Origin of the sequence: Desulfuromonas thiophila (assembly GCF_900101955.1) — a bacterium.
GTDB lineage: Bacteria > Desulfobacterota > Desulfuromonadia > Desulfuromonadales > Desulfuromonadaceae > Pseudodesulfuromonas > Pseudodesulfuromonas thiophila.
Map to the genome: position 1 here is coordinate 57,672 of NZ_FNAQ01000002.1, position 56,733 is coordinate 114,404.

Genomic DNA, 56,733 nt, shown 5'->3' on the forward strand with positions numbered 1-56,733 from the left:
GTCACTTCCGTCATTAAGCAAGCGGACCTTTTTCGCCATCTCGGCGTTGTCGCCCTGATCAGGTAAAAATGGCTCGTTTCTCCTTTCGTGAGCGTAGCTGGGAACGTTTGGCAGGCAGAAGACAGACAAGAAAGGTTCGAGGATGAAGATACTGGTTGTCGGTGGTGGCGGACGCGAACACGCACTGGTGTGGAAGATTGCCCAGTCCCCCCTGGTTGAAACCCTCTACTGCGCGCCGGGCAATCCCGGCATCGCTGAGTTGGCCGAACTGGTGCCGCTGAATGTTGAGGATGTGGACGGCCTGTGCGCTTTTGCCTTGGAGAAGGGGATCGACCTTACCGTGGTTGGGCCGGAGTTGCCGCTGACGCTGGGCATTGCCGATCGCTTCAAGGCAGCAGGGCTGACTATTTTCGGTCCCAGCCAGGCTGCCGCCCAGATCGAGGGCAGCAAGGGGTTTTCCAAGGACCTGATGGCCAAGTACGGCATTCCGACGGCGGCCTATGCCCGCTTCAGCGAGCGCGATCAGGCGGTGGCCTATGTGAAGGCGCAGGGCGCCCCCATCGTCATCAAGGCCGATGGCCTGGCCGCCGGCAAGGGTGTAATTCTGGCGCAGACGCTGGAGGAGGCTGTTCAGGCCATTGATGAAATTCTGGTCGACGGTGTCTTCGGCGAAGCCGGCAAGTCGCTGGTGATTGAGGAGTTTCTCTACGGCGAGGAAGCCTCTTTCTTTGCCTTTACCGACGGCAAGAATATTCTGCCGCTGGCTTCGGCGCAGGATCACAAGCAGATTTTCGATGGCGACAAGGGCCCCAATACCGGTGGCATGGGCGCTTATTCGCCGGCGCCGGTGGTTACGGACGCACTGTATCAGCGGATTGTTGACGAGGTGGTGCAGCCGACCATCGACGGCATGGCGGCTGAAGGTTGTCCCTACTGTGGCATCCTGTTTGTTGGTCTGATGATCGATGGCGAGAAGATCCGGGTGCTGGAATACAATGCCCGCTTCGGTGATCCCGAGGCCCAGCCCCTGCTCAGCCGCATGAAGTCCGACCTGGTGCCGATATTGCGCGACTGCGCCCGTGGCGAATTGACCACCAGGGCGCTGGAATGGCATGAGGGCGCGGCGGTCTGTGTGGTGCTGGCGGCGGCCGGTTATCCGGCCAGTGTCCGTAAGGGCGATGCGATCAGCGGCCTGACGGCGGCCAACGCCCTTGAGGGTGTGCAGGTGTTTCAGGCCGGCACCGCTCTGTGCGAGGGCCAGCTGGTGACAGCCGGTGGCCGGGTGCTGGGGGTCGTCGGCCGTGCCGCCGATGTGCCGGCAGCCATTGAGCGGGCTTACGCAGGCGTGGCGCAGATCCGGTTCGATGGTGCTCAATGGCGGCGTGATATCGGCCAGAAAGCCTTGCGGCGCCTGCAATCGTCTTGATCAAACCACAGGAGGATAAGGACATGGAACAGGTACAGGTCGGTATTCTGATGGGCAGTGATTCCGATTATCCGGTCATGGCCGAGGCGGCCAAGGCCCTGCGCGAATTCGGCATCGGTTTTGAGATGCTGGTTTCCAGTGCTCACCGTTCGCCCAAACGGACGGCGGAATATGCCGCCAGTGCCGCCGGTCGCGGTATCCGGGTACTGATTGTTGGTGCCGGTGCCGCCGCCCATCTTGCCGGTGTGGTCGCTGCCGAGGCAACCCTGCCAGTGGTGGCCGTGCCGATCGACAGTTCGGCCCTCAAGGGGCTCGATGCGCTGCTGGCCACGGTGCAGATGCCAGCCGGCATTCCGGTTGCCAGCATGGCCATCGGCAAGGCCGGGGCGCGCAATGCCGGCCTGTTTGCCGTGCAGATCCTGGCGACCACCGATGCGGCGCTGGCTGAACGACTGCGCCAGGCCCGCAACGATATGGCGGCGGCGGTGGCGCACAAGAGCGAGCAGTTACAGCAGCGTCTTGCCACGGACGGGCTGTTGTGAGTACAGGATACGGACAGGGTTGGCAAGGCACCACGGCTGCCTGTGCAGCTTGAGGTGCGGAAAAACACCGGGGAAGGTGTTCTTCGGTCTGTGCGGCGGACTTGTGCCTGCCGCTAAATCGTCGGTTCAGACGCGCGTTCGGGGAAGAAATGCGTGGCTTGTGACCGGCAAAAACGTAACTCTGCTGGCGCATGGGAGGCAGCGCCTGCCCAGCAAAGGAGAACTGGCATTTGAGCGGACAACAGCGAACAGTCGTGGCAGCCATCTGGGATTTTTTCTGCTCCCTCAAGCTGTCGATCTTTACCCTCATCGTTCTGGCGATCACCTCGATTATCGGTACGGTGATCCAGCAGAACCGGCCGGCCGAAGAATACTTGCGGTTCTTCAGCGAAAAAACCTACCACCTGCTCAACAGTCTGCAATTCTTCGACATGTACCATTCCTGGTGGTTCATCGGCCTGCTGATTCTGTTCAGTATCAATCTGGTGTGCTGTTCCATCAAGCGGCTGCCGCGCGTGTGGAAGCTGGTACGCCACCCCCAGCTGACGCCGAGTGAGGCGTTGCTGAAAAGCTTTTCCAATGTCGATGAACAACTGGTCACGGGCAGCCTTGCCGAGGTGCGCCAGCGCATGGAGGCTTTTGTGGCCCGCGAATTCGCCCCGCCGGTGTGCAACAGCGGCGAGGCCGGTCTCTATCTTTATGCCGACAAGTCGCGCTACGCCCGTTTGGGGGTTTATGTCACTCATCTGTCGATCCTGATTATCTTTATCGGTGCCATCATTGGCAACCTGTTCGGCTACAAGGCTTTTGTCAACATTCCTGAAGGTGGCAGCGTCGATCAGGTTTGGCTGCGCAGTGGCGGGGTGGCCGATCTGGGGTTCTCGGTGACCTGTGAGGATTTCAGTGTCAGCTTCTACGACAACTCACAGCGGCCGAAAGAATATCGCAGCCTGTTGACCATCAAGGATGGCGGTGAGGTGGTGATCGACAAACGGCCGGTTATTGTCAACGATCCGTTGAGCTACAAGGGCATCACTTTTTATCAGTCGAGCTATGGGCCGGCCGGTGGCGAGGTGCTGTCTGTCAAGGTGAAGCTGCGCGGTACCGACAAGGCCCAGGCCTATGCGTTGCAACGGGGAGAGCGGGCATTGCTGCCCGATGATACCCGTATCCAGCTGGTTGATTTTACGCCTTCGTTTCGCAATTTCGGTCCGGCGGCCAGGTTGCAGGTGCAGCCCGCCAGTGCAGAGGCGTTTTCCGTAACCCTGTTCAAGAACTTCCCGGATTTTGACGACCAGCGGGGTGGTGAGCATATCTTCACGCTGGAGGATTTCGAACAGAAATACTATACCGGGCTGCAGGCGACCAAGGACCCCGGTGTCTGGGTGGTGTGGCTGGGCTGCACCCTGCTGGTGCTGGGCAGCCTGGTGGCCTTTTTCCTGTCGCACCGCCGCCTGTGGGTGGTGCTGAGCGAGAAGCAGGGCAAGGTGCGGGTACGGCTGGTGGGCTCGGCCCATCGTAACCAGCCAGCCTTCGAGCTGTATTTCGATCGTCTCAAGGAAGCCTTTCGCAAGGAGCTGGCCTAGGCTGGCCGGGAGTTGAGAACTATGCAAAGCGGACAGTTGTTCAATCTGGTGACCGTCGGGTATTTCGCCTCCATGGTACTGTTCATAGCCTTTCTGGCGCTGCGCAGCTCGCTGATTGCGCGGTTGGCGACCTGGATTGCCGTGGCTGGTTTTCTTCTGCAGACCGGCGCCATTGGCTTGCGCTGGTATGAAACCTATCAGATCCCTGGAGGTGCCGGTTATGCACCCATGTCGAATCTGTATGAATCGGTGGTGTTCTTTTCCTGGACCATTCTGCTGATTTATCTGCTGATCGATCTGAAATACCGCCAGCCCGCAGTGGGTGCTTTCGTGCTGCCCTTCGCTTTTCTGGCGATGACCTGGGCCCAGCTGCGGCTGGATTCCACCATCTCGCCGCTGGTGCCGGCCCTGCAGAGTAACTGGCTGACCTATCATGTCATTACCTGTTTTCTTGGCTATGCCGCCTTTGCCGTGGCCTGTGGCGTGTCGATCATGTACCTGATCAAGGTGGCCAAGGAAAAGGATGGCGGCAGAGGCCCGGCCGGCGGAATTGTCGGCCAGTTTCCCAGCGCCAAGGTGCTTGACGATCTTAACTACAAGGCCATCATGATTGGTTTTCCCCTGCTGTCGCTGGGGATCATTACCGGCGCAGCCTGGGCCAATTACGCTTGGGGAACCTACTGGAGCTGGGACCCGAAGGAAACCTGGAGCCTGATCGTCTGGTTTATCTACGCCGCCTTTCTGCATGCCCGAATTACCCGTGGCTGGGCTGGCCGGCGGGCGGCGGTGCTGTCGATCGTTGGCTTCGCCGCTACCATCTTCTGCTATCTGGGCGTCAACCTGCTGCTGGCCGGTCTGCATTCCTACGGTTCCTAGTCGCTGAGCCAGCAGCGCTGTTTGTCCGGGGAGACCGTCTGACGGTCTCCCCGTTTTTTACCGTCCCGGCCCGTTTGTCGGGACCTTAAGCAGGGCGGGGAGGCAGAGCGATGGAGCAGGGACAGCAACCGGAAGCGCCGGAGACTCTGCTGGCCGCCGATGAAACCCTCGACAGCGTACAGGACGCCGGCCTGCGGCTGATCCAGCCCCGCCAGGGGTACCGCTTTTCCTTCGATCCGCTGGTGCTGTGTGATTTTGCCCGGCTTGATGGGGTACAGCATCTGCTTGACTTAGGCTGCGGCTGCGGTCTGATGGCTCTGCTGGCGGCGCGGCGCCAGCCTGCGCTGCGGGTGACCGCCATCGAGGTGCAGCCTGCCCAGGCAGACCGGGCACGGCGCAATGTCTGTCTCAATGGTCTGGAATCGCAGGTGCGGGTGGTCTGTGGCGATGTGCGGCAGTGGGCGCCGACGGCGCGGCAGAGCTGTGACCTGGTGCTGTGCAATCCGCCCTTCAGGCCGGCACAGGCCGGTCGTCAAGCCCTGGACGCCGAGCGCCGCGCGGCCCGTCACGAACAACATGGCACCCTGGCTGAACTGCTGAGTGCTGCAGGTCAGGTGCTGAGCCATGGCGGCCGCTGTGCGCTGGTGCATCTGGCCGAACGCCTGACCGACGTGCTGGAAGCCATGCGTCGGGCCCGGCTGGAGCCCAAACGCTTGCGACTGGTGCACAGTCGTGCCGGCCAGGATGCCTGTCTGGTGCTGGTGGAGGGGCGTAAGGGCAGCCGTCCGGGGCTGAGGGTGCAGTCACCGTTGCTGCTGCAGGATGAAGAAATCTAGGAGCGCAGTTGCTGACGCAGACGCTCGGCCTTGTGGCGGCGCTGGTGGGCTTGGATCAGGCGCTGCAGGGCGGCTCGCACCTGTGGGTCGGCGATGGCGGCGGTCAGGCGGGAGATGGCAGCCAGTTCCAGGCTGTTGAGTTCGGGCAGCGTTTCCTTGTGCTCAATGCGCTGAAGACGGGTGGCTACCGGTCGGCGGCGCAGAAAGATGCCCTCGATGGGATGGTCGCCGAGCTGGGCGTTGAGGCTGGCGAGCAGGCGCGGTTTGAGGAGTTGCAGCTGCTGCATCCAGACTGGATGGTCAACCTCAACCTCCAGAATCTGCTGGCGCAGACGTACCGGCCGGGCATGGCAGGCGATGGTCCGACCGACCGTCTGGTCCCACAGTTGCCAGATGGCGTGTTGCTCAATGCGGTTGCGAATGCCCAGCGAGCCGAACAGCTGGTTGAGGATATCGCGGCTGCGTTCCGGCGTGGCACGCCCACGGTTGTTACGGCTCATGACCGACCGGGCTGCTGCAGACGCAAACGCAGCCAGCCGCCGCCGAACTGGCCGAGCAGGGCGCCGAGAATCGACAGGGGGATAACCTGCCAGTCGAGGGCAAAATGCAGCCGCAGCCACAGCAGCAGAGGAATGGACAGGTGGATGTAGGCGAACCAGGCCAGCGAGCGTTTGACGACACCCTGACGCAGGTAGCCCAGCGGTAGATTAACCAGTACCGCGGTGCCGGCCAGCAGGGCGATTTTGAGGCCGAAAGGGGTCAGCTGCATGCCGGATCCACAGAAAATGAGGTGCGAGGCGGGCTGGTCTTGCCGGAGAAAACCAGCGTACCTTAGCCATTTGGCAGGCGGCTGTCAATGTGAAGAACCCGCAAAGGAGCCAGGATATGCGCATGGTCGGGCCGGATCAGTGTCTGCTGGTGTTTGATTCCCTGCACCGCGTCATGCGGGCCGAGCAGCTGCTGCAGGAGCGTTTCAGCGTGTTGCTGGTGCCACTGCCGCGGGTGTTGTCGTCCGATTGCGGCATGGCACTGCGTATCCTGGCGGCTGAGGGGCCGGCCATCGCCGCCAGCCTGCAACAGGCGGAGCTGATGGACTATCGTTGCTACCAGCCGACGGCGACAGGTTTCGCCGTTGTCGATCTGCCGGCGCAAGAATCTTGACAAGCCACTGATGGCCCTTTATAGTCCCCTATTTGCCACTTTGCAGCCTTAAGCCGGAAAGCAGCGGAACCGCCATGTTCGACCAACTCAGTGATAAGTTTGATGCCGTCTTCAAAAAGTTGCGCGGTCAGGGGCGCCTGACCGAAGCCCATGTGACCGAAGCCCTGCGCGAGGTGCGCCTGGTGCTGCTTGAGGCCGACGTCAATTTCAAGGTCGTCAAGGATTTTGTCGCGGCGGTGCAGCAGCGTGCCGTTGGTAGCGATGTGCTGAAAAGCCTGACGCCGGCTCAGCAGGTGATCAAGATCGTGCGCGACGAGCTTGGCCGGCTGATGGGTGAAGGTGAGGATAATGCCCTTGACCTGGCCGCCAGCCCGCCGGTCGCCATCATGCTCTGTGGCCTGCAGGGCGCTGGCAAGACCACCAGCTGCGGCAAGCTGGCCCTGCGTCTGCGCAAGGACAAGCGCCAGCCGCTGCTGGTGCCGGCCGACGTCTACCGGCCGGCGGCGATTGAGCAACTCAAGACCCTCGGTCGGCAGCTGGACATCCCGGTGTTCGACAGCGCTGCCGACGCTGATCCGGTGGATATCTGCCGTCAGGCCCAGGACTATGCCCGCAACCACGGTTTTGACACGCTGATTCTCGATACTGCCGGCCGCCTGCACATTGACGACACGCTGATGGATGAGTTGGTGCGCATCCGCATGGCACTGAGTCCGCGTGAAATCCTGTTCGTGGCGGATGCCATGACCGGCCAGGACGTGGTCAATGTGGTCGAGCAGTTCGATGCCCGGCTTGACCTCAGCGGCGTGATTCTGACCAAGCTCGATGGCGATGCCCGTGGTGGTGCCGCCCTGTCGGTGCGGGCGGTGACCGGCAAGCCGATCAAGTTTGTCGGTCTGGGCGAGAAAATGGATGCCCTGGAGGTGTTCCACGCCGACCGCATGGCCCAGCGCATTCTTGGCATGGGCGACGTGCTGTCGCTGATCGAAAAGGCTGAGGCTGCCATCGACAAAGATGAAGCCGCGCGCATGGAAAAAAAGATGCGCCAGGACGGCTTCACTCTGGAGACCTTTCGCGATCAGTTACAGATGGTGAAAAAGATGGGCTCGATGGAATCGTTGCTCAAGATGATTCCCGGTGTCGGCCAGGCCATGAAGAAGGCGGGCGGCATGCAGCTGCCCGACAAGGAACTGAAGAAAATCGAAGCCATCATCGGCTCCATGACGCCGCTTGAGCGGCAGAATCACAAGCTGATCAATGGTTCGCGCCGTCTGCGCATCGCCAAGGGCAGTGGTACCCGCATCCAGGATGTCAACCAGTTGCTCAAGCGTTTTACCGAGGCGCAGAAGATGATGAAGAAAATGCAGCAGCTCGGTCCCAAGGGTCTCAAGGGCCTGATGGGGCGGGGCGGCATGCCGTTTTAGCTTTTTCCCGCGCTGCGGAAGGCCGCAGTGGGCGGGGTCAACAGGTGCCTGAGGTTTCAGGCGTTTTTCAACAGAGAGGAAGCGATCCCCATGTCCGTCAAGATCAGATTAGCCCGTGGTGGTGCTAAGAAGAAACCCTTTTACCAGATTGTCGTCGCCGACGAGCGTTGTCCGCGCGATGGCCGTTATGTCGAGAACCTTGGCCAGTACGATCCGCGGCTGACCGACAACAAGGTGACAATCAACAAAGAGCGGGCTCTGGCCTGGCTGAATCGCGGCGCCCAGCCGTCTCAGACCGTGCTGAGCCTGTTGCGCCAGACGGGCGTGTGGAGCACCTTCAAGGGCACACCCAAGGCCTAGGGTGCCGGTGAACGGGATCGAATTGCGTAACGATGCCGGCCCGTTGTTCCGGGTTGGCGTGGTCGTGGCAACCCATGGTCTGCGCGGTGACTTGCGTGTGCGGCCGGCCACGGCCGGTTCACTGGCGCTGGCCGATGCCCGCGAACTGACCGTGCTGCTGCCGTCGGGCGAGCGCTGTCTCCGCACGGCGCGACGGGTGAGTCCCCATGGTGCCTCGCTGTTGCTGGCACTGGAGGGCTGTAGCCATATCGACCAGGCTCAGGCCTACGTCGGCGCTGAGCTGTACATGGCCCAGGCCGATCTGGCGACGCCGGAGGATGGCAGCCTGTACTGGCATCAGTTAGAGGGCCTGCGGGTCATCGACCGGCGGTTGGGCGTGGTCGGTACCCTGGAATCGTTACTGGAAACACCGGGACATGATCTGTATGTCGTCCAGGGCCCCTATGGCGAGGTGTTGCTGCCCGCTGTTGCGGCCATGATTGAAGCGATCGATCTTGAAGCTGGCGAAATGCGGGTCAATCTGCCGGAGGGGCTGATCGGACTCAATGACTGATGCTGAGTGACCGCCTGTCTGGGAGTTGTTGCATGCAGTTCGATGTTCTGACCCTGTTCCCGCACATGTTCGATTCGCCTTTTGCCGACAGCATTGTCGGGCGGGCGTGTCAGCAGGGACGGATTCAATTGCATACGCATCCATTGCGGGACTGGGCTGAGGGTCGTCATCAGGTGACGGACGATCAGCCTTATGGCGGTGGTGGCGGTATGATTCTCAAGCCCGAGCCGGTGTGGCGGGCGCTGCAGGATCTGCGGCGTTTAAGACCGGCAGCGCCGGTGTTGCTGCTGACACCGCAGGGCCAGCGCTTCGATCAGCGTCAGGCCGAGAAACTGGCGCGATACGCCGGGTTGATCTTTGTCTGTGGCCGTTACGAGGGCTTTGATGAGCGCATTCGTGGCTATGTCGATGCCGAGTACAGTCTGGGCGACTTTGTTCTGACCGGCGGTGAGTTGGCCGCCATGGTGATGATTGATGCCATTGCCCGGCTGGTGCCGGGTGTCCTGGGTAACAGTGGCAGCGCCGCGGGTGATTCCTTCAGTGATGGACTGCTGGAGTTTCCGCAATATACCCGCCCCGTCGAATATGCCGGCCAGCGGGTGCCCGAGGTGCTGCTCAGTGGTGACCATGCCCGCATCGCCGACTGGCGGCGCTGGCAGCAGCTGTGTCGTACGCGTCAGCGTCGTCCCGATCTGTGGCAGAACCATGCCCTGAGTGAGCAGGATCGACGCCTGCTGCAGCGGTTCGTCGACAGCGATCCGCAGGCAGATGCCTGAACCTATAGAATATGAAGTAAAAAGAACAGTTCACAAGAATCCGTATCACAGGTACACTTTTTGGCCTGTATCGTTTTAAGGAGACCGTCATGAATATTGTGGAACAGATTGGCAACGAGCAACTTAAGCAGGATATCCCGGTGTTCAAGGCCGGCGACACGCTGCGGGTGCATGTCAAGATCAGCGAGGGCAACAAGGAGCGCGTGCAGGTGTTTCAGGGCATGTGCATCAAGCGGGTTAATCGTGGCATCAGTTCGACCTTCACCGTGCGCAAGATTTCCGGAGGCATGGGTGTAGAGCGTGTGTTCCCTCTGCATTCTCCGTCCATCGAAAAGATCGAGAAGGTGACCTCCGGTCGTGTGCGGCGTGCCAAGCTCTACTACCTGCGGGATCTGCAGGGTAAGGCAGCCCGTATCCGTGAGGAACGCAGAAACTAGCAGTGGCTGTTCAGGGCCGCCCGGCATGGCTGTCGGGCGGCCCTGGCCGTTACAGCCATCGTGGTCCGTTGCTCAGGCGGCGCTGCGGTTGGCTGTGGCAACCTCAAAGGGGCTGGCGTCTGCAGAGGCGTCAGCCCCGTTTTTTATCAGGCCCCGGTGGCGGGAGGTGCGATTGAATGCCGATCTGTTTGCTGCTCTGCCGGCCACTGCCGGCTTCGAGCTCTTTGAAGAGCGGTTGCGCCAGTCTGGCTGTTGCCTGCCGGCCGGTGTGGACGAAGCCGGTCGTGGCCCCCTGGCGGGGCCGGTGGTGGCGGCGGCGGTCATTCTGCCGCCCCGCTACGATCTGGCCGGTCTGGCCGATTCGAAGAAGCTCAGTGCCCGGCGCCGCGAACAGCTGTTCGGTAGTATCCGGCAGCAGGCGGTGGCCGTGGGGGTGGGGTTCTGTAGTGCCGCCGAAATCGACCGTCACAACATTCTGCAGGCCAGTTTGCTGGCCATGCGGCAGGCGGTGATGCGGCTGCATCCCGCAGCCGATGCCTTGCTGGTCGATGGCTTGCAGACCCTGGCGCTGCCCCTGCCGCAGCAGGCCCTGGTCAAAGGAGATGCGCGCTGCGCCTCGGTGGCGGCGGCCTCCATCATTGCCAAGGTGGTTCGGGATCGGATCATGCAGGTGTTCGATCGGCGTTATCCCGGCTACGGCTTCGCGCGCCATAAGGGTTATGGCAGTGCCGAACATCGTCGCCGCATCGCCGAGTTGGGCCCCTGTCCGTTGCATCGGGCCAGTTTTCGCGGGGTGCGGGAGTACCTGTGAGCCACCAGCGTCTGGCGCTGGGGCGCTGGGGTGAAGACTGCGCTGCTGCTTATCTGCAGCGTCGCCTGTTCCGCATCCTGGCGCGCAATTTTCGCACCCGCTGTGGCGAGATTGATCTGATCGCCCGCCGTGGTCGGCTGCTGTTGTTTGTTGAGGTTAAGACGCGTAGCAGCACCGACTACGGCCTGGGACAGGAGGCCGTCACCGCCCGCAAGCAGCAGCAAATCGTGCGGGTGGCCCACCAATATCTGCAGTCCCACGACTGCGACGGGCTGAACCCGCGTTTCGATGTGATTGTCGTGTGCCTCGAAGGAGGACAGCCGCGGCTGGAACATCTGACCGACGCCTTTGGCGTCTGAAGCCGGCCGCCAGTGGCTGGCGATCGCCCTGTCAGAGGCCCTGTCGCAAGGAGTTGTGCCATGTCCTGTCCCGAGCCGATCTGTGCGGCCCAACTGCCCATCGCCCCTTCGGCCCTGGGCTATGTCCGTCTGGCGGTGGCCACGCCCTGCCTTGCCCTGGCCGATGTCGGCCGTAATCAGTCCGTCATTGCTGAGTTGATGCGGCAGGCGGTTCAGCGTGGCGCCGAGTTGTTGCTGCTGCCCGAGCTCTGCCTGACCGGCTACAGCTGCGGCGATCTTTTCTTTCAGCAGGCGCTGCTTGACCGGGCAGAGCAGGCTTTGCTGGCTCTGGCGCGGCTGACGGCGGAATTGCCGCTGGCGCTGGTGGTTGGCGTGCCGCTGCGTCAGCACGGCCGGCTGTTCAACTGTGCTGCCTTTGTGTCCGGCGGACGGGTGCGGGGTCTGGTGCCGAAGACCTATCTGCCCAACACTCAGGAGTTTTACGAGCAACGCTGGTTCAGCCGGGCCAGCGCGGCGACAGAGCCTTTGCTGCAACTGGCGGACCAGGTGGTGCCGTTCGGCACCGATTTGCTGTTCCAGCACCAGCGCCTGCCTGCCTGCTGTGTCGCGATTGAAATCTGCGAGGATGGCTGGGTCGCCAGCCCTTTGAGCGGTCCGCAGGCGCTGGCTGGTGCGACGCTGCTGTGCAATCCCTCGGCCAGCCCCGAGGTGCTGGGCAAGGCCGACTACCGCCGTCAGCTGGTGCAGTCACAGTCGGCCCGCTGCCTGGCGGTCTATGCCTATGCCTCCGCCGGTCCCGGCGAATCCTCCACGGATCTGGTGTTTTCCGGCCACAGTCTGGTGGCCGAAAACGGTCATCTGCTGGCCGAATCCGAACGTTTTTCCTTTGCTAGCCAGCTGCTCTGTGTCGATGTCGATGTCGAACTGCTGCAGCAGGAGCGGCAACGCAACAACAGCTTTGCGGTCGGGGCCACGGCGGCCAGTTGGCGGCGGATTTCTTTCGACGTGGCCAGTCCGCCACAGAGCGCGCTGCTGCGCGTGCTGCCGGCTGAGCCTTTTGTGCCGGCACATGCGGCCGAGCGCCAGTCGCGCTGTGCCGAGATCTTTGCCCTGCAGAGCACGGCCCTGATGCGGCGCCTGCGCCATTTAGACTCGCGCCAGGTGGTTATTGGCCTGTCCGGCGGCCTCGATTCAACGTTGGCGTTGCTGGTTACCCTGCAGGCCTTCGACCGCCTTGGCCTGCCGCGCAGCGGCATCGTCGGTCTGACGATGCCGGGTTTTGGCACCAGCAGCCGTACCCGTACCAATGCCTGGCGCCTGATGGAACTGTTGGGGGTGACGGCGCGGGAAATCTCCATTGATGCGGCCGTGCGGCAACACTTCGCCGATATTGGCCATGACGAGGCGCTGCAGGATATTACCTACGAAAATGCCCAGGCGCGCGAACGTACCCAGATTCTGATGGACGTGGCCAACCAGGTGAGCGGCATCGTGATCGGCACCGGCGATTTGTCAGAGCTGGCGCTGGGCTGGTGTACCTACAACGCCGACCACATGTCCATGTACGCTGTCAATTGCGGTGTGCCCAAGACCCTGGTGCGCTATCTGGTTGCCTGGTGCGCCGAGCAGCTGTTCAGTGGTGAAGCCCGAACGGTGTTGCAGGATATCTGCGCCACGCCGGTTTCGCCGGAACTGCTGCCGCCGGCGGCCGATGGCAGTATCCGCCAGAAGACCGAAGATCAGGTCGGGCCCTATGTGCTGCACGATTTCTTTTTGTTCTACCTGCTGCGATACCAGTTCGCGCCCCGCAAGATTTATGCGCTGGCCTGCGGTGCTTTTGCCGGCCGTTATGACCAGGACGAAATTCTGCACTGGTTGCGGGTTTTCTATCGTCGGTTTTTCTCCCAGCAGTTCAAGCGTTCCTGTCTGCCCGACGGGCCCAAGATCGGCACCGTTGCCTTGTCGCCGCGTGGTGACTGGCGCATGCCCAGTGACGCGGCGGTGGCGCTGTGGCTGGAAGATCTGGAGCGTTTCGATGGCTGAGGAACAGGTATGCGGCGGCACCCTCTATGTGGTGGCGACCCCCATCGGTAATCTGGAGGATATCAGTTTACGGGCGCTGCGGGTGCTGCGCCAAGTGGCGCTGATCGCGGCCGAGGATACCCGCCACAGTCGCAAGTTGCTGGCGCATTACGGCATCGGCACACCCTTGACCTCCTGTTACGCTCATAATGAGGCCGACAAGAGTGCCGCTTTGCTTGATCGTTTGCACCAGGGCGCGGCCATTGCCCTGATCAGCGATGCCGGTACACCCGCCATCAGCGATCCGGGTGCGCTGCTGGTACAACACTGCATTGCCGCCGGCATTCCGGTGGTACCGGTGCCGGGCCCCTGCGCCGCCATTGCCGCCCTGTGCGCGGCTGGCCTGCCCACCGGCAGCTTCTGTTTTGACGGCTTTCTGCCGGCCAAAAGCAGTGCCCGTCGGCGCCAGCTGGCCAGCTATGTCGGCTTGCAGCGTACCCTGGTGCTGTACGAGGCGCCACACCGACTGTGCGCCTGTCTGCGTGATATCGTGGAACAACTGGGAGAGCTGCAGCCGGTGGCGGTGGCACGGGAGCTGACCAAGCGTCACGAAGAGCTGTTTCGCGGCAGCGCGGTTGAGGCGCTGCGCCATTTTTCGACGCAACCGGTGCGGGGGGAAATCGTTCTGTTGCTGGCGCCGGTGGCCATTGCGACACCCCGGTTGGAACTGGCGGAGGCGGTGCGCCAGCTGCTGGAACAGGGGCTGGCGTTGCGTCAGATTGCCCGCCAGCTGGCAGCGGACTATGACTGCAGCGGCAGCGCGATTTACGCCCTGGCCCAGCAGCTGCGGGATGCGCAGGTCAGCGACGAATCAGAAAGTCGCTGAATTCGCCGGTGGCGTCGAGCAGCCGCAGCTGCACCTGATCCACCCGCGCCAGCTGCGGCCCACGGCGGCAGGCTCGGATCAGGGCTTCGATGGCGTTTTCACTGCCTTCGGCGACGGCTTCGACGCGGCCATCGGCAAGGTTGCGGACATAGCCGCTCAGGCCCTGCAGCTGGGCCTGCTGATGGGTGAAGGCACGATAGCCGACACCCTGCACCCGGCCGGCGATCTGCAGATGTACGCGGATGATGGTCATGGCTGCTCCTTGCCGGCGCTGTCACCGGCGCTGAGATGTTGCAGTAAGTCCTTCTCGCTCAGGCAGGGCACGCCCAGGGTTTCGGCCTGGCGCAGTTTGCTGCCGGGATTTTCCCCGACCACCAGATAGTCGGTTTTGCCACTCAGGGCACTGCTGACCCGGCCGCCAGCCGCTTCGATGTGGGACTTGGCTTCGCTGCGGCTGAGTTGCTGCAGGGTGCCGGTCAGAACCAGGGTCTTGCCGGCAAAAATGCCTGTTGCTGTCGGCGGGGCCGGCGCGCTGGCTGCTGGCGGGCGCACCCCGCTGTTGTGCAGCTGCTGCAGAACAGCGCGGTTGTCGGGATTGGCGAAGAAGTGCTGCAGGCTGTCGCTGACCTGGGGACCGATGGCGTGAATCTGTTGCAGTTCCTCTGCGCTGGCGGCCATCAGCGCATCTAGGGTACCAAAGGCCTCGGCCAACAGCCGGGCGACATGTTCACCAACGTGGCGTATGCCGAGGGCGGCCAGCAGGCGGTGCAGTGGTCGGGTTTTGCTGGCATCGATGGCGGCAAGCAGATTGGCGGCCTTTTTCGCGCCCATGCGTTCCAGTGGCAGCAGCTGTTCGCTGCGCAGCTGATAGAGATCGGCCAGGGTGTGAACCAGACCCTGGCCGAGCAGTTGCTCGATGATCTTCTCCCCCAGACCGTCAATGTCCATGCCCTGGCGTGATACAAAATGCTTGAGCTGGCCCTTGAGCTGGGCCGGGCAGCGCAGGCCCTGACAGCGCGGTACGACCTCGTCCCGCAGGCGAGCCACTGGCGCGCCGCACACCGGGCATTGCTGCGGCAGGGGAATCGGCTGTTCGCTGCCGTCGCGTCGCTCGCTGACCACTGCCACCAGGTCGGGGATGACATCGCCGGCTCGCTCGACAATGACCTCGTCGCCGATGCGCACGTCAAGACGGGCGATTTCATCCCAGTTGTGCAGGCTGGCGCGGCTGATGGTCACGCCGCCGACGCTGACCGGTTCGAGCAGGGCCACCGGTGTGATGGCGCCGGTGCGGCCCACCTGCAATTGTACCTGCCGCAGACGGGTTCGACCCTGGCGGGCGGCGAACTTGTAGGCAATGGCCCAGCGTGGTGCCCGGCTGGTGCTGCCAAGCCGGTCGTGCAGGGCCAACTGGTCAACCTTGACAACCAGGCCGTCGATTTCGTAGGGCAGGGTTTCGCGCAGGCCGGCCAGCCGCTGGCAGAGCTGCCAGACGGCCTCAATGCCGGTGGCCGGATACAGGTGCGACCGGTTGATGCGCAGCCCCCAGTCCTGCAACTGCAGCAGCACCTGCTGCTGCCGATCGGGCAGGGTGGCGCTGCAGGCGCCGACGCCATAGCAGAAGATCTTCAATGGTCGACGAGCGGTTTCGTGCGGGTCGAGCTGGCGCAGACTGCCGGCGGCAGCGTTGCGCGGGTTGGCAAAGGCATTCTGCCCCTGTTCCTCGCGCTGCTGGTTGAGTTGACGGAAGGCGGCCAGCTCCATGTATACCTCACCACGCACCTCCAGCAAATCGGGCGCTCCTGGCCGCAACCGCAGCGGTACCGTTGCCAGGGTGCGGATATTGGCACGGATATCCTCGCCACTGTGGCCGTCGCCGCGGGTGGCGGCCATAGCCAGCCGGCCCTGTTCATAGCGCAGGGCAACGGCAACGCCATCCATCTTCAGTTCGCACAGATAATCAATGGGATCGGCGAGCTGCAGGTGGCTGCGCAGGCGTTGATCGAATTCGCGCAGACCGGTTTCATCGAAAGCGTTATCGAGGGACAGCATCGGCTGCAGATGGCCTACGCTGCTGAAGGCACTGTCGGGCGGGCTGCCGACGCGCTGGCTCGGCGAGTCGGGCGTAATCAGCTGCGGATAGCGTGTCTCGATCTGGCGCAGCTCGCCGAACAGGGCATCGTAGGCGGCGTCGGTGATTTCCGGCTGGTCGAGACTGTGGTAGCGCCAGCTGTGGTGGTGCAGCTGCCGGCACAGCTGCTGGTGGCGGGCGATAAGGGCTTCGCTGGGCGTTTCGACAGGCATGGGGCAACGGTTGTCCGGTTGAAAAGAGTGGCAGGAAAATGACGCGGCTGGTTGTTGGCAGCCCGTCAGCGCGGTGCGCCAGTGTAGCCTGCCGGCCAGACCGTGCCAATTGCTTTTTGGTTAGCCGCTGGGCTACACTCACGCCGGCCAGCGGGCTGTGGCTGGGGAATGACATGGTGGTCTGCCGGCACAGGGATGTGGCAGATGCGGAAAGGATGGAACAACGGTGGAGCAGCTGTGGCTCGATCTGACCCTGATGGGGTTTTTGTTCGTGGCATCGGCGTTTTTTTCCGGCTCGGAAACGGCGCTACTGGCCATGGATCGTACCCGGGTCAGCTATCTGGTAGAAAAAAACCGGCGGGGCGCGCAGGAGCTGGCGGCCTTGTTGGGACGGCCGGAGTGGTTGCTCGGTGGCATTCTGGTCGGTAATAATCTGGTCAATATCGCGCTGTCGGTTATTGCCACCGGTTTCTTTGTCCGGCTGTACGGTGTCCATGGCGAATGGCTGACCATCGTCGTGCTGACGCCGTTGCTGCTGATTATTTCCGAGGTCTGCCCCAAAACCTATGCTGCCCGTCGTTCCGAGCGGCTGGCCTTTAAGGTGTTGACACCCATCCGGCTGATTTTGACCTTACTGTCACCCGCGACCTGGCTGGTGACCCGTTTCTCCCTGCTGATGACCCGATTGCTCAAGGCGGACCAGGAGCAGGTCGGTCTGTCTGCCGATGAGATTCAGACCATTATTGCGCTGGGGGCGCGCGCCGGCGCTCTGCCGGGCGAGCAGCACAGCATGCTGCACGGTGTGTTCGAGCTGGGGCAGATTCGGGTGCGCGATGTCATGATTCCGCGCACCGAGGTGGTCGGGGTTTCGGTGGCGGCCAGTTATGGCGAGCTGTTCGATCAGATCAAGACCTCGCCCCATTCGCGCTTTCCGGTTTATGACGGCAGTCTGGACAATATTGTTGGCGTGGTGCATGCCAAGGATGTGTTGCGTTTTATCGATCAGCCGCAGGCGTTTGATATGCGCAGTCAGATGCGAGAACCCTATTTCGTGCCCGAAAGCAAGCTGGCGCAGGCATTGCTGCAGGCCTTTCGCCGCCGCCGGGTGCATCTGGCCGTGGTGATTGACGAGTATGGCGGTGTCGAGGGTATTGTGACACTGGAGGACGTGCTGGAAGAAATCGTCGGTGAAATTCAGGACGAATACGATGCCGAGGAACCCTATCTGACAGCGCTGGCGCCGGGACAGTTTCTGGTGGAAGGCGGCACCCCGCTGCGTCTGTTGCGCCGCCGCTTTGGTGTCGATTTTGCCGGCGAAGAGGCGACGACCCTGGCCGGCCTGATGCTGTGCGAACTGGGGCGGATTCCGCAGGAGGGTGACCGTTGCGAGGTGGCCGGCCTGACCCTGATTGCTCGCAAGGTGGAGCTGCACCGGATCGAACAGATCGAGATTTTGTTGCCGGAGAATTGAAGACGCCGGCAACAAAATCCATCGCTGCCGCGGTTTTTTGTTGACAGGCGATGCCAGGCCCCTGCCGCCATTTGCTTTAAGCATTTGGAAGCAGGGGTTTTTTGTTGTTCTGACAGCTCTTTGGCTGGTCATCCGGTTCCCTTGACAGCCCTCTGGGGTGCGGGTATATTCGGCCCTATTGGTGGCAAAGTGTGTCAAAAAGTGGCAATCGGGGGCGTGGGTGGGTTTTTCCGGCGAATACTTCAACAGCATTGACGCCAAAGGCCGGTTGAGTATCCCGGCGCGGTTGCGCAGTCTGCTGCAGGATGAGTTCGGCGACGACCAGCTGGTGGTCACCCGTGCCCGCGAGGCGCTGGTGGCCTATCCGGTATCGCGCTGGAGTGAGATTTGTGCCGCCGTTGATGCCATGCCCAACGGGCCACAGCGTGACCTGATTTACCGTAACCGCATCAGTCCGGCCATTGAGGCCGGCTTCGACAGTCAGGGCCGTATCGCCCTGACGCCTTCGTTGCGACAGATCGCCGGCTTTGAAAAGGACGTGGTCATTGTCGGCGTTGGCGAGAAGATCGAACTCTGGAGCCACACCCGCTTTATCGCCCAGATGCAGGCGTCGGAAGAACAGCTGGCGGGCCTGTCGAGCGAACTTGGCGCATTGGGATTCTAGATATTGGATGATTTTCGGCATCAACCGGTTCTGCTGCAGGAGGTCTTGGCCCTGCTTAATCTTCATCCGGGTGCCCGTGTGCTTGATGGCACGGTTGGCGGGGCAGGTCATGCCCGTGCCATCCTGGAGGCCACGGCACCAGACGGGCAGCTGATCGGGCTTGACCGGGATCCGCGCGCGGTGCAGCAGGCCCGCGAACAGCTGGCTTGCTTTGGGGCGCGCTGTCGTATCGAGCAGGCGAATTTTTCTGACGCCGGAGCTGTTCTCTGTCGCGAGGGCTGGGCTGGCGTCGATGCCATGCTGCTGGATCTGGGGGTATCGTCACACCAACTCGATAGCGCCGGTCGGGGTTTCTCCTTTCGCCAGGAAGCGCCGCTGGACATGCGTATGGATCAGAGCCAGGGCTTGACGGCGGCCGAACTGGTGAACCAGGCCGATGTCGAGCAGCTGGCACAGATCTTTAAAAAATATGGTGAGGAGCGCTGGGCCCGCAAGATTGCCCGCCGTATCGAACGGGTGCGGCAGCTGCAGCCCATCCGTACCACCACCGAACTGGCGACGCTGGTTCAGGAAACCGTGCCGGGCGGGCTGGTGCCGGCGCGGATTCACCCGGCTACCCGGGTATTTCAGGCTCTGCGCATTGCCGTTAACGAGGAACTGGCTCATCTGGAAATTGGTCTGGCGCGCGCCCTGAATCTGCTCAATCCCGGTGCTGTGCTGGCCGTGATCAGTTTTCATTCGCTCGAAGACCGGATTGTCAAAAACCTGTTCCGGGCCGAGGCCGATCCCTGTGTCTGCCCGCCGCGGCTGCCACTGTGTTGCTGTGGCAAGCAGAAACGGGTGGAGATCCTTACGCGCCGTGGGGTGCGGGCCTCGGAGCAGGAAATTGCAGATAATCCGCGGGCACGCAGTGCCGTGCTGCGGGCGGTGCGCCGGCTGGCTGTCTAGTCAGACGGCCATCGATGGTTGCGACCGGTACGCTCAGCGAGCTGGACCCCTGGTCCGGGAAACGAATCTGACTTGAATCGGAATGAGAGAGGAATTGGCAATGCTTGATCTGACCTGGTCTCCCTTGGGAATCTCTGGAGTGCGACCACGGGTGGCCAGTGTGCTGGGCGCCATTGTGGTCGCCCTGGCCATTGGTCTGTTCCATGTCTGGCTGAGCATGGAGGTCACCCGTAGCCAGTACGAGGTTTCCGGGCTGGAGAAACAGATTCGCCAGATGCGCTACGACAATAAGGAACTGGAAGTGGCCGTGGCCCGCTACAGCAACCCGGCCCATGTGCGGCAGCAGGCCATGGAGCGGCTGGGCCTGCGCGTGCCTGCTGCCCACCAGGTGGTGACAATCCAGCCCGAGACGCTGTAAGCAAGGGGGAGAGGATGCATCGCGATTTCGCCGAAAAACAGGATCTGTGGAATGAATTGGGTGAACTGTGGCAACAGCGCCAGATGCGACGGCGCAGAAGCCGTCTGGGTTTGCTGGCCCTTGGCTGTCTGCTGATGGCGGCGGCACTGGGTTGCCTGGTGTTGGCGCAGCAGGGTCGGCTCGACTTGTGGCAGGCGCAGGGTGGCGCCCTGGAGCGTGCCGGTGCGCCGGCAACTGCGCCGTTGATGGAAACCGCCACACAGGGCGCAGGGTTTGAAAGCACACAAACCCTCCGCATCTGAGCGCGCCAATCGCCGCCGTCCCGATCCCAAGCAGGAGGTTCGCGCCGTTCGGCGGCGCATCCGTTTTATCGCCGGTTGCTTCGTTGTGCTCTGCGCGGTGCTGGCGCTGCGTGCCTTCTATCTGCAGGTGCTCAGTGCGCCGCAGTGGCAGGAACGAGCGCGCAACCAGCATCGCAAGATTATTCCCCTGACGCCCCAGCGGGGTGCCCTGTTCGATGCCCAGGGCGAAGCGCTGGCGGTTTCACTGGAGGCCGATTCGGCCTATGTCAATCCGGAATTTCTGCATCGTATTCTGGCGCAGCAGGCTGACGGCGCTGGGCGACTGTCGCAAATGGCCGCAGCCATCGCCCCCCTGATCGGTGAGAAACCGCAATGGGTGCTGGAGCGGATGCAGCGGGACAAAAAATTTGTCTGGCTCAAGCGTCGTATGGCGCCGGATCGTGCCGCCGCGCTGCGGGCGCTGGAGCTACCGGGCGTTTTCTTCACGCGAGAGCACAAGCGTTGGTACCCCAACGGCCGGGTTGCCAGTCAGGTGATCGGTTTTTCCGGTATCGATAATCGTGGTCTCGAAGGACTGGAGCGCCGCTACGACCCGCTGATTGCTGGCGATGGTGGCTACCTGGTGACGCGCAAGGATGCCAGCGGTCGCAGCCTCGGTAGTGGTGAACGGGTCGAAGCGGGCCGTCGCGGGCGTGATCTGTACCTGACGATCGACAAGCAGATCCAGTATATCGCCGAGCATGAATTGGCTGAAGCGGTGACCAGCAGTAAAGCCCGGGGTGGGGTGGCGGTGGTGATGGAACCGGCCTCCGGCCGGGTGCTGGCGATGGCCAGCCAGCCCGATTACGATCCTAACCAGTTTGGCCGCTTTCCCGCGGCGACCCGGCGCAACCGGGTGGTGTGCGACAGTTATGAACCGGGGTCGACCTTCAAGCTGTTTTTACTGGCGGCGGCGCTTAACGAAGAGCTGTTTAAACCGCAGCAACAGATCGATTGCACCAAAAGCGGCCATTACGCCATCGGTGGCAAGGTGATTCATGATCATCGGGCCCTGGGGGTTCTGACGGTTGCCGATGTGCTCAAATTCAGTTCCAATATCGGTTGCGCCAAGATTGCCCAGCAGCTTGGGCGGGAAACCTTTTATCGCTATCTGCGCGAATTCGGTTTCGGTCAGCTGACGCAGATCGATTTCGATGGCGAGGTCGGTGGGTTGTTGCGCGCGCCGCAGGACTGGTTCGAGATTGATCTGGCGGCCATCTCCTTTGGTCAGGGGGTCACCGTGACACCTCTGCAGCTGGCGACGGCTACCTGCGCCGTGGTGAATGGTGGCCGGCTGATGCAGCCCTATCTGGTGGAGCGCATTGTCGATCCTCGCACCGGTGCCGAGCAGCTGCATAGCCCGCGTGAGGTGCGTCAGGTATTGCGTCCGGCGGTGGCGCAGCAGTTGCGTGACATGATGGTGCGGGTGGCGGATGTCGATGGCACCGGCTCGCGAGCCCGGGTGCCCGGTTTCCTGGTTGGCGGCAAGACCGGTACCGCGCAGAAGGTTGATCCGGTGACCGGCACCTATTCGGTTGACAAGCGTGTGTCCTCCTTTGTTGGCTTTGCGCCGGCCGAGGCACCACGGCTGGTGGTATTGGTGGCGCTGGATGAACCGCGGGGCGAGGTCTATGGCGGTATCCTGGCCGCCCCGGTTTTTTCCCGTATCGTCGAACAGACCCTGCGCTATCTGCGGGTAGCGCCGACGCAGCCGCTGGAGGATGCGTCCCGGACAGCGCGTCCATCGTCGCCGCCTCCGCGCGAGGTGGCGCCGGCGCTGCTGTCCGAGATGCCGCCTGTGCCGACGCAAAATGGCGCGCCGCAATCGCGCATGCCTGATTTCAAGGGCTTGACCGCCCGCGACGTGCTGGCGCTGATGGCCCGCAGCGGCCTGAATTTGCGTATCGAGGGTTATGGCCGCGTGGTGCGCCAACAGCCCGCCGCCGGACAGGCCCTTGACGCCACGACCCCCCTGACCCTCTATCTGCAACCCCCGCAGGAGGCCATCTATGCAACTGACTGAACTGCTGTCTCAGATTGATGGCCGCCAGCTCAGCGGGCCGGTCGATCTGTGCCCCACCCTGCTGTGCCATGATTCGCGTCAGGTGTGCGAGGGGGCGTTGTTTTTTGCTTTGCCCGGTGCCCAGCAGGATGGCCATGCCTTCGTGCCCGCCGCTATTGCCGCCGGCGCCTGTGCCGTTGTGGTGGAACGGCCACTGCCGGTGCCAGAGTCTGTTGCTCTGATTCAGGTGGCGGACTGCCGTCGCGCCATGGCCCGGATGGCAGCGGCCTGGTACGGTTTTCCGGCCCGGCAGCTGCTTTGTATCGGGGTGACCGGCACCAACGGCAAAACCACCCTGACCTATCTGATTGAGGCGCTACTGCGCCAGGCCGGTCATCGGCCAGCGGTAATCGGTACCATCAGCAACCGGTTTGACGGCTACAGTCAGCCGGCCAGTCATACTACCCCTGAGTCCATTGACCTGCAGGCCCTGCTGGCCGACTTCTGCCAGCGCGGCGCCACCGCTCTGGTGATGGAGGTGTCGTCCCATGCCTTGCAGCAGCAGCGGGTGTTCGGTATCGATTTTGCCATTGGCCTGTTTACCAACCTGACCCCCGAGCATCTCGACTACCATGCCGATATGGAACAGTACTTCGCGGCCAAGCAGCGGCTGTTTTGCGGTGACATGCCGGGTTGCCGGCAGGCGGTGATTCATCTGGGTGACGCTTATGGGCAGCGGCTGTGGCAATGCCGCCCCGATGCCCTGACCGTGGCGTTGGAGCAGGATGCGGCGGTGCGGCCATTGGCGGTGCGGCAGAGCCTGGCCGGGATTGAGGCCCGGATTGCCACGCCGGCCGGGCCGGTGGAGCTGCGATCGGCCTTGGTGGGGCGCTTCAATCTGGAAAATCTGTGCTGTGCCCTGGGCGTGGGCTGCTGTCTGGGCTTGGACACGGAGGCCTTGGCCCGTGCCCTGGGACAGGTAGCGGCTGTGCCGGGCCGGCTGGAACGAATTGAAAATACCCTGGATGCGTTGGTGCTGGTTGACTACGCCCATACCGGTGATGCGCTGGAAAAGGCCCTGCAGGCTGTCGCTGATCTGCGGCCGCGGCGGATTCTGACGGTTTTCGGCTGTGGTGGCGATCGTGACCCGCGCAAGCGGCCGGTCATGGGCGCCGTGGCCGTGGCTGCCAGCGATCTGACGGTGGTGACGTCGGACAATCCACGCACCGAGGATCCGCTGGCGATTATTGACCAGATCTGCGCCGGTATTCGCGACCCGCGCGTGGTGCGCTGCGCGCCGGAGACAGTGCCACCGGTCGGGTCGGCCTATGTCGTGATTCCTGACCGGGCGGCAGCCATTGCCTGGGCGGTGGAGCAGCTGCGTGGCGGCGATGTGTTGCTGGTGGCCGGGAAGGGCCATGAGGATTATCAGATCATCGGAAGCCGTAAACAGCATTTCGATGATCGTGAGCAGCTGCGCCTGGCGCTGCGGCAACGCGGCGCCCTGCCGCGGAACGGACGGTGACGCAGGATGCAATGGAGCTGTCAGCAAATTCTGGACATCGTGGGTGGGCGTCTGGTCGGTGCCGGCCAGGCGACGGTGTTGCCACAGCTGGTAACGGGCGTATCGACCGATAGCCGGACCCTGCAGTCAGGTGATCTGTTCATTCCGCTCCGTGGTCCCCATTATGACGGTCACGATTATCTGCGCCAAGCCGTCGAGCATGGTGCGGCGGCCTGCCTGAGCGAGGAGGTGGTTGGTGGTCTGCCCGTGCCGGTGATCCAGGTCGGCAATTGCCTGACGGCTCTGGGGCAGTTGGCCCGTTCGGTGCGGCGTGGTTTTGCCGGGCCGGTGGCGGCCATCACCGGCACCAGCGGCAAAACCTCGACCAAGGAAATGCTGGCCAGCATCCTCTCTTTGCGCGAGGAGGGCCTGCGCACTCTGGGCAACTACAACAATCTGATCGGGCTGCCCCTGACCCTGTGCCGGCTGGAGAGTGCTCATCGCTTTATGGTGCTGGAAATGGGCATGAGTGCGCCGGGTGAAATCGATCAGCTGGCGCGGATCGCCGAACCAACCCTGGCTATTATCACCAATATCGGAGCCGGGCACCTGCAGGGACTTGGCAGTGTCCGTGGCGTGGCGCGGGCCAAGGCCGAACTGCTGGCTCATCTCAAGCCGGGCAGTCTGGCCCTGCTCAATGCCGATGATCCCGAGCTGATGCGCCTGAGCCTGCCTGCCGGTGTGATTCGCCAGACCTTTGGCCTGGGTGCCACAGCCGACGTCAGGGCCACTGACCTGCGACCGGGTCGCGCCATGCAGTTTTGTCTGCACTGTCCGGCCGGCAGTGTCGAACTGACATTGCCACTGCCGGGTCGTCACCAGGTGTACAACGCGTTGGCGGCGGCCGCTGCGGCTCTGCATCTGGGGCGTGACCTGGAAGAGGTTGTCGCGGGGTTGCAGCGTGTTCGCATGGCTGCGGCGCGACTGGAGGTGCGTGAACTCAGTGACGGCACCACTTTGCTGGATGATAGCTACAACGCCAATCCGCAGTCGATGCAGGCGGCCCTGGAGGTGCTGCATAGCTGGCCCTGTCGTGGTCGCCGGATTGCCGTACTGGCCGATATGCTGGAGTTGGGTGAAGCGGCGGCCGGCTGTCATGAGGATGTTGGTGCCTTTGCTGCGGCGCGGGTGGACTATCTGCTGGCACTGGGGAACTACCGTGAGGCGCTGCTTGGTGGCGCTGCTCGTGCCGGCCTGGCGCTCGACTGCTGCCTGGCCTGCGACAGCCATGATGCCATGGCTCGCTGGCTGGCTGAACAGGTGCGGCCGGATGATTGTGTGCTGGTCAAGGGATCGCGCGGCATGCGGATGGAAACCGTCGTCGAATTTCTGTTGCGCCAGGCGGGTAAAGTCGCGTAAAAGAGCGTTTTTCGCCAGAGGAAGGCCCTCATGCTCTATCATCTGCTCTATCCGCTGCACACGGAATTCTCGGCATTGTATGTGTTTCGGTTCATCACCTTCCGGACCATTTATGCCACCATCACGGCGTTGCTGCTGTCTTTTATGCTCGGGCCCTGGGTGATTGACCGGCTTAGCCGGTTGCAGATTGGCCAGACCATTCGCAAGGTCGGACCCGAGTCGCATTTCAAGAAGGAGGGAACGCCCACCATGGGCGGCACCCTGATTCTGATCGCCATCGTTGTTCCCACCCTGTTGTGGGCTGACCTGACGAATCGCTATGTCTGGATCGCTCTCTTTGTCACGGTGGGCTACGGTGTGATCGGTTTTATCGATGACTACAAAAAGGTCAAGTGGAAGAATTCCGATGGCCTGAGCGCGCGTGGCAAATTGCTGTGGCAGCTGCTGATTGCCGCCGTTGCCGGATTGACGCTGTTGCAGGGGACCGGATTTTCGACCCATCTGAGTGTGCCTTTTTTCAAAGGGCTCAACCCCGAACTGGGGCTGCTGTATCTGGGGCTGATCCTGCTGGTCGTGGTGGGTTCAGGCAATGCCGTCAACCTGACCGACGGTCTTGACGGTCTGGCCATCGGGCCGATGATCATCGCCGCCGCTGCCTACCTGCTGTTCGCCTATCTGGCCGGTAACGCCCGCCTGGCGACCTACCTGCAGATCAGCGGTGTGCCCGGTGCCGGTGAACTGGCCATTCTTTGTGGTGCCATGGTGGGTGCCGGTCTGGGCTTTCTCTGGTTCAACAGCTATCCGGCGCAGGTGTTCATGGGTGACGTCGGCAGTCTGTCGCTGGGTGGCGCGCTGGGTATCATCGCGGTGATTGTCAAACAGGAGCTGGTGCTGGTCATTGTTGGCGGCATCTTCGTGGTTGAGGCGCTGTCGGTTATTGTTCAGGTGGCCTCGTTTCGTCTGTTGGGTCGGCGGGTGTTCCGTATGGCGCCGCTGCACCATCATTTCGAGCTCAAAGGCTGGCCGGAGCCCAAGGTGATTGTCCGATTCTGGATCATCAGCATTGTGCTGGCGCTGGTGGCCCTGTCGACCCTGAAGCTGAGGTGAGGCGATGGATGACCTGAAGGGGAAACGGGTGCTGGTGGTCGGCGGTGGCAGCAGTGGCGTGGCGGCCGCCAATCTGTGTCTCAGGCGTGGCGCCTGTGTCAGCCTCACGGACTGTCGCACTGTCGCTGAATTGTCTCATCTGGATCAGCTGCTGCCGGAGGTCGGGCGTGATCTTGGCGGCCACAGCGCTGCATTGTTCGCTGGTGCCGACCTGCTGGTGCTCAGTCCCGGGGTGCCACAAGATCTGCCCCTGATCCGGCAGGCGGTGGCGCGGGGAGTGCCGCTGTGGGGTGAGGTTGAACTGGCCAGCCGCTTTCTGACCGCGCCGATTCTGGCCGTAAGCGGCACCAATGGCAAATCGACGACCACCTGTCTGCTCGGTGCCATGCTGACGGCTGCCGGCAAGCGGGTGTTTGTCGGTGGCAATCTGGGCACACCGCTGTGCGCCGCAGTTGACCAGCCGTGGGATGCGCTGGTGGTTGAACTGTCGTCCTTTCAGCTGGAAACCATCGTGCGTTTCCGGCCGGCGATCAGTGTGCTGCTCAATATCAGTCCCGACCATCTTGACCGTTATGCCGACATGGCTGCCTACTGTACCGCCAAGGGCCGGCTGTTTCTCAACCAGGGGCCGGATTCTGTGCTGGTGCTCAATGCCGATGACGCGGCGGTGCTTGATCTGGCCGATGGCTGTCCGGCACGGCGCTGGCTGTTCTCTCTGCAACGCCCTTTGGCTCAGGGCCTTTCCTACGCTGCCGGTCGGATTGAAGTCCGATGGGATGGCCAGCAGCTGTTCCTGGATACTGACCAGCTGCAGTTGCGTGGTTTGCACAATGTTGAAAATGTGATGGCGGCCCTGGCGGCGGCACTGGCCTTTGGCGTGGCGCCGGCAACTGCCTGGCAGGCGGCTTGCGCTTTTCGCGGTCTGCCGCACCGGATGGAACTGGTGCGCCATCTGGCCGGGGTGCGCTGGTATAACGATTCGAAGGGAACCAATATCGGCAGTGTGCTCAAGAGCCTGGCCGGGCTCAGTGGCCCGATCACCCTGATTGCTGGCGGCAAGGACAAGGGCGGCGATTACGGCCTGCTGCGGCCGCTGCTGGCGCAAAAACGGCCACAGCTGGTTCTGCTTGGCGCAGCCGCCGAGCGTATGGCGCAGTCCTGGAGTGATCTTTGTGCCATTGAGCGGGCGACCAGCTTGGAGCAAGCGGTACAGCTGGCATGGCGGCTGACACCGGCCGGCGGGTCGGTACTGCTGTCGCCTGGCTGTTCCAGTTTTGATATGTTCCGCAGTTTCGAGGAGCGCGGGGAGCGGTTTGTCGCGGCAGTCGAGGCGCTGCCGGAGCAGGATTATGAGCCGGCGACTGACCGCTGATCCAACACTGCTGATCCTGACGGTAGCGCTGACCTGCTTCGGCGTACTGATGGTCTACTCGGCCTCGTCGATCATGGCCCTGCGTGACTATGGCGATGGCTTTTATTTTCTCAAGCGCCAGGGCAGCTATGCCCTGATTGGCCTGAGCCTGATGGTGGCGGCCATGCACATCGACTACCATCTGTGGCGCCGGCTGGCCTTTGTGCTGCTGATTGTCAGTACCCTGCTGCTGGCCGCCGTGTTCTTGCCAGGCATTGGCCTGAGTGCCGGCGGGGCGGCACGCTGGATCCGGCTGCCGGGTTTTTCCTTCCAGCCGTCCGAGGCGGCCAAGGTGGCGCTGATCTTCTATCTGGCCCACTCGGCAACGCGCAAGGAGGACCGCCTCAAGGATTTCAGGTATGGCTTTGTGCCCTACATGCTGGTGTTGGCGGTCTGGCTGCTGCTGTTGCTGGCGCAGCGTGATCTGGGCGGCGCGGTCATCATGACGCTGGTGACCGGCACCATGCTGCTGGTGGCCGGTACGCGCTGGCGTTATCTGTTCCTCAGCGTGGCCACGGCTGGCCCTCTGTTTGTTTACATGATCCTGAGCGAGGAGTACCGCCGCAAGCGGATTCTGGCTTTTCTCGATCCCTGGGATGATCCCCTCAATACTGGCTTTCAGATCATCCAGAGCTGGATGGGTTTCGGCCTGGGAGGCTGGTTTGGCGCAGGGTTGGGAGAGGGACAGCAGAAGCTGTTTTATCTGCCGGAAGCCCATACCGATTTCATTTTCTCGGTGATCGGTGAGGAACTCGGCTTTATCGTGGCGCTGTTGCTGATTGGCATGTTTCTTACTCTGGTACTGCGCGGATTGCAGATTGCCCGTCGGGCTCAGGACGGATTCGGTCGACTCTGTGCTTTTGGTATCAGTTTGCTGCTGGGTCTGCAGGCGTTTGCCAACATGGCCGTGGTGATGGGGCTGGTGCCCAACAAGGGGCTGGTGCTACCGCTGATTTCCTATGGTGGCAGCAGTCTGCTCTGTACCCTGTTCAGTCTGGGAGTGCTCTTGAATATTTCAGCCCAACCGGCCGCTGGCGGCCAGCCATGAGAGTGCTGATTGCCGGCGGTGGGACCGGCGGCCATGTGTTCCCGGCCCTGGCCATCGCCGAGGCCCTGCAGCAGCAGGAACCGGCCGCGCAGGTCGAATTTTTCGGCGTGTCCCGTGGGCTTGAAGCCCGCGCGGTGCCAGCCCGTGGCTTTGCCATCCATCTGGTCGAATTGCAGGGCTTTGCCGGCCAGTCGCTTTGGCGGCAGCTGCTGCTGCTACCGCAGTTGGCCCGCACCCTGGTGCAGGCGCTCGGCCTGTTGCGCCGCTTTCGCCCCGGGCTGGTGCTGGGCGTGGGCGGTTACGCCTCCCTGCCGGCCGTGCTGGCGGCTGGTCTGTTGCGGATTCCGGTGGTGCTGCATGAGCAGAATGCCTGTCCTGGTCTGGCCAATCGGCTGGCGGCCCGTTGGGCTCGTTGTATCTGCGTGGCCATGGCCGAGGCGGAGCATGCCTTTGGTCGACGGCGGGTGGTGCTGACCGGCAATCCGGTGCGGCAGGAGTTGTTCGACCTGCCCGCTGTGGCATCTACGCCGAGTCGTCTGCTGGTGTTTGGCGGCAGCCAGGGTGCCGCCGTGCTCAATCGGGTGCTGCCGGCAGCATTGGCTCTGGTGCGGCGGCAGCTGCCGCAGTTGCAGGTGCTGCATCAGACCGGCAGCCGTGAGGTGGCTGACGTGCGTCAGGCCTACAGTGAACAGGGTTGCGGTGACGGGGTGGAGGTGGTTCCCTTCATTGAAGACATGGCCGCTGCCTATGCCTCGGCTTCTCTGGTGGTCTGCCGTGCCGGCGCTACCAGCATCGCGGAGCTGACCGCCTGTGGTCGGCCGGCGATCCTGATACCATTGCCGACGGCGGCGGGTGATCACCAGCGGCGCAATGCCGAGGCCCTGCAGCGCGCCGGCGCAGCGCGTCTGTTGCCGCAGGCGGAACTGACGGCGGCGCACCTGGCGGAAATGCTGGTGGCGCTGTTGCATAATCGCGCTGAATTGGCCATGATGGCGGCGCAGGCGCGGACACTGGCCATGCCACAGGCGGCTGCTGGGGTCGCCCGAATTTGTCTGCAGCTGGCGAAGGAGCGTTAGTTCGTTTATGTACGGCAGATTTCGTAATATTCATTTCGTCGGTATCGGCGGTATTGGCATGAGCGGCATTGCCGAGGTTCTGCTTAATCTCGGATATGAGGTCAGTGGTTCGGATCTGCGCTCAAGTGAGCAGACCCGTCACCTCGAACATCTGGGTGGCCGCTGTTATATTGGCCATGTTGCCGAGCAGGTGCACCAAGCCCAGGTAGTGGTGACCAGCAGCGCGGTCCCGGCCGACAATGTCGAGGTTCGCGAGGCCCAGCGGCTGAAGATTCCGGTGATTCCGCGGGCCGAGATGCTGGCCGAATTGATGCGCCTTAAATACGGTATTGCCATCGCCGGCACCCACGGCAAGACCACCACCACCAGCATGGTGGCGACCCTGTTGTCCCATGCCGGCATTGATCCGACTGCGGTGGTGGGCGGGCGGCTCAATGCGCTGGGCACCAACGCCAAACTGGGCCAGGGGCCCTTCATGGTGGTGGAGGCCGACGAGTCCGACGGCTCGTTTCTCAGGCTGTCACCGACCATTGCCGTGGTCACCAATATCGACCGCGATCATCTTGACTATTACGCCGATCTCGACGCCATCCGCCAGGTGTTTGTTGATTTCGTCAACAAGATCCCGTTTTACGGTCTGGCGGTGCTCTGTCTCGATGATGCCAATGTTCAGGCCATGCTGCCGCAGGTGCACAAACGTTTTGTTACCTATGGTCTGAGTCCACAGGCGGATTATTACGCCACCGATATTGTTCAGGCGGCCGGTGGTCTGGATTTCACCGTCTGTCAGGCCGGAGAAAAACGCGAACGGCTGCGACTGGAGATGCCGGGCCAGCACAATGTGCTCAACGCACTGGCCGCCTTGGCGGTGGCACGCGAGCTTGATGTGCCCTTTGCCACCATTCGCGAGGGTTTTGCCGCCTTTGCCGGTGTGCAGCGGCGTTTCCAGATCAAGTATGATCAGGCGGTGATGGTGGTGGATGATTATGGCCATCACCCGGCGGAGATTCGGGCCACGCTGGCGGCGGCGCGGGCCGGTTGGGATCGACGGCTGGTGGTGGTGTTCCAGCCCCACCGTTACAGTCGTACCCGGGCCCTGTTCGATGAGTTTGTGACCGCGTTTTATCAGGCCGATGTGTTGCTGGTGCTGGATGTCTACGCCGCTGGCGAGCCGGCCGACCCGGCCGTCTGCAGTGCTGCGCTGGTAGCGGCCATCGCCAATCATGGCCACCGGGCGGCCTGCTACTGCGCGTCGGCAGCACAGGCGCTGCAACAGCTGTGCGAACTGTTGCAACCTGGCGATCTGATGATAACCTTAGGGGCTGGCAATGTCTGGCAGCTGGGTGAAGAATTGATCGCCACCCTGCCGCCGGCGGACCCGGCAGCGTGAAGCTCGACGGCGCCTGCGCCGAACAGCTGCGCCTTGAGCTGCGTGGCACGGTGGCCGCGCAGGTGCCGCTGGCGCCACTCACCCGCTGGCGCATCGGTGGACCGGCCGAATTGCTGGTGCGGCCTGCCGACCGCGATGATGCCCTGCATCTGTTTGCTCTCGTTGCGCAGCAGGGCTGGCCTTATTGCCTGCTCGGCGGTGGCAGCAACTTGCTGGTGGCTGATGCCGGCGTGGCCGGGCTGGTGATCCAACTGGATGCTGTGCGCCTGCTGGAAGAGCCGCGCCCCGCCTGTCTGCGGCTGGGCGCCGGCTGGCCGCTGCCCCGTCTGATTGCCGAAACGGTCCGGCGTGGTCTTGCCGGGCTGGAGCACCTGGCCGGAATTCCCGGTACGGTTGGCGGCGCCGTGGTGATGAATGCCGGGGTCGCCGCCGGTTGTTTCGGACAGCGGGTGCAGCGCGTACTGGTGGTGGAGGATGGCCTGGCCCGCTGGTGGTCAGCGGCGGATTGTGCCTTCGCCTACCGCGACAGCGCCCTGGGAGGCCGGCGCGTGGTTCTGGAGGTGGAACTGGAACTTGCTCCCAGCACCTCGGCGGAACTGGCGGCGCGGCGCGAGGCGGCCCTGCGGCACCGCCGGCAAGCCCAGCGGGTTGGCTGGCCCAATGCCGGCAGTGTCTTTCGCAACCCTCCCGGGTACAGCGCCTGGCAGCTGATTGCCGCCTGCGGCCTGCGGGGTGAGCGGTGCGGCGATGCTCAAGTCAGCGAACAGCACTGCAATTTCATCGTCAATCGGGGAACGGCTACGGCGGCTGAGGTGCTGACGCTGATACGTCGGGTGCAGCAGCGAGTGGCGGGGGCCACGGGGATTTGTCTGGAGCCGGAGATTCATTTTCTCGGCGACTTTGGAGCCATGGATGACGCAAACAGCTAAAAAAATCGCCGAACCCGTTGCCGTTCTCTGTGGCGGCCGTTCGGCCGAACGTGAGGTTTCGCTGCGCAGTGGCGCCGCAGTTCTCAAGGCCCTGCAGCAGCGGGGCTACCGGGCGCTTGCGCTTGATGCGGCAGAGGATCTGCCAGACCAACTGCGCCGCCATGAAATCGCCACGGCTTTTCTGGCCCTGCACGGGCGACATGGTGAGGATGGCACGGTGCAGGGGTTGCTGGAAATCATGGGGATTCCCTACACGGGCAGCGGTGTGCTGGCCTCGGCTCTGGCGATGGATAAGGCCATGGCCAAGCAGATTGTTGCTGCCGCTGGCGTCACGACACCGGCGGCCCGATTGCTGGAGGCCTCTGCCGATGAGGCCGCCTGTACCGCTTTCTGTCAGCAGCAGACCCGTTGGCCCTGTGTGGTCAAGCCGGTGCGCGAAGGTTCAACCCTCGGTATCAGCCTGGTACGGCAGACCGACGCTTTGGCCGAGGCCGTAGCCCAGGCCCGCCGCTATGATCGGCGCGTTTTGGTGGAGGATTACATCGCTGGCCGCGAGGTGACGGTGGCGGTTCTCTGTGGCGAGGCGCTACCGATAGTCGAGGTGCAGGCACCGCAGGGTTTTTACGATTATCAGGCCAAGTACACCCCGGGGCAGACGAATTATCTGGTGCCGGCACCGCTGGAGGCCGGCTGTTATCGCGCTATCCAGCAGGCCGCAGTGCGCAGCAGTCAGGCCCTGGGCTGCCGGGGCGCGGTGCGGATCGATTTTATGGTGGCTGAGGAGGCGTTTTACTTTCTGGAAGCCAACACCATCCCCGGCATGACCGAAACCAGCCTGTTGCCCAAGGCTGCTGCCTGTGTCGGTATGGATTTTGCAGACTTGGTCGAGCGCCTGCTGGCGGACGCTTCTCTCGACCGCTGAGTCGAGGCGCTGCGAACCTTGGCCGCCATGCGCCCCACCCGTCCGCCGCTCAATGGAGATTCCCGTCCCAACCGGCGTAAACGGGAAGCAAAAAAACCGAAGAGGTCGCTCTTTCGTTTTTTTTATAGTCTGCTCATGCTGTTGTGCGCCCTGCTGCTGGCTGCCGCTGTTGTGCTGCTGGTGCAGGTTCTGAGCCAGTCGGATTATTTCCGGGTTGAGCAGATTGAGGTGGAAGGTTGTCAGCGGCTTGACGCGGAAACGGTGATTGCCCTGTCAGATATCCGACAGGGCATGAGAACTTTTGACGTTGATCTTGACCGGGTAGGTCGCCGACTGCAGGAAAGTGACTGGATTGGCCGTGCCGAGGTGACACGCATCCTGCCGCGGCGGCTGGTTATCCGCATCGTTGAGCGGCAGCCGGTGTTCATTCTCAACCTCGACTATCTGTATTATGTCGATGACGATGGCGTGATCTTCCGGGCCCTGCATCAGGGCGATCCGCTGGATTTGCCGCTGGCGGCCGGTTTAAGTCGCGAACAGCTGTTGCAGCAGCGTGAAGCCAGCCAGGATCTGTTGCGGCAGACCGCTGCCTTGGTCCTTGAACTGCGCGCGCGTAAAAGGTTCACGCTGGCGCAGGTGGCGCAGATCCGGATGGATCCGGCCAGCGGGCTGGAGCTCTATACCCAGCCGGCGGCGGTGGCGGTGCGGCTGGGACGTGACGATCATGCCGGCAAGCTTGACCGGTTGGAGCAGATTTATTCACGGCTGCAGCCGCAGCTGGAGTCACTCAGTTATATAGATTTGAATGTGCCGGACAAGGTGATCGTCAAACAGCGTCACTGGTAGGCGTGCATCGACCTGCCGCGTCAGAAGGGCTGGCAGGCTGGGATAACCGGGGAAGGAAGGCTCATGAGTAACCGCAGGGAAAATCTGATTGTCGGGCTGGATATCGGAACGACGAAAATCTGCGCCATCATTGGCAGCATGACGGAAAACGGTCTGGAAATCGTCGGTATCGGTTCCTGCCCGTCACGCGGGCTGCGCAAAGGTGTGGTGATCAATATCGAAAGCACCGTCGAAGCCATTCGCAAGGCCCTGCGCGAGGCCGAACTGATGGCCGGCTGCGAGATTCATTCGGTGTTCGCCGGCATCGCCGGAGCCCATATTACCGGCTGCAATTCGCAGGGGGTAATCGCGATCAAGAATCGCGAGGTGACCGCCGACGATATTCAGCGGGTGATTGATGCCGCCAAGGCCATTGCCATTCCGATGGACCGGGAAGTCATCCATGTGCTGCCGCAGGAATACATCATCGACGATCAGGACGGCATCAAGGAGCCGCTGGGTATGAGCGGTGTGCGGCTGGAGGCCAAGGTTCATATCGTTACCGGTGCTGTCGCCAGTGCCCAGAACATTGTCAAAAGCTGCAACAAGGCCAATGTCAGCGTGGCCGATATCGTGCTCGAACCCTTGGCCTCGGCCGAGGCGGTGCTGTCGTCCGACGAGAAGGAACTGGGGGTGGCCATTGTCGATATCGGCGGCGGTACCACCGATCTGGCCATTTTCATCGATGGCGCCATCAAGCACACTGCGGTCCTGGCGCTGGGCGGCAACCATCTGACCAACGATATAGCCCTGGGGCTGCGCACGCCCAACGCCGAGGCCGAGCGCATCAAGCAGCAGTATGGTTGCTGTCTGACCAATCTGGTGGGCAAGGACGAAACCATTGAGGTGCCGTCGGTTGGCGGCCGCGAGCCGCGGATTCTGTCGCGCCAGCTGCTGGCCGAGATTCTTGAACCGCGGGTGGAGGAGATCTTCACCCTGGTCAATCGCGAGATTATCCGCAGCGGCTACGAAGACCTGATCGCTTCGGGTGTTGTCATTACCGGCGGCAGCAGCATTCTGCCCGGCATGCCGGAACTGGCCGAGCAGATCTTCAATCTGCCGGTGCGGCGTGGCCTGCCCCAGGGGGTCGGCGGCCTGATCGATGTGGTGCGCTCGCCGGTTTACGCCACCGGCGTTGGTCTGGTGATCTATGGTAGCCAGCATCAGAAGGTGGAACACTTCGCCGTCGGACAGGAGGGGGTGTTCAACCGGGTGATGCGGCGCATGAAGGAGTGGTTCAGCGAATTTTTCTGATCACGCGGCCGGGGCAGGCCGATCGTGGCACCGCTTTGCGGAGAGAAGTGGTGCATAAAGCATAAAAAACAAGGAGCAGGGGGAAGCATGTTCGAATTTGATGAAACAGCGGATCAGAGCGCCAAGATCAAGGTTATCGGTGTCGGCGGCGGTGGCGGCAACGTGGTGGAAGCCATGATCCAGGCGCACATCAACGGGGTCGAGTTTATCGTCGCCAATACCGATGCCCAGGCGCTCAAGCGCAGCCGCGCACCCATGAAGGTGCAACTGGGCAGCAAGCTGACCAAGGGCCTTGGCGCCGGTGCCAATCCCGAGGTGGGCCGCGAGGCGGCGCTGGAGGATCGCAGCCGCATTGCCGAACTGCTCAGCGGTGCCGATATGGTTTTCGTCGCCTGTGGCCTGGGTGGCGGTACCGGTACCGGCGCGGCGCCTGTTATTGCCGAGGTGGCGCGCGAAGTCGGTGCCCTGACCGTTGGCGTGGTGACCAAGCCGTTCAGCCGTGAAGGCCGTCAGCGTCTGATCAAGGCCGAAAACGGTGTTGATGAGCTGAAGAAGGTGGTGGATTCGCTGATCGTGATCCCGAATGATCGGCTGATTGGTCTGGCGGGCAAGAACATGAGTATTCTTGATGCCTTCAAGCCGGCCGACGATGTGCTGCGCCAGGCCGTCCAGGGGATTTCCGATCTGATTACCACCGATGGCCTGATCAATGTCGACTTTGCCGATGTCAAATCGGTGATGAGCGAGCGCGGCATGGCGATGATGGGTATTGGTGTTGCCGAGGGCGAGAAACGCGCCAGCGAGGCGGCCAATCAGGCCATCAGTAGCCCGCTGCTCGAGGATATCGACATCTCCGGGGCCAAGGGTGTGCTGGTCAATATCACCGGTTCGAGCAACATGACCATGGAGGAGTTCGACGAGGCTTCGCGCATCGTGCATGAGAAGGTGCATGAGGACGCCAACATCATCATCGGCCTGGTGATCAACGAAGAGCTTGGCGACCAGATCAAGATTACCGCCATCGCCACCGGCTTTGGCGACTCCTTTGAGAAGGATCGCCGCAAACTGCGCGATCTCAAGGATGGCACGGCCCGCTTGCTGGGCACCAAGGTCGATTTTGATGTGCCGACCATTCTGCGTCAGCAGCGCGATACCACCCGCCGCATGCAGCAGCGGGTCAGCGAGGAAGACGAACTGGATATCCCGGCCTTTTTGCGCAAGCGTGTCGATTAAGCTGTCACCGCGCCGGTTCGACCGGCGTGCCCGAACAGCCGCGTCCGTCACCTCCCTGCCGGACGCGGTCTGCTGCCTGCCCGGTGCCGTTCCCTGCGCGGCGCCGGTGGGGCTGGCGTCCCGCCACGCGGTTCTCCGCCCGTCGTGGCCGGGGGGCTGTCCGGTGCCCTTTGCCGGCGCCGGAATCCTATCGGGGACCCTGAGGGTCCCCGTCATTTTTTCTTCCGGTCGCCGAACCCGCGTTGTCGGGGCCGGTGATCGGCTCAGCCTATGAAGCGTCACGCTGCGCCCTCCGATCGTCTGCTGGCTGACGAGCAGCCCGCCTCGTCGTTGCCGGCATCGGCGCGTCTGCGCGTCGCGCTGGTCTACCCCGGCAGCTATAGCCAGGGCATGAGCAATCTGGGATTCCAGGGGTTGCTGCAGGCCCTGCGGCAGCAGCCCGGCTGCCACTGTGAGCGGTTGTTCTGGCCCGAGCCCGATCAGCTGGCCTGGCACGAAAAAAGCGGCCAGCCGCTACGCAGTTTCGAGCAGCAGCGGCCACTGAGCGATTTCGACCTGATCGCCTTTTCCCTGAGCTTTGAAAACGACTACCTGCACCTGCCGCGTCTGTTTGCCCTGATGCGTCTGCCCCTGTGGGCCAAGGAGCGCGACAGTCGACAACCGCTGGTCCTGGCCGGCGGTATCTGCTGTTTGATGAACCCCGCGCCGGTGGCGCCCTTTTTCGATGCCTTGGCTATCGGCGAAGGCGAGGTGCTGCTGCCGCCGCTGCTGCATTTGCTGGAACAGCCGCTGTCACGCCCGGAATTGCTTCAGCGGCTGGCGGCCACGGCCGGGTATTATGTACCGGCGCTGCCGCCGGCGGTCGCGGTGGAACGCCAGTGGCTGACCGATCTCGATGCCAGCGATTGTCGCAGCCATATCCGCACGACGCATACCGCCTTTGGTGACATGCATCTGGTCGAGGTTTCGCGTGGTTGCGCGCGGGGCTGCCGTTTTTGTGCCACTGGTTTTGTCTATCTGCCGGCCCGGGCCAAGTCGCCGCAACGGGTCTGCGCCCAGGCACAGGAGGCGCTGGAGCAGGATCGCTGTATCGGACTGGTCGGCGCCTCGGTTTCCGATTATCCCCAACTGGCCGAGCTGACCGGCAGCATCGGTGCGGCCGGCGGGCGTTATTCCCTGGCCAGTCTCCGCATCGACAGCCTTGATGTGGCGCAGGTGCGTCATCTTAAGGACAGTGGCCAGAAAACCCTGGCCCTGGCGCCCGAAGCCGGCAGCCAGCGTCTGCGCGATGTGATCAACAAGCATTTGAGCGAAGAACAGATTCTTGCGGCCGTTGCCCTGCTGGCGCGGGAGGGAATCGAAAATCTCAAACTGTATTTTCTGATTGGCCTGCCAACGGAGACGGCGGCCGATATCGAGGAGATGATTGCTCTGCTGCAGCGTGTTTGCGCCCTGTGGCAACAGCTGCAGCGCCCGCGCGGTCATCTTGGCACCATCATCCTGTCGGTCAACCCCTTCGTGCCCAAGGCACAGACGCCGTTTCAATGGCATGCCATGATGACGCCGGCCCAGCTTAAAAAGCAGCTGGAACCCTTGCGGCGCTTTGTCGGTCGCCAGGCCAACCTGCAGTTGCAGGTTGAATCGCTGCGCGCTGCCGAATTGCAGGCCTTTTTGTCCCGTGCCGATCAGGGGGGGGCGGCGGCCATTGTCGATCTGGCGGCGGGGACCAATCTCAAAACCGCCTGTCGCACCCATGCCATCGATCTGACCGCGCTGCTCTACCAGAATCGCGCCTACGATGACCCCCTGCCGTGGGACCGGATCGCCAGCGGGGTGCGCAAGGACTATCTGTGGCGGGAATATCAGTACGCCCTGGCTGGTCAGTCGTCGCCGACCTGTTTCGACGGTTGCCAGGGTTGCGGTGTCTGTGCTGTCCCGTCTTCACGTTCCCGTTAAGGAGGAATCCTCATGAAACAGTCGCTCGGAGCCAAGCCCATTGCCTACCCGACCCCGGTGTTTCTGGTCGGCAGCTACGATGCCGATGGCCGCGCCAACATGATGAATGCCGCCTGGGGCGGTATCTGCTGTTCAGTGCCACCCTGCGTCATGGTGGCCATCCGCGAGGAACGCCACAGCTATCAGGCCATCATCGACCGCAAGGCCTTTACCATCAATATCCCGTCGCGCGAGCTGGTGGTCGAGGCCGACTACTTCGGCATTGCTTCCGGTCGCAACCAGGACAAGCTGGCTGTCGCGGGCTTGACGGTGGAGCGGTCGGAGTTGGTCGATGCACCGCTGCTCTGTGCCGCACCGCTGGTGCTGGAATGCCGGCTGCTGTCAACGCAGCAACTGGGCAGTCACAGTCTGTTTGTTGGCGAGATCTGCGATGTCAAGGTGGAGTCGTCCTGCCTTGATCGTGCCGGCTTGCCGGATGCCCGCAAGATCGATCCGCTGGTGTTCGCGCCGGGCAACAGTGCCTATTTCGCTCTGGGTGACTGTGTGGCTCAGGCGTTTGCAGCTGGCAAGAAGCTAATGCCCTAGGCGCATGACCGCACAGTGCCGGGCAAAAGCCGGACTGGGACGGACTGAGCTGGGACACAGGATAACCAAAGGCTGGCCCCCTCCAGACACCAACGCCCCCGCAAGCACGTTTGCGGGGGCGTTGGTGTTTTTTATTTGGGCTGGTGGTTAGAGCAGCAGCATCCGCCCGTCTGGAACCCGGCCGCCGACCTCGCCGATATGGCTGGCCTGGTCGCCGGCGGCCTGCAGGGCAGCGATCAGGGCGTCCAGGCGCTCGGCGGCAACGGCGATCAGCAGGCCACCGGAGGTTTGGGGGTCGCTGAGCAGATCGAGCAGGATCGGATCGGTCTGATGGCACTGCAGGCGTGCGCCATAATGCTGACGATTGCGATGACTGCCGGCCGGCACCAAGCCCATTTCAGCCATGGCACGGGCCTGGGAATAGCTGGGCAGCCGTTCGCCCTGCAAGCGCAGTTCAACCTGACTGGCCTGGGCCATTTCCAGGCCGTGGCCGAGCAGGCCGAAACCGGTGATATCGGTGCAGGCCCGTACGCCGACACGGAGCATGGCTTCGGCGGCGTAGCGGTTGAGGCGTGCCATGCCGGTCAGGGCGTCCTGCAGCTCGGCGGCAGTCAGAACCGCGCCCTTCAGGGCCGTGGTCAGCAGGCCAGTGCCGAGCGGTTTGGTGAGCACCAGCTGGTCGCCGGGCTGGCAGCCAAGGGTGGTGACGAGTCGATCGGGATGGGCGATGCCGGTCACGGCCAGGCCGTATTTGGGTTCCTCGTCCTCAATGGAGTGGCCGCCGACCAGTGTGGCGCCGGCCTCGTGGATCTTGTCGATACCACCGCGCAGAATACGCTCCAGCACCGCGCTGTCGAGACAGGCCGGGAAGGCCACCAGGTTCATGGCGGTCAGCGGCCGGCCACCCATGGCGAAGATATCGGACAGGGCGTTGGCGGCGGCGATGGCGCCGAACAGGTAAGGGTCGTCGACCACCGGGGTAAAGAAGTCGACCGATTGCAGCAGCACCAGCTCGTCGCTGAGGCGGTAGATTCCGGCGTCAGCGCAGGGGATGTCGCGCGAAAGCAGATTGGGGTCGTTGTTGTCGGGCAGCTGACTCAGAACCTGAGCCAGGGTCGCGGGACCGAGTTTGGCCGCTCAGCCGGCGCTGCGGGCCAGCCGGGTCAGGGCCGGGTGGGTGCCTGTCATGAGCTGTTTTCCTCCGTTGGTGCCAGGCTGGCTGGCGGCGTCAGGGCGGCGGCAGCGCTGGCGGGCAGATGCCAGGGTCGCCGGCTGTCGCCTTGCCGCAGGCAGAATTTGCGTTCGTCGAAATGCTCCAGCAGCGCCTGTACCGGTTTGCGCGCGCTGCCAAGCAGATCGCGGTACTGGGCCAGGGTCAGACTGTCGTGCTGGCGGAAATGGTCAAGCAGAACCGTCAGGGCCTGAAGGTAGCTGTCACGGTGAAAATAGGTGTCGTCGTTCAGGCGGATCAGCTCACCGCGGTAGAACAGATAACCGAGCAGAGCATCGGCCTCGTCATCACTGATGGCGGCCTGGGCCAGCATGTCACGCCGGCCGCTGGCCTGCACACCGGCCTGGCCGTAGACTTGCAGTAGCCGATCAAGCTGGCGCTGCTGGGCGGCCGAGGGCTGCGGCACAAAGTCTGGCAGTTGCACCCACTCGCCGCAGCGCTGCAGGCCGGCCTGGTACAGCAACTGGTCGAACGCCTTGAGGTTGAGGGCCGCTGGCAGGCTGGCCTTGAGAGGGGCGTGGCCCATGCCGGGCAGCAGTGGTTGCTGGCGGTGAAAGGTTTCGACCTGCTGGCGCAGTCGCTGGTGCCACAGCTGAACCGTGCTCTGGCTGGCCCACTGGTCGGCCAGAGCCACCACGGCACCGTTGTTTTGCAACTGCTGCAGCAGCAGGCCGATGCGTTCACGGCTCAGACCGCTGAGCTGCTCCAGATCCTTGACGCGGGCCACCTGCAGGTCGTTGAGTTTCTGCAGCACAAAGGTGCCCTCGCCCGATTCGAGTTCTTTCAGTGCCTGCAGCACCTGGGGGCGGAAGCGTTTGTGCTTGACCGGGCGGGGATCGATCACCAGACCGCCGCCGATGGTGGTCATGGGCGAGTAGGAGCGGATGATGAAGCGATCCTGGCGGTGGGCCACCAGCGGCCGGTCGAGATGAAACTGTACCAGGGCGCTTTCACCGGGCTTGAGTTCGTCGCGGTCGAGCAGGGCCACCAGGCCGACCACATGGGCGGTGCCGAGGTAAAAATGGACCGGATCACGGAAACGGACCGGACGCGGCGCCTCGGCCAGCAGGGTCAGGCGGGCATCCAGCCGGCTGGTCTGTTCGAACACCCCGGGCGTCGCAATCACGGCGCCGCGTTGCAGTTGCTCGCGTTCGAGGCCGGCCAGGTTGAGCGCGACGCGCTGGCCACAGAGGGCAACGGTCTGACGCTGACCATGGACCTGCACATCGCGGACGCGCACACGCTCGCCGGCAGGCAGTACCTCCACCAGGTCGCCGGTGGCGACCCGACCCGACAGCAGGGTGCCGGTAACCACGGTACCGAAGCCGGCGACACTGAAATGACGGTCGACGGGCAGGCGCATGGGGCCGTCGGCGTCGCGCGGCCGCAGTTCGGCGGCGCAGGCGGCCAGAGTGGCGCGCAGCTGCGGCAGTCCCTCACCGGTCAGGGCGCTGACGCGGCACAGGGGCGCCTTGGCCAGGAAGGTGCCGGACAGGGTTTCGCGGATTTCCTCCTCGACGATGTCGGCCCAGTCCGGTTCGACCAGATCCATCTTGGTCAGTACGATAATGCCGCGCTGAATCTGCAGCAGTTCCAGGATGTTGAGGTGTTCGCGGGTCTGCGGCATGACGCCTTCGTTGGCGTCGATCACCAGCATGACCAGATCAATGCCGCCGATACCGGCCAACATGTTGTTGATAAAGCGTTCGTGGCCGGGCACATCGATGACGCCGGCCTCGATGTCGCCGGGCAGACGGAAACAGGCAAAGCCCAGATCGATGGAGATGCCGCGCTGCTGTTCCTCCTTGAGGCGGTCGGTTTCCATGCCGGTGAGGGCGCGGATGAGCTGGGTCTTGCCGTGGTCGACATGGCCGGCGGTACCGATAATCAGATGGCGGATTGTGGCTGTGGTCATGAAACATCCGTTGGGGCGAAAGCGTTGGCGACGGTGGCCGATTGGAGGGCTTGACACAGGGCTTGCAGCAAGGCGGTTTCCTCGTCGACGGCGATGCAGCGCAGGTTGAGCAGCACGGCGGCGTCCTGCAGACGGCCAACCACCGCCGGAGTGCCGTCGCGCAGGCGGCGGGCCAGTTCGGCGGCGCTCTGCTGCAGCGGCTGCAGGGCCAGGGCGCAGCCGGGCAACTCGGTGAGGGGCAGGGCGCCGCCGCCGACGCAGGCACAGGCTTCCACCAGTTGCAGGCGGGCCTGGTCGGCTGGCAGGCTGCGCCGCAAACGGCGCAGAAAACGCTGGCTGCGCTGACGTAGCTGTTCGGCGGGCAGGTTGAGCATGCGCAGCACCGGAATGTCGTGCAGGGCCTGTTCGCGGTCGAGATAGGCGAACAGGGTGGCCTCCAGTGCCGCCAGGGTCAGCTTGTCGATACGCAGGGCGCGGGCCAGCGGATGATGGCGGATCTTGTCGATGGCCCAGCGCTTGCCGACAATCAGTCCGGCTTGCGGGCCACCGAGCAGCTTGTCGCCGCTGAAGGTCAGTACGTCGATGCCGGCCGCTACCGCCTCCTGCACCGTCGGCTCGCGCGGCAGGCCGAACGGCGACAGGTCGAGCAGCATGCCGCTGCCGAGATCCTCCATCACCGGAATACCGTGCTGCCGTCCGAGACCGACCAGTTCAGTCGCCTCGACAGACTGACTGAAGCCGACGATGCGGTAGTTGCTGGTATGGACCTTCAGCAGCAACCCGGTGTGCTCGCCGATGGCGCTCTGATAATCACGCAGATGGGTTTTGTTGGTGGTGCCTACCTCGCGCAGCCGCACACCGCCGGCTTCCATGACATCGGGAATCCGGAAGGCGCCGCCAATTTCAACCAGCTCGCCCCGCGACACCAGCGCCTCGCGGCCCTGGGCCAAGGCGGTCAGCGCCAGCAAAACGGCGCCGGCATTGTTGTTGACCACGGCGGCGGCCTCGGCGCCGGTGAGCTGACACAACAGCTGGTCGATATGGCTGTAGCGGTGGCCGCGTGTGCCGCTGGTCAGATCCAGCTCCAGATTGGAATAGCCCTTGGCCACCTCGGTGATGGCCTGCAGGGCCTGGGCGCTTAAGGGGGCCCGGCCGAGATTGGTGTGTAGCAGGGTGCCGCTGGCGTTGAGCACCCGTCGCAAGGATGGTCGGCAGCGCTGGTCGATCAGCCGCAGCAGCCGGTCAGCCAGTTCGTTATCGGTGGGCAGTGCGCCAGCTGCGGCGGTCAGCAGCTGGCGGCGCAGATCGGCGACCAGTTGCTGGGCAGCGCCCCGCTTGAGAACATGAGGAGCCGGATGGCTGGCGACAGCCGCCAGGCCAAGCAGCCGGTCGATGGCGGGCAGCTGGCGTAGCAACTGCTGACTGGATTCAGACATGGGACTCCCGCAACGCACCTTGCGGTGCATTTTTTTGACGGATATTGAAGGCGCCGTGAGCGGCAAATGTTTGCAATCCTTGGGGCGTCTGACGTATCTTGGACGCGCCCGTTACTATGCCTGCTGGCGCGCGGAAATGCAAGGCGTCCGGGGGTAGGGTGGGCTTGGTGCTGGCCAGGTGGGCGTCTGCCGAGGTGGGCGTGGTCATGAAGCCGGCTTTTCATGTTAAGGAACAAAGCCTATGGGAATGGAATCCGCGGAGCAGACGCCGGCCGTACTCGGTCAGGTGTATGATCGCCTGATCGGCTGTGTCGGCGAGGCGTTTTTTGCCGCCTTGCTGACGGAACTGGCACAGGCCGCCCGGGCCGATTACGCCTTTGTCGGGGAATTCTCCCCGACCGACCGGACCATGATTCAGACCGAGGCGGTTTATGCCGAAGGCCAGATCATCGACAATATCCTGTTCCCCCTGCAAAACACCCCCTGCGATGTCGTGCTGCGCGAGGGACTGTGTTATTACCCGCGCGATGTCATCAAACTTTTTCCTCTCGATCACCTTGCCATCCAGATGGAGGTCGACAGCTATATCGGCATTCCGCTGGTCAACTCGCATGGTCAGGTCATGGGGCCCCTGGCGGTGTTCAGCCGTAAACCGCTGGAAAATATCGGTCTGATCAAGACGGCCATGCGCATGTTCGCCCTGCGCGCCGCCGCCGAACTGGAACGGCTCAAGATCGAGCGCCAGCGGCAGGAGGAGCTGCATTTTCTGCAGAGTCTGCTGGATGCTCTGCCCAACCCGACCTTTTACAAGGATACGGCTGGCCGCTATCTCGGCTGCAACGAGGGCTATGCCCGCCTGATCGGCCGCCGCCGTGACGAGATTCTGTGCTGTCAGGCCCGTGAGCTGCATGCCAGCGAACGGGCCGAGGTGGCTGCCCGCGAGGACGCACGGGTATTTGCCAGCGGGCAGCCACGTACCTACGAAAGCACCCTCGATTGCAACGACGGCAGTCGCCGGCGGGTGCTGTTCAACAAGGCGCCCTTTTTTGACCGCCAGGGGCAGCTGGCCGGTCTGGTCGGTACCATTCAGGACATCACCCGCCTCAAGCAGATGGAAGCCGCCATTCAGACCCTGGTGGAAGGCACCCTGGGTTACACTGGCAGCGCCTGTTACCGGCGGGTGGCCGAACAGTTGTGCAGCTGGTTTGATGCCGACTGTGCCATTGTCGGCTGCCTGCGCAGCAGCGGCCAGATTCATTCGCTGGCCACGCGCCAGGATGGCGTTTTGCTGGGTGAGTACGATTTCGACCCGACCAATACCCCCTGTCAGCATGTGATGCGTGAGGGCATGTTCATGGTCAGCGAGGGATTGCTGCAACGCTTCCCCCACACGCCGCTGGTGGTCAACCTGCAGGCTCAGGGTTATGTCGGAGCCCCGGTGCGCGGCCGCGACGGCAAGGTGATCGGCGTGTTGAGTGTGCTGTCGCGCAAGCGCATCGAAACGCTGGAACGGGCCGAGGACGTGCTGGCCATCATGGCGGCACGGGTCAGCGCCGAAATCGAGCGCGAGCGCTCGGAACAGCAGCTGCAAGAGAATCGCAACCATCTCGAATATCTGGTCTATCACGACGCCCTGACCGAGCTGCCCAACCGTCAGCTGTTCCGCGACCGGCTGCAGCACGCCATCTCCATGGCCCGCCTGGCCCAGCACCGCGTCGGTGTGCTGTTTCTCGATATCGACCGTTTCAAGAAGATCAACGACAGCCTGGGCCACGAAACCGGCGACCGGGTGCTGTGCGAGGTGTCCCGCCGGCTGCTGCTCTGTGCCCGTGATGCCGACACGGTGGCGCGCCTGTCGGGCGACGAGTTCGCCCTGATCATCGACCAGATCGTACACGATGAGAACGTCATTCTGGTGGCTCAGGAGGTCAGCCGCGCCCTGGCCCTGCCGATTGAGGTGGACGATTTCCGGTTGTTTGTCACCGCCAGTATCGGCATCAGCATGTATCCGCAGGACGGCCGCGATGTGGTGTCGCTGCTCAAGGCCGCCGATGCCGCCATGTTCCAGGCCAAGGAACTTGGCCGTGATACCTACCGTTTCTACACCCCGGGCCTCAACGAGCGGGCCAGCACCCTGCTGTTGATGGAAGGGGCGCTGCGTCAGGCGGTTGACCAGAACAACCTGGTGGTTTACTACCAGCCGCAGGTGGAGCTGACCAGCGGTCGCGTGGTCGGCGTCGAGGCGCTGCTGCGCTGGCGGCATCCGCAGCAGGGCATGATTTCGCCGGCGGAGTTCATCCCCCTGGCCGAGGAAACCGGCCTGATCGTTTCCATCGGGGAATGGGCCCTGCTGCAGGCCTGCCGGCAGGGCTGTCTGTGGCACCAGACGGGTTATGCGCCGTTGCGGGTGGCGGTCAATATCTCGGCACGCCAGTTCCGCCAGAGCGATCTGGTGGCCATGGTCCGCCGGGTGCTGCGGGAAACCGGCTTCGATGGTCGCCACCTGGAACTGGAACTGACCGAAAGCCTGCTGATGGACGATGTCGATGGCGCCATCGCCACCATGACCCAGCTCAGCCAGCTGGGCGTGCGGCTGTCCATCGACGATTTCGGCACCGGCTATTCCTCGCTGGCCTACCTCAAACGGTTCCCCATCAATTATCTCAAGATCGACCGCTCCTTTGTCCGCGATATCATGGACGACCCGAATGACGCGGCCATTGCCGCCACCATTATCGACCTGGCTCGCAACATGAATCTGCATGTTATTGCCGAAGGTATTGAACTGGAGGCGCAGCGTGTCTTTTTGCAGCAAAAAGGTTGTCGCTACGGCAAGGGCTACCTGTTCAGTCAGCCCTTGCCGGCCGATCAGTTGACACTGCTGCTGGCCCGCCAGCCCGCTGAGCGGCCCTGAAAGGATTGGCCATGGACGATCTGCAGCAGGCCCTGCTGGCCGAATTCCTGGCGGAGAACGCCGAGGCGCTGCGGCATATCGAAACCGGCCTGCTGCAGCTCGAACGTCAGCCGCGTCAGCAGGCCGTGCTGCATGAGGTGTTCCGTGCCATGCACACGGTCAAGGGCAACTGTCAGATGCTTGGTTTTGCGGCGCTGCAGCAGGTGGCGCATGGTGCCGAAACGGTCCTCGAAGCGGTGCGCGACGGTCAGCGGCAGGCCGAAACCTCTCTGTTCAGTCTGCTGCTCGAAGGTGTCGATCTGCTGCGCCAGGGGCTTTCGGCCATTGCCGGGCAGGGGCCGGAACCCGACGGCCAACCCTGGCTGCAGCGGCTGGCGCAAACGGAAACAGCGCCTTCATCTGCTGGCTGTGGCGGTTCGCCAGCGCCGGCGCTGGCGCCGGCCGAGCCGCTGGAGGAGGGTTTTGTCCGCCTGCCGGTACGTCAGCTGGATGATTTTCTCAATACCCTAAGTGGTATCAGCGCTGAACTGGGGCTGTTACGCCAGCGCTGCGCCGGTTCGCAGGCTGTGCTGGCGACGGCGCTGGAAGAAGCCGGCGAGCGCATCCTGCGGCTGCAAGACGAGGTCTTGTCGTGCCGTCTTGAACCCATCGGTCAGATCTGGCAGCCCTATCAGCGTCTGGTGCGCGATCTGGCGCTGCAGACCGGCAAACGGGTGCTGCTGACTCTGGAGGGTGAACAGACCCGGGTGGATCGGGCCATTCTGATGGCGCTGAAGGACCCTCTCGGCCATCTGTTGCGCAACGCGGTCGATCATGGGCTGGAAACGCCGGCCGAGCGGCAGGCGGCCGGCAAGCCGGTGGTGGGGCAGCTGCAGCTGCAGGCCTGGCACGAGCAGGGCCAGGTGGTGGTGGAACTGCGCGACGATGGCTGCGGCCTTGATCTGGCGAAGATTCGTGCCACGGCCCAGCAGCGGCGATTGCTGGAACCGGAGGCTCTGGCACGGCTGGACGAAGCCGCCTTGCAGCAGCTCATCTTTTTGCCGGGCTTCTCCACTCGCGAAGTGGTCAGTACCCTGTCGGGCCGGGGCGCTGGTCTGGATGTGGTGAAAACGGCACTGGAGCAGGTGGGCGGGCAGGTGCTGGTCGAGAGTCAGGCCGGGCAGGGTTGCTGCTTTCGGCTGCTGTTCCCGCGCACCATGGCCCTGGTAGCGACCCTGCTGGTGCGGGTGGCATCGACACTCTATGCCCTGCCTCAGGCCCAGGTGGTCGAGGTGCTGTCGCTGGATGGTCCACAGGCCCGTCGCCAGTGGCGCAGTCAGCTGGGGCGGCCAGCGCTGAACTATCGCCAGCAGTGTCTCGAACTCTGCTCGCTGGCTGCTGGCGGCGGTGTGGCCGTGCCGGCTGAGGGGCGGACGGAACTGGTGGTGGTGCAGCTGGGGGCGGAGCGGCTGGCTGTGCAGGTGGATCAGGTACTGGGGAGCGAGCAGCTGGTTATCAAGCCCCTTCATCGGTTGCTGCGGGGGATCACGCGGCTGTCTGGCAGTGCGGTGCTGGCCGATGGCCGTATTGTCTTTTTGCTTGATCTGGCGGTGGTGCGACGTCAGGCCCGCGCGGCTACGACCACCTGATTGCGGCCCTGGCGCTTGGCCTGGTAGAGGGCGCGGTCGGCCTGTTCCAGCAGCTGTTCGATGCTGGGACACAGCGTCCCGTCCACCTGAGCGACTCCGATACTGACCTGCAGCGCTACAGGCTGCTGGTCAAGCAGAACGGGATGACGGGGCAGCAGATGGCACAGCCGCTCGGCCAGCTCACGGGCCCCGCTCAGGTCGGTTTCCGGCAGCAGGGCGGCAAACTCCTCGCCACCGATGCGGGCAAAGATATCCTCCTGGCGGAACTGGGCCTGAAACAGCCGCACCAGATGGCGCAGGGCGCGATCACCGGCGATGTGACCAAAGCGGTCGTTCACCTGCTTGAAATGGTCGATATCGAACAGCAGCAGGGAAAAGGGCCGCTCGTGGCGGCGCCAGCGGTGCCGTTCCAGCTCGGCCATCTTCAGCAGATAGCGGCGGTTGAAGGCGCCGGTGAGGAAGTCGCTGTTGGAGCTGGCTTCGAGTTCGCGGTAGGCCAGCGACAGGCGCAGCAGGTTGCTGACACGGGCTTGCACAATCACCGGATTGAAGGGTTTTTTGATGTAGTCAAGGGCCCCCAGCCGCAGACCCTGGGCCTCCTCCTCTTCGCGGCACAGGGCCGTGACGAAGAGGATCGGAATCTGTCGGTCCGTACCCCTGTCGTGCAGCTGCGGGAAGAGCTCGAAGCCGTTGGTGTCCGGCAGCAGGATGTCGAGCAGGATCAGATCGACGGCCAGGGTCTGGATAATATCAAGGGCCTCGGCGCCGCTGGTGGCGAAACACAGGCGGGCCGTGCCCTGGAGGATCTGCGCCAAACTGTGGATGTTCGCCGGTTCGTCCTCGACGATCAGAATGGTGGGGCGATCGGTGCAGGCCATATCAGAGCCTCCTTTCGCTGTGCAGCCAATGCCGCAGCTGGCGGCTTGCGGTGGCAAAATCCAGCCGCAGCAATGCCGCTTCAACCGTGGCGGCTTCGTTCAGCCAGGCTTCTGGCAGGTTGGGCCGCAGGCGCTGCCACAGGGGCAGGGCAGCCAGGTCGCGCTGCTCCAGCAGGCTGAGCAAAGCCGCCAGATCGTTGTCGCAGGCAGCGGGCTTGGCGGGAGGCTGTGCGGCTGGTGCCTGTACCGGGCAATCCTGCATCAGCCGATGCACGCGGCGGAGCTGGCGCCGAACCTCCTGCCAGTCCGTTTGGGTCAACCTTGGCTGTGTTTCCAGTTGGGCGATCCGTTGGGGCAGCGCCGTGGCTCCCAGGGTGGCGCTGGTGCCCTTGAGGCTGTGAAGCCAGGCCCGCTGGGCGGCCAGGGGTTGGCATTGCAGCTGCGGCCAGTCGATGGCGTCATCCGCATGACTTTGCAGAAAGTGCGCGATCATCTGCTGTAGCAGCCCGGCATCGTTGCCGAACCGTTGAATGGCGGCGGCTGGATTCCACAGCGGCTCGGCCGCTTCAGGCGATGCTGTGGCGACAGGCTGGGGTGCGCTGGTGGCGCGCCCCAGCAGCTGCTGTATTCGTTGCAGCAGTTGTTCGGCGTCGAAGGGCTTGGCCAGATGCTCATTCATGCCGGCGGCCAGGCAGCGGTGCCGCTCCTCGGCCATGGCGTGGGCGGTCAGGGCAAGGATCGGGCCGCGATAGTTGTAGGGCGCGGCCCGTAACGCCCGGCTGGTGGCGTAGCCGTCGAGACCGGGCATCTGGATGTCCATCAGAATCAGATCGGTGGCGGCGCGGCTGGTTTCAGGGCGCAGCCGTTCAAGGGTCTGATAACCGTCGTTGACCAGTTCTACCTCGGCACCGAAGCGCTGCAGCAGCCGCTGGACGATTTCGCGGTTGACGGCGTTGTCTTCAACGACCATCACCCGTACGCCTTGCAGGGGCAGGGCCTCGTTGGTTGCCCTTGGTTTCCCGGCTGCCGCCGACTCGGCCAGGGCCACTGTTTCCAGCGGCAGATGCAGGCAGAAGCAGCTGCCCTCGCCTTTGCGGCTGGAGACACTCAGCTGGCCACCGAGCAGCCGGCTGAGGCGCTCGCTGATGACCAGGCCCAGGCCGGTACCGCCGTAGTGCCGGCTGGTAGAACTGTCAGCCTGGCTGAAGGGCTGAAACAGGCGGGATTGCTCCTCGGTGGACAGGCCGATGCCGGTATCGCGGACGGAAAACTGGAGCTCGGCGCTGGCGCCGGGCAAAAGGGCGACGGCCATGACGACCGTGCCCGCGGAGGTGAACTTCACCGCGTTGCTGACCAGATTGATGAGGATCTGCTGCAGCCGCAGCGGATCGGTGCGGATGCCGGCTGGTATTTCGGGCGGACAATGCCAGCTCAGCTGCAACCCCTTCTCCTGTGCCTGATCGACGAACAGCGCCACTACCTGGTGCAGCAGGGCGCGCAGATCGCAGTCCTGCCGCTCGACCTGCATCATGCCGGCCTCGATCTTGGAAAAATCCAGCACATCGTTGATTACCGCCAGCAGCAGTTGTCCTGCCTGTTCAATTTTCGCCAGACTGTCGTGCAGCCTGACGGCATCGTTTTCATCGCGGGCCAGTCGCGACAGACCGAGAATGGCGTTGAGGGGGGTGCGGATTTCGTGGCTGATGTTGGCCAGAAACAGACTCTTGGCGGCATTGGCCCGCTCGGCCTCCTGCCGCGCGGCCGTGGCCTGTCGGCGCTGCTGTTCCAGCGCCGCCGCCTGTTGGCGCAGTTGCTGTTCACGTTCGAAGGCGCTGCTGATGTTCTCAATGGCGATCAGGCAGTGGCGCGCGCCGCTTTGGCCGGGCAGAGCGAGGATACGGATCAGCTGTTGCAGCGGCTGGCGCTGACCGGAACCGTCAAGCTGGTAGAGGGGCAGGGGCAACGGGTTGAGTTTGGGGCTGAGAATGGAGGGCAGGCCTTTGCCCAGCGCCAGATCAATAGCTTCGAACAGCCGGCTGTCCGTGGCCAGGTCGAGCAACTCGGCCAGGGGGCGCGCCAGGGCGCTGGCTTCGGGGATACCGGAGGCTTGCTCCAGCCAACGGTTCCACAGCTGGATATGGCGGTGTTCGTCCAGCACGATGAGGCCGGCAGGGCAGTAGGCCAGGCATTGCAGCGCCAGGTGCGGATTCATGGCTCCAGGGTTTCGTTGATCAGTTGTTGCAGTTGTGACCGCAGGTTGCGGGTCGAGGTGCAGTCCAGTAGCAACAGCACATAGCCCTGGATGCGGTGGGCCAGACGGGCCTCTTCGGTGGTGCGGAAATCCACCACCAGAAACAGCAGGGGCTGTGCTTCCGTCGTATCGCAGACAGCACTGTCGGCCCGCAACAGACTCAGACAGCTGCCCTTGATAAACAGGGGCAGCTCGAAAAGGATTTCTCCCCGCATCAGGTTGGCGAAGCTGCCCAGACAGGCGTTGAGAACGATATTGCCCACCTCCAGCAGACTTTCCTGTTCCAGCTCGCCCAGATGCTCCAGCGGCAGATCCTCGCCCACCAGGGTGCGGACCAGTTCCAGGCTGTTGACCTCGGGAAAGATCAGCAGCGCGGTGCCGTTGAACGGGCCGTTGAAGCTTTGACGGATGGCGCTGACGGTGTCGCAACCCGGCTTCTGGATAATCTGGGCCGCACGGGTTGGCTGGAGAATGTCGAGAAAGGGCACCGACAGCAGAATCTCTCCCCCCACCATGCGGCCGAGAGAGGCTGCCGCCCGCCCCATGCCGATATTGAACAGCTCCTTGAGAGCATCCTGTTCCAGTTCGCTCAGCTGGGTCATGGGCTTATGCCGGCCAGCAGGGGCGCGAGACTGTCGCGACAGATGGGCTTGCAGACAAAGCCGATCCCGGCGGCTTCGGCCCGCTGCCGGGTGACGTCCTGGATGTTGGCGGTCACCAGGTGGATGGGCAGGTCCGGCTCCAGCTGCAGAAGCTCCAGCGCCAGATCGAGGCCATTGGTGTCCGGCATGTTGTAATCGAGCAGGGCCAGTTGTGGGTGTTCCTGCCGAACCTGTTCAAGAGCTTCGGCCCCGTTGCGGGCTTCAATAATCTGCCAGGCGGGAAAGTGCTGGCCAAAAATCTGGCGCAGCATCAGGCGGGCCAGACTGCTGTCGTCAACGATCAGAACCTTGTGCGCATTCATGGCGACCTCGTACCCCGGCGGTAAAGCGTCATTGTAAAAAACCCGCCGAAAACACAGCGGGTTTGTGGACTTTCTTGGATTGTCTCGAATGGACCTTGGCGGGAGCAGATGGGAATCGAACCCACCGGGGACGGGATGCGCCCCCCATCGGTTTTGAAGACCGTGAGCGCCACCAGGCTACTAGCTACTCCCCCTGTTCAAGGGTTTCTTTTATAGCAGCTGCGGTTGATGCCTTCAAGGCTTTTCGCCGGCCGGTGCCAGAGGGAGGGGCAGAGAAGCGTGGCGCCGAACGCAGGGGATGTCCTTTGGCTTTGCTCCGAGGTCAGGGTGATAGCACCCGGTTGGCGGCGCTGAGGGTTTCGATGGTTTCGAGCATGTTGGAAACCCGCCCGACGGCCAGCTGATCCTTCAGTTGGAAAAACTCCAGACACAGGCCGCAGACCGCGATGTCGACGCCGGCGGTTGCCATATTTTGCAGGGCTTCAAGGGTAGGTGATTCCGCGCAGGCCAGCTGGACGCCGCTGTTGACCAGCAACAGGGCTTTGGGCAGGGGACGCTGGCCGGCCAGGGTAAAGAGGAAGTTGCGCATCAGCAGTTGGCCGAGTTCCTCGCTGCCGCGGCCCATGGCGTTGCTGGCGATATAGGCAATCAGTTGCGGGTCGAGGGCTTCTGCCGGCTCGGCCGCTGCGGGCGCGATCTGGCAGGCAAGATCGTTATCAAGACGCAACTGCAGTTCGATGCCGTCGGGAGTGACCTGCGCCTGAACCTGATAGCCCTCGCGCTCGGCCAGCCGGCTGACGTTGGCCTGGGCGATGCTGTCGGCCACCAGTACGGTGACGGGTTCGCCCGGGTGGTCAAGCAGGTGCTTGCGGGTTTCCAGGACCGGCTGGGGACACTGGAGCTGCCGGCAGTCCAGAATCTTCATAGTGTTCTCCTTGTATTCAGTCGCACAATAGAAGTGATCGGATCGGCCGATGGTAATGCCATTGCCTGCCGCGAGGCAAGCCCGAAGAACAGAGGCCGGAAGGCGCAGCGCAAAGTAAGCCGGGCCGGGCGCGCCATCGTCGTGCGACGGGGCGCACCCGGCTACGGTGCCGGAGTGGCCATCAGGGTTGAAGGCGCAGACGCACCAGGGTTTCAACATGGGGTGTCTGGGGAAACATGTCGATGGGCTGGAGGCAGTCCAGGGTGTAGCCTTGGGCCAGCAGCTGGTGCAGGTCACGCGCCAGACTGTGCGGATGGCACGACAGATAGATCAGCTGCGCTGGTCGCAGCTGGCCGAGGGCTTCGAGTACGGCGGCGTCGCAGCCGCTGCGTGGCGGATTGACGACGGCGACATCGATGACCTGACCTTCGGTCACCAGATCGGCGGCGGCCTCGGCGGCATCGGCATTGATGAAGCGGCAGTTGCTCAGGCGGTTGTGGCTGGCGGCGGCGCGGGCATTGTCGCAGGCTTGCGGGTTGATTTCGATGCCGAGGACCTGGCCGCCGCGGCGGGCCAGATGCAGGGCAATACCACCGACGCCGCCGTAAAGGTCAAGAGCTGTTTTGCCTTCTGTCAGGCCCGCCCAGTCGGCAATCTGGCGGTAGATGCGCGCCGCCTGGGCATGATTGACCTGAAAGAACGAGGTTGGCGAGAGTTGCAGCCGTACATCGCCGATCTGGTCGAACAGGCTGTCGACGCCGAGCAGCCGCAGGTTGTTGTTGCTGAATACCACATTGCCGCTCGACGGGTTGATGTTGAGATGCACGCCGATGATTTCAGGCACCTTTTTCTGCAGCCACTTGGCCAGGTGGGTGAAGTCACGCAGGTTGCGTTCCGTGCCGACCAGCGTCACCAGCGCCCTGTTGTGCAGCGGGCTGACCCGCACGGCCAGATAACGCAGCAGGCCGCGCTGGCTGATGGGGTTGTAGACATGCAGCTTCTGGTGCTCGATTTCCTCGCGCAGGGCCTGGGCAATGCGGTTGATCAGGGGATGCTGCTGCGGGCAGTCGCCAATATCGATCACCCGATGGCTGCCGCGCTGGTACAGACCGACCAGGGCCTTGCCCTGTACCTTGGCCAGGGCCAGTTTGGCGGTGGTGCGGTAGCCGAGCGGTTCCGGTGCCTGCCACAGGGGTGCGATGGCCTGTCCGGCCAGTTCCGGATAGAGTGCCAGCGCCTGGCGCAGCTGGTCGGTCTTGAAGTCGCACTGGGCGGCATAGGACAGGTGCAGCAGCGGGCAGCCGGGACAGCGTGGAAAACGCGGGCAGGGCGGCGCGACCCGATCGGCATGGGGGCGGGTCACCTTGAGCAGCAGGGCGCTGCGGCGGTGTTGGCCTTCGTGCTCGACCCGCACAATGACCTCCTCGCCCGGCAGCACTCCGGCGACCAGCAGTTCCTTGCCGTCTTCACGGACGACGCCAAGGCCGTCGCCATTGAGCGATTCGATGGTAATGCGGCGGGGCGGTTGCGCCGGGCGGCGGGGAATGCGTTTGTTCGGTCGGGTCTGGGCCATGGTGATTCTCGTCGTTGAGGGGAAGGAACAGGAAAAAGAAAAAGGACCGCAAGCGGCGCCGGGAAAGGTACTGAAATGCCCGGCACGGTAGCGGTAGAGCGACGACCTGTCAACTGCTGTGTCCTGCCCCTTGACCGGTGGCGCCTGCCTGTGGCTAGATGCCGGCTGCGGCCGGTACCGACGGCGAGGACGTCTTGCGATGTTATCGCCGCGCCCACGGATGAGCACGCAGGCCGCGTTTTCGCTTTGCGGGGGACAAAAGGCCGTGGACGGATTTTTTGCGACTTACATCAAAAAAAGGGCTCACAGACCATGGCAACAATAGAAACCTGCTCGCCTCGGCGCCAGCGTACCCGTCAGCTGCAGGTGGGCGCGGTGGCCGTTGGCGGTGGCGCGCCGGTAACGGTGCAGTCCATGTGCAATACCGATACCCGCGATGTCGCCGCCACCCTGGCGCAGATTGCGGCACTGGTGGCGGCTGGCTGCGAGATCGTGCGGGTCGCCGTCCCCGATGCCGAAGCCGCGGCGGCCCTGCCGGCGCTGGTGCGGGGCTGCGCCGTGCCGCTGGTGGCCGACATTCATTTTGACTATCGCCTGGCGCTGCAGGCGCTGACGGCCGGTGTGGCCTGTCTGCGGATCAATCCCGGCAATATCGGCGCGCGCTGGAAGGTGGCCGAGGTGGTGGCCGCCTGCCGGGAACGGGCCGTGCCCATCCGTATTGGTGTCAACGGCGGTTCGCTGGAAAAGTCACTGCTGGAAAAGCATGGCCATGCCAGCGCCGCCGCCTTGGTGGAAAGTGCCCTTGGCCACATCCGCATTCTCGAAGACCTCGATTATCCCCAGCTCAAGGTCAGCCTTAAGGCCTCTGACGTGCCGCGTACCCTGGCCGCTTACCGCCAGCTGGCGGGGCAGGTCGATTATCCGCTGCACATCGGCATTACCGAGGCTGGCACTACCTGGGCCGGCACCATCAAGAGCGCCGTTGGTCTTGGCGCCCTGCTGTGCGACGGACTGGGTGACACCCTGCGGGTGTCTCTCACGGGCGATCCGGTGGAGGAGGTGCGGGTTGGCTGGCAGATTCTCAAGGCTGCCGGCCTGCGCCAGCGCGGCCCGGTGTTTGTCAGCTGTCCGACCTGCGGTCGTTGCCAGATTGATCTGATCCCGCTGGCTGAAGAGGTGGAACGGCGCCTGGCCGGTCTGCGTCTGCCGCTGACCATTGCCGTGATGGGATGTGTCGTCAATGGGCCGGGTGAGGCGCGCGAGGCCGATCTGGGCATTGCCGGCGGCCGCGATGTCGGCCTGCTGTTCCGCCAGGGACAGGTACTGCGGCGCCTGCCGCAGGCGCAACTGGCCGATGCCCTGGTGGCCGAGGCCCTGGCGCTGGAGCGGGAACTGCTGGCGGCGCAAGGGCATTAGCAAGATGGTGAAAACGTCCCCTCCCGGCTTTTTTCACCGATGTCAGCCGAAAAGGCACTTTTTCGTCTTGCCCACAAAATCGATCCATTACGGCGCAATCATTGATTCTGGTCGCCCATCCGTGGGCTCTGCAAGCTGTTGTTCAGTAGCCTGATAGCCGGCCTTTGGCAGCGTTCGCCGCTTCGGCCGTTGTGCTATTCGGCAGCCTCGCTGGCCGGCACGGCGCGCTTGAAGGCCCAGGCCTCAATGCGTTTGATCTGCTCGGCCATGGTAACAGAAATGGGGACGGTTTTGCCGAGGGCCTCCATGATGTCGCGCTGGCTCATGGGTCGTTGCTGGGCCAGGGCCTCGAATTTGGCGCTGGCCACGGCTTGCTCGATCTCGGCGCCGGAAAAACCCCGGCTTGAGTGGGCCAGGGTGTCGATGTCGAAGGCTTCGGGCTGCTGGCCCTGGGCGCGCAGGTGGATATCGAAAATCGTGCGGCGTTCCTTCAGCCCCGGCAGGGCGATGTAGAAGATTTCGTCGAAGCGGCCCTTGCGCAGCACCTCGGCCGGCAGCATTTCGATGGCATTGGCCGTGGCGGCGACGAATACCGGGGCCTGTTTTTCCTGCATCCAGGTGAGGAAATAGCCGAGCACGCGCGAAGCGCTGCCGCCGGCCGACTTGAAGCCCTGCTCGGA

At 63.3% G+C, this 56,733-nt stretch carries 53 protein-coding genes and 1 tRNA gene (2 of these 54 running past the window's edge); 39 read left to right on the forward strand and 15 right to left on the reverse strand.

The window, feature by feature from the left end:
- From purH to BLR80_RS02505, 6 genes are all read left to right on the forward strand, one after another.
- On the forward strand, window positions 1–17 hold the 3' end of the coding sequence (gene purH / locus BLR80_RS02480) for a bifunctional phosphoribosylaminoimidazolecarboxamide formyltransferase/IMP cyclohydrolase (RefSeq protein WP_092075949.1). The gene continues 1,552 nt to the left of window position 1, outside the view; only the last 17 of its 1,569 coding nucleotides appear in the window; the start codon falls outside the window, past its left edge; it ends in the stop codon at window positions 15–17.
- A gap of 125 nt (window positions 18–142) precedes the next feature.
- Window positions 143–1,426 carry a phosphoribosylamine--glycine ligase gene (gene purD, locus BLR80_RS02485; protein WP_092075951.1) on the forward strand — a complete coding sequence of 428 codons (1,284 nt, stop codon included), beginning with the start codon at window positions 143–145 and terminating at the stop codon, window positions 1,424–1,426.
- A gap of 23 nt (window positions 1,427–1,449) precedes the next feature.
- Window positions 1,450–1,968 carry a 5-(carboxyamino)imidazole ribonucleotide mutase gene (purE, locus tag BLR80_RS02490; protein WP_092075953.1) on the forward strand — a complete coding sequence of 173 codons (519 nt, stop codon included), beginning with the start codon at window positions 1,450–1,452 and terminating at the stop codon, window positions 1,966–1,968.
- A 254-nt stretch (window positions 1,969–2,222) separates the two neighbouring features.
- Window positions 2,223–3,554, forward strand: a complete 1,332-nt coding sequence (resB, locus tag BLR80_RS02495) for a cytochrome c biogenesis protein ResB (RefSeq protein WP_245691306.1) — start codon at window positions 2,223–2,225, stop codon at window positions 3,552–3,554.
- 21 nt (window positions 3,555–3,575) lie between these two features.
- A complete protein-coding gene (gene ccsB, locus BLR80_RS02500; protein ID WP_092075957.1) occupies window positions 3,576–4,430 on the forward strand; it encodes a c-type cytochrome biogenesis protein CcsB in 855 nt (284 codons plus the stop codon).
- A gap of 110 nt (window positions 4,431–4,540) precedes the next feature.
- Complete coding sequence (locus BLR80_RS02505) at window positions 4,541–5,266, forward strand: tRNA1(Val) (adenine(37)-N6)-methyltransferase (protein WP_092075959.1); 726 nt, start codon at window positions 4,541–4,543, stop codon at window positions 5,264–5,266.
- Here BLR80_RS02505 and BLR80_RS02510 read toward each other — a convergent pair.
- Window positions 5,263–5,766: a DciA family protein gene (locus BLR80_RS02510; protein ID WP_092075961.1), complete on the reverse strand. Its 504-nt coding sequence runs from the start codon at window positions 5,764–5,766 to the stop codon at window positions 5,263–5,265. The genes BLR80_RS02505 and BLR80_RS02510 overlap by 4 nt on opposite strands.
- Window positions 5,763–6,035: a hypothetical protein gene (locus tag BLR80_RS02515; protein ID WP_092075963.1), complete on the reverse strand. Its 273-nt coding sequence runs from the start codon at window positions 6,033–6,035 to the stop codon at window positions 5,763–5,765. Before BLR80_RS02515 ends, BLR80_RS02510 begins: the two co-directional genes overlap by 4 nt.
- A 116-nt stretch (window positions 6,036–6,151) precedes the next feature.
- Between BLR80_RS02515 and BLR80_RS02520 the strand changes: the two genes are divergently transcribed.
- The 10 genes from BLR80_RS02520 (at window position 6,152) to rsmI (ending at window position 14,055) form a co-directional block, all read left to right on the forward strand.
- Window positions 6,152–6,427 carry a putative Se/S carrier protein gene (locus BLR80_RS02520; RefSeq protein ID WP_092075965.1) on the forward strand — a complete coding sequence of 92 codons (276 nt, stop codon included), beginning with the start codon at window positions 6,152–6,154 and terminating at the stop codon, window positions 6,425–6,427.
- Window positions 6,428–6,501: 74 nt separating this feature from the next.
- Entirely contained in the window at window positions 6,502–7,851 is a 1,350-nt protein-coding gene (gene ffh / locus BLR80_RS02525; protein ID WP_092075967.1) for a signal recognition particle protein, read from the forward strand.
- 90 nt (window positions 7,852–7,941) lie between these two features.
- Entirely contained in the window at window positions 7,942–8,211 is a 270-nt protein-coding gene (gene rpsP, locus BLR80_RS02530) for a 30S ribosomal protein S16 (RefSeq protein WP_092075969.1), read from the forward strand.
- Between the two features lie 7 nt (window positions 8,212–8,218).
- On the forward strand, window positions 8,219–8,764 hold the full coding sequence (gene rimM, locus BLR80_RS02535) for a ribosome maturation factor RimM (protein WP_171906282.1): 546 nt from the start codon (window positions 8,219–8,221) through the stop codon (window positions 8,762–8,764).
- 32 nt (window positions 8,765–8,796) lie between these two features.
- Window positions 8,797–9,540 carry a tRNA (guanosine(37)-N1)-methyltransferase TrmD gene (trmD, locus tag BLR80_RS02540; RefSeq protein ID WP_092075973.1) on the forward strand — a complete coding sequence of 248 codons (744 nt, stop codon included), beginning with the start codon at window positions 8,797–8,799 and terminating at the stop codon, window positions 9,538–9,540.
- Window positions 9,541–9,629: 89 nt separating this feature from the next.
- Window positions 9,630–9,977 carry a 50S ribosomal protein L19 gene (gene rplS, locus BLR80_RS02545; protein ID WP_092075975.1) on the forward strand — a complete coding sequence of 116 codons (348 nt, stop codon included), beginning with the start codon at window positions 9,630–9,632 and terminating at the stop codon, window positions 9,975–9,977.
- A gap of 172 nt (window positions 9,978–10,149) precedes the next feature.
- Complete coding sequence (locus BLR80_RS02550) at window positions 10,150–10,788, forward strand: ribonuclease HII (protein WP_281241574.1); 639 nt, start codon at window positions 10,150–10,152, stop codon at window positions 10,786–10,788.
- A complete protein-coding gene (locus BLR80_RS02555) occupies window positions 10,785–11,147 on the forward strand; it encodes a YraN family protein (RefSeq protein WP_092075979.1) in 363 nt (120 codons plus the stop codon). Before BLR80_RS02550 ends, BLR80_RS02555 begins: the two co-directional genes overlap by 4 nt.
- Window positions 11,148–11,207: 60 nt before the next feature.
- Window positions 11,208–13,190, forward strand: a complete 1,983-nt coding sequence (locus tag BLR80_RS02560; RefSeq protein WP_092075981.1) for an NAD(+) synthase — start codon at window positions 11,208–11,210, stop codon at window positions 13,188–13,190.
- Entirely contained in the window at window positions 13,183–14,055 is an 873-nt protein-coding gene (rsmI, locus tag BLR80_RS02565; RefSeq protein ID WP_092075983.1) for a 16S rRNA (cytidine(1402)-2'-O)-methyltransferase, read from the forward strand. The genes BLR80_RS02560 and rsmI overlap by 8 nt, the downstream gene beginning before the upstream one ends.
- On the opposite strand, the gene BLR80_RS02570 is transcribed toward rsmI, so the two are convergent.
- Entirely contained in the window at window positions 14,030–14,308 is a 279-nt protein-coding gene (locus BLR80_RS02570) for an acylphosphatase (RefSeq protein WP_092075985.1), read from the reverse strand. The two genes, rsmI and BLR80_RS02570, sit on opposite strands and share 26 nt — an antisense overlap.
- Window positions 14,305–16,359, reverse strand: a complete 2,055-nt coding sequence (gene ligA, locus BLR80_RS02575; protein WP_092075987.1) for an NAD-dependent DNA ligase LigA — start codon at window positions 16,357–16,359, stop codon at window positions 14,305–14,307. Before ligA ends, BLR80_RS02570 begins: the two co-directional genes overlap by 4 nt.
- Window positions 16,360–16,585: 226 nt before the next feature.
- Here ligA and BLR80_RS02580 point away from each other — a divergent pair, with 226 nt between their 5' ends.
- From BLR80_RS02580 to BLR80_RS02675, 20 genes are all read left to right on the forward strand, one after another.
- On the forward strand, window positions 16,586–17,830 hold the full coding sequence (locus BLR80_RS02580; protein ID WP_245691309.1) for an HlyC/CorC family transporter: 1,245 nt from the start codon (window positions 16,586–16,588) through the stop codon (window positions 17,828–17,830).
- 220 nt (window positions 17,831–18,050) lie between these two features.
- Window positions 18,051–18,494, forward strand: a complete 444-nt coding sequence (locus tag BLR80_RS02585) for a division/cell wall cluster transcriptional repressor MraZ (RefSeq protein WP_171906283.1) — start codon at window positions 18,051–18,053, stop codon at window positions 18,492–18,494.
- A 3-nt stretch (window positions 18,495–18,497) separates the two neighbouring features.
- Window positions 18,498–19,442, forward strand: coding sequence for a 16S rRNA (cytosine(1402)-N(4))-methyltransferase RsmH (rsmH, locus tag BLR80_RS02590; protein ID WP_171906284.1), 945 nt, complete (start codon window positions 18,498–18,500; stop codon window positions 19,440–19,442).
- 100 nt (window positions 19,443–19,542) lie between these two features.
- Window positions 19,543–19,860 (forward strand): FtsB/FtsL family cell division protein, encoded by a 318-nt coding sequence (locus BLR80_RS02595; RefSeq protein WP_143012068.1) that lies wholly within the window; start codon window positions 19,543–19,545, stop codon window positions 19,858–19,860.
- Window positions 19,861–19,874: 14 nt separating this feature from the next.
- The gene (locus BLR80_RS02600; protein WP_092075995.1) at window positions 19,875–20,162 is read left to right on the forward strand and encodes a hypothetical protein; all 288 of its coding nucleotides are present in this window, start codon (window positions 19,875–19,877) and stop codon (window positions 20,160–20,162) included.
- A complete protein-coding gene (locus BLR80_RS02605; protein WP_092075997.1) occupies window positions 20,134–22,224 on the forward strand; it encodes a penicillin-binding protein in 2,091 nt (696 codons plus the stop codon). Before BLR80_RS02600 ends, BLR80_RS02605 begins: the two co-directional genes overlap by 29 nt.
- A complete protein-coding gene (locus tag BLR80_RS02610) occupies window positions 22,211–23,728 on the forward strand; it encodes a UDP-N-acetylmuramoyl-L-alanyl-D-glutamate--2,6-diaminopimelate ligase (protein ID WP_092075999.1) in 1,518 nt (505 codons plus the stop codon). Before BLR80_RS02605 ends, BLR80_RS02610 begins: the two co-directional genes overlap by 14 nt.
- A gap of 6 nt (window positions 23,729–23,734) precedes the next feature.
- Entirely contained in the window at window positions 23,735–25,126 is a 1,392-nt protein-coding gene (locus BLR80_RS02615; RefSeq protein ID WP_092076001.1) for a UDP-N-acetylmuramoyl-tripeptide--D-alanyl-D-alanine ligase, read from the forward strand.
- Window positions 25,127–25,156: 30 nt separating this feature from the next.
- Entirely contained in the window at window positions 25,157–26,233 is a 1,077-nt protein-coding gene (gene mraY / locus BLR80_RS02620) for a phospho-N-acetylmuramoyl-pentapeptide-transferase (RefSeq protein ID WP_092076003.1), read from the forward strand.
- 4 nt (window positions 26,234–26,237) lie between these two features.
- Window positions 26,238–27,605, forward strand: coding sequence for a UDP-N-acetylmuramoyl-L-alanine--D-glutamate ligase (murD, locus tag BLR80_RS02625; RefSeq protein WP_092076004.1), 1,368 nt, complete (start codon window positions 26,238–26,240; stop codon window positions 27,603–27,605).
- A complete protein-coding gene (gene ftsW / locus BLR80_RS02630) occupies window positions 27,583–28,692 on the forward strand; it encodes a putative lipid II flippase FtsW (RefSeq protein WP_092076006.1) in 1,110 nt (369 codons plus the stop codon). The genes murD and ftsW overlap by 23 nt, the downstream gene beginning before the upstream one ends.
- Window positions 28,689–29,768 carry an undecaprenyldiphospho-muramoylpentapeptide beta-N-acetylglucosaminyltransferase gene (gene murG / locus BLR80_RS02635; protein WP_092076008.1) on the forward strand — a complete coding sequence of 360 codons (1,080 nt, stop codon included), beginning with the start codon at window positions 28,689–28,691 and terminating at the stop codon, window positions 29,766–29,768. The genes ftsW and murG overlap by 4 nt, the downstream gene beginning before the upstream one ends.
- Window positions 29,769–29,775: 7 nt before the next feature.
- On the forward strand, window positions 29,776–31,158 hold the full coding sequence (gene murC, locus BLR80_RS02640) for a UDP-N-acetylmuramate--L-alanine ligase (RefSeq protein WP_092076010.1): 1,383 nt from the start codon (window positions 29,776–29,778) through the stop codon (window positions 31,156–31,158).
- On the forward strand, window positions 31,155–32,087 hold the full coding sequence (murB, locus tag BLR80_RS02645) for a UDP-N-acetylmuramate dehydrogenase (RefSeq protein WP_171906285.1): 933 nt from the start codon (window positions 31,155–31,157) through the stop codon (window positions 32,085–32,087). The genes murC and murB overlap by 4 nt, the downstream gene beginning before the upstream one ends.
- Window positions 32,071–33,009 (forward strand): D-alanine--D-alanine ligase, encoded by a 939-nt coding sequence (locus tag BLR80_RS02650; protein WP_092076014.1) that lies wholly within the window; start codon window positions 32,071–32,073, stop codon window positions 33,007–33,009. The genes murB and BLR80_RS02650 overlap by 17 nt, the downstream gene beginning before the upstream one ends.
- 135 nt (window positions 33,010–33,144) lie before the next feature.
- On the forward strand, window positions 33,145–33,855 hold the full coding sequence (locus tag BLR80_RS02655) for a cell division protein FtsQ/DivIB (RefSeq protein ID WP_171906286.1): 711 nt from the start codon (window positions 33,145–33,147) through the stop codon (window positions 33,853–33,855).
- Between the two features lie 63 nt (window positions 33,856–33,918).
- Window positions 33,919–35,148: a cell division protein FtsA gene (gene ftsA, locus BLR80_RS02660; protein WP_092076018.1), complete on the forward strand. Its 1,230-nt coding sequence runs from the start codon at window positions 33,919–33,921 to the stop codon at window positions 35,146–35,148.
- 87 nt (window positions 35,149–35,235) lie between these two features.
- Entirely contained in the window at window positions 35,236–36,381 is a 1,146-nt protein-coding gene (ftsZ, locus tag BLR80_RS02665) for a cell division protein FtsZ (protein ID WP_092076020.1), read from the forward strand.
- A 270-nt stretch (window positions 36,382–36,651) separates the two neighbouring features.
- Window positions 36,652–38,337, forward strand: a complete 1,686-nt coding sequence (locus tag BLR80_RS02670; protein WP_092076022.1) for a radical SAM protein — start codon at window positions 36,652–36,654, stop codon at window positions 38,335–38,337.
- A 12-nt stretch (window positions 38,338–38,349) separates the two neighbouring features.
- Window positions 38,350–38,922, forward strand: a complete 573-nt coding sequence (locus BLR80_RS02675) for a flavin reductase family protein (RefSeq protein ID WP_092076024.1) — start codon at window positions 38,350–38,352, stop codon at window positions 38,920–38,922.
- Between the two features lie 147 nt (window positions 38,923–39,069).
- Here the strand turns inward: BLR80_RS02675 and selD are convergent, their stop codons facing one another.
- The 3 genes from selD to selA are packed head-to-tail and all read right to left on the reverse strand — an operon-like array spanning window position 39,070 to window position 43,504.
- Window positions 39,070–40,110, reverse strand: coding sequence for a selenide, water dikinase SelD (selD, locus tag BLR80_RS02680; RefSeq protein WP_092076026.1), 1,041 nt, complete (start codon window positions 40,108–40,110; stop codon window positions 39,070–39,072).
- A complete protein-coding gene (gene selB / locus BLR80_RS02685) occupies window positions 40,107–42,068 on the reverse strand; it encodes a selenocysteine-specific translation elongation factor (RefSeq protein ID WP_092076028.1) in 1,962 nt (653 codons plus the stop codon). Before selB ends, selD begins: the two co-directional genes overlap by 4 nt.
- Window positions 42,065–43,504: an L-seryl-tRNA(Sec) selenium transferase gene (gene selA / locus BLR80_RS02690; protein ID WP_092076030.1), complete on the reverse strand. Its 1,440-nt coding sequence runs from the start codon at window positions 43,502–43,504 to the stop codon at window positions 42,065–42,067. The genes selB and selA overlap by 4 nt, the downstream gene beginning before the upstream one ends.
- A gap of 241 nt (window positions 43,505–43,745) precedes the next feature.
- On the opposite strand from selA, the gene BLR80_RS02695 reads away from it, so the two are divergent.
- Window positions 43,746–46,418: a putative bifunctional diguanylate cyclase/phosphodiesterase gene (locus BLR80_RS02695; protein WP_092076032.1), complete on the forward strand. Its 2,673-nt coding sequence runs from the start codon at window positions 43,746–43,748 to the stop codon at window positions 46,416–46,418.
- 11 nt (window positions 46,419–46,429) lie between these two features.
- Window positions 46,430–48,046: a chemotaxis protein CheA gene (locus BLR80_RS02700; RefSeq protein ID WP_092076034.1), complete on the forward strand. Its 1,617-nt coding sequence runs from the start codon at window positions 46,430–46,432 to the stop codon at window positions 48,044–48,046.
- Here BLR80_RS02700 and BLR80_RS02705 read toward each other — a convergent pair.
- From BLR80_RS02705 to rlmD, 7 genes are all read right to left on the reverse strand, one after another.
- Window positions 48,019–48,924 carry a GGDEF domain-containing response regulator gene (locus BLR80_RS02705; protein WP_092076036.1) on the reverse strand — a complete coding sequence of 302 codons (906 nt, stop codon included), beginning with the start codon at window positions 48,922–48,924 and terminating at the stop codon, window positions 48,019–48,021. The two genes, BLR80_RS02700 and BLR80_RS02705, sit on opposite strands and share 28 nt — an antisense overlap.
- A 1-nt stretch (window position 48,925) precedes the next feature.
- On the reverse strand, window positions 48,926–51,136 hold the full coding sequence (locus BLR80_RS02710; protein ID WP_092076038.1) for an ATP-binding protein: 2,211 nt from the start codon (window positions 51,134–51,136) through the stop codon (window positions 48,926–48,928).
- Entirely contained in the window at window positions 51,133–51,777 is a 645-nt protein-coding gene (locus BLR80_RS02715) for a hypothetical protein (protein ID WP_092076040.1), read from the reverse strand. The genes BLR80_RS02710 and BLR80_RS02715 overlap by 4 nt, the downstream gene beginning before the upstream one ends.
- Complete coding sequence (locus tag BLR80_RS02720; protein ID WP_092076043.1) at window positions 51,774–52,139, reverse strand: response regulator transcription factor; 366 nt, start codon at window positions 52,137–52,139, stop codon at window positions 51,774–51,776. The genes BLR80_RS02715 and BLR80_RS02720 overlap by 4 nt, the downstream gene beginning before the upstream one ends.
- A 96-nt stretch (window positions 52,140–52,235) precedes the next feature.
- Window positions 52,236–52,331 (reverse strand) — tRNA-Sec (locus BLR80_RS02725).
- 130 nt (window positions 52,332–52,461) lie between these two features.
- The gene (gene yedF / locus BLR80_RS02730) at window positions 52,462–53,064 is read right to left on the reverse strand and encodes a sulfurtransferase-like selenium metabolism protein YedF (protein WP_171906287.1); all 603 of its coding nucleotides are present in this window, start codon (window positions 53,062–53,064) and stop codon (window positions 52,462–52,464) included.
- Window positions 53,065–53,245: 181 nt separating this feature from the next.
- Complete coding sequence (gene rlmD / locus BLR80_RS02735; protein ID WP_092076047.1) at window positions 53,246–54,637, reverse strand: 23S rRNA (uracil(1939)-C(5))-methyltransferase RlmD; 1,392 nt, start codon at window positions 54,635–54,637, stop codon at window positions 53,246–53,248.
- A gap of 312 nt (window positions 54,638–54,949) precedes the next feature.
- Here rlmD and ispG point away from each other — a divergent pair, with 312 nt between their 5' ends.
- Entirely contained in the window at window positions 54,950–56,053 is a 1,104-nt protein-coding gene (ispG, locus tag BLR80_RS02740; protein WP_092076049.1) for a flavodoxin-dependent (E)-4-hydroxy-3-methylbut-2-enyl-diphosphate synthase, read from the forward strand.
- Window positions 56,054–56,247: 194 nt separating this feature from the next.
- Here the strand turns inward: ispG and BLR80_RS02745 are convergent, their stop codons facing one another.
- A protein-coding gene (locus tag BLR80_RS02745) for an AAA family ATPase (RefSeq protein ID WP_092076051.1) crosses the window boundary here: on the reverse strand, window positions 56,248–56,733 show its final stretch. Its footprint extends 1,005 nt past the window's final position; the window shows 486 of its 1,491 coding nt (coding positions 1,006–1,491); its start codon lies off the right edge, out of view — the gene reads right to left on this strand; it ends in the stop codon at window positions 56,248–56,250.

Bases quoted from the DNA above. Each gene is read 5' to 3' on its own strand.
- purD (WP_092075951.1), top strand. From the start codon at position 143: ATGAAGATACTGGTTGTCGGTGGTGGCGGACGCGAACACGCACTGGTG.
- purE (WP_092075953.1), top strand. From the start codon at position 1,450: ATGGAACAGGTACAGGTCGGTATTCTGATGGGCAGTGATTCCGATTAT.
- ccsB (WP_092075957.1), top strand. From the start codon at position 3,576: ATGCAAAGCGGACAGTTGTTCAATCTGGTGACCGTCGGGTATTTCGCC.
- BLR80_RS02505 (WP_092075959.1), top strand. From the start codon at position 4,541: ATGGAGCAGGGACAGCAACCGGAAGCGCCGGAGACTCTGCTGGCCGCC.
- BLR80_RS02510 (WP_092075961.1), bottom strand. From the start codon at position 5,766: ATGAGCCGTAACAACCGTGGGCGTGCCACGCCGGAACGCAGCCGCGAT.
- BLR80_RS02515 (WP_092075963.1), bottom strand. From the start codon at position 6,035: ATGCAGCTGACCCCTTTCGGCCTCAAAATCGCCCTGCTGGCCGGCACC.
- BLR80_RS02520 (WP_092075965.1), top strand. From the start codon at position 6,152: ATGCGCATGGTCGGGCCGGATCAGTGTCTGCTGGTGTTTGATTCCCTG.
- ffh (WP_092075967.1), top strand. From the start codon at position 6,502: ATGTTCGACCAACTCAGTGATAAGTTTGATGCCGTCTTCAAAAAGTTG.
- rpsP (WP_092075969.1), top strand. From the start codon at position 7,942: ATGTCCGTCAAGATCAGATTAGCCCGTGGTGGTGCTAAGAAGAAACCC.
- trmD (WP_092075973.1), top strand. From the start codon at position 8,797: ATGCAGTTCGATGTTCTGACCCTGTTCCCGCACATGTTCGATTCGCCT.
- rplS (WP_092075975.1), top strand. From the start codon at position 9,630: ATGAATATTGTGGAACAGATTGGCAACGAGCAACTTAAGCAGGATATC.
- BLR80_RS02560 (WP_092075981.1), top strand. From the start codon at position 11,208: ATGTCCTGTCCCGAGCCGATCTGTGCGGCCCAACTGCCCATCGCCCCT.
- rsmI (WP_092075983.1), top strand. From the start codon at position 13,183: ATGGCTGAGGAACAGGTATGCGGCGGCACCCTCTATGTGGTGGCGACC.
- BLR80_RS02570 (WP_092075985.1), bottom strand. From the start codon at position 14,308: ATGACCATCATCCGCGTACATCTGCAGATCGCCGGCCGGGTGCAGGGT.
- ligA (WP_092075987.1), bottom strand. From the start codon at position 16,359: ATGCCTGTCGAAACGCCCAGCGAAGCCCTTATCGCCCGCCACCAGCAG.
- BLR80_RS02595 (WP_143012068.1), top strand. From the start codon at position 19,543: ATGCTTGATCTGACCTGGTCTCCCTTGGGAATCTCTGGAGTGCGACCA.
- BLR80_RS02600 (WP_092075995.1), top strand. From the start codon at position 19,875: ATGCATCGCGATTTCGCCGAAAAACAGGATCTGTGGAATGAATTGGGT.
- BLR80_RS02610 (WP_092075999.1), top strand. From the start codon at position 22,211: ATGCAACTGACTGAACTGCTGTCTCAGATTGATGGCCGCCAGCTCAGC.
- BLR80_RS02615 (WP_092076001.1), top strand. From the start codon at position 23,735: ATGCAATGGAGCTGTCAGCAAATTCTGGACATCGTGGGTGGGCGTCTG.
- mraY (WP_092076003.1), top strand. From the start codon at position 25,157: ATGCTCTATCATCTGCTCTATCCGCTGCACACGGAATTCTCGGCATTG.
- murD (WP_092076004.1), top strand. From the start codon at position 26,238: ATGGATGACCTGAAGGGGAAACGGGTGCTGGTGGTCGGCGGTGGCAGC.
- ftsW (WP_092076006.1), top strand. From the start codon at position 27,583: ATGAGCCGGCGACTGACCGCTGATCCAACACTGCTGATCCTGACGGTA.
- murG (WP_092076008.1), top strand. From the start codon at position 28,689: ATGAGAGTGCTGATTGCCGGCGGTGGGACCGGCGGCCATGTGTTCCCG.
- murC (WP_092076010.1), top strand. From the start codon at position 29,776: ATGTACGGCAGATTTCGTAATATTCATTTCGTCGGTATCGGCGGTATT.
- BLR80_RS02650 (WP_092076014.1), top strand. From the start codon at position 32,071: ATGACGCAAACAGCTAAAAAAATCGCCGAACCCGTTGCCGTTCTCTGT.
- BLR80_RS02655 (WP_171906286.1), top strand. From the start codon at position 33,145: ATGCTGTTGTGCGCCCTGCTGCTGGCTGCCGCTGTTGTGCTGCTGGTG.
- ftsA (WP_092076018.1), top strand. From the start codon at position 33,919: ATGAGTAACCGCAGGGAAAATCTGATTGTCGGGCTGGATATCGGAACG.
- ftsZ (WP_092076020.1), top strand. From the start codon at position 35,236: ATGTTCGAATTTGATGAAACAGCGGATCAGAGCGCCAAGATCAAGGTT.
- BLR80_RS02670 (WP_092076022.1), top strand. From the start codon at position 36,652: ATGAAGCGTCACGCTGCGCCCTCCGATCGTCTGCTGGCTGACGAGCAG.
- BLR80_RS02675 (WP_092076024.1), top strand. From the start codon at position 38,350: ATGAAACAGTCGCTCGGAGCCAAGCCCATTGCCTACCCGACCCCGGTG.
- selB (WP_092076028.1), bottom strand. From the start codon at position 42,068: ATGACCACAGCCACAATCCGCCATCTGATTATCGGTACCGCCGGCCAT.
- selA (WP_092076030.1), bottom strand. From the start codon at position 43,504: ATGTCTGAATCCAGTCAGCAGTTGCTACGCCAGCTGCCCGCCATCGAC.
- BLR80_RS02695 (WP_092076032.1), top strand. From the start codon at position 43,746: ATGGGAATGGAATCCGCGGAGCAGACGCCGGCCGTACTCGGTCAGGTG.
- BLR80_RS02700 (WP_092076034.1), top strand. From the start codon at position 46,430: ATGGACGATCTGCAGCAGGCCCTGCTGGCCGAATTCCTGGCGGAGAAC.
- BLR80_RS02705 (WP_092076036.1), bottom strand. From the start codon at position 48,924: ATGGCCTGCACCGATCGCCCCACCATTCTGATCGTCGAGGACGAACCG.
- BLR80_RS02710 (WP_092076038.1), bottom strand. From the start codon at position 51,136: ATGAATCCGCACCTGGCGCTGCAATGCCTGGCCTACTGCCCTGCCGGC.
- BLR80_RS02715 (WP_092076040.1), bottom strand. From the start codon at position 51,777: ATGACCCAGCTGAGCGAACTGGAACAGGATGCTCTCAAGGAGCTGTTC.
- BLR80_RS02720 (WP_092076043.1), bottom strand. From the start codon at position 52,139: ATGAATGCGCACAAGGTTCTGATCGTTGACGACAGCAGTCTGGCCCGC.
- yedF (WP_171906287.1), bottom strand. From the start codon at position 53,064: ATGAAGATTCTGGACTGCCGGCAGCTCCAGTGTCCCCAGCCGGTCCTG.
- rlmD (WP_092076047.1), bottom strand. From the start codon at position 54,637: ATGGCCCAGACCCGACCGAACAAACGCATTCCCCGCCGCCCGGCGCAA.
- ispG (WP_092076049.1), top strand. From the start codon at position 54,950: ATGGCAACAATAGAAACCTGCTCGCCTCGGCGCCAGCGTACCCGTCAG.